Annotated in this window: 59 protein-coding genes (2 of these 59 cut by a window edge); 55 read left to right on the plus strand and 4 right to left on the minus strand. The window is 39.9% G+C overall.

Translation table 11 applies throughout. The features are described from left to right. The 14 genes from H8S17_RS05460 to H8S17_RS05525 form a co-directional block, all read left to right on the plus strand. Nucleotides 1–1,024, plus strand: partial view of a glutamate-5-semialdehyde dehydrogenase gene (locus tag H8S17_RS05460; protein ID WP_186866551.1) — the 3' portion only. Its footprint begins 230 nt before the window's first position; the window shows 1,024 of its 1,254 coding nt (coding positions 231–1,254); its start codon lies beyond the left edge, outside the window; it ends in the stop codon at nt 1,022–1,024. A gap of 21 nt (nt 1,025–1,045) precedes the next feature. Beyond that, on the plus strand, nt 1,046–2,521 hold the full coding sequence (miaB, locus tag H8S17_RS05465; RefSeq protein ID WP_186866552.1) for a tRNA (N6-isopentenyl adenosine(37)-C2)-methylthiotransferase MiaB: 1,476 nt from the start codon (nt 1,046–1,048) through the stop codon (nt 2,519–2,521). 3 nt (nt 2,522–2,524) lie between these two features. Next, nucleotides 2,525–2,902 carry a NusG domain II-containing protein gene (locus tag H8S17_RS05470; protein ID WP_186866553.1) on the plus strand — a complete coding sequence of 126 codons (378 nt, stop codon included), beginning with the start codon at nt 2,525–2,527 and terminating at the stop codon, nt 2,900–2,902. A gap of 12 nt (nt 2,903–2,914) precedes the next feature. Continuing rightward, nucleotides 2,915–3,403: a Gx transporter family protein gene (locus tag H8S17_RS05475; RefSeq protein ID WP_186866658.1), complete on the plus strand. Its 489-nt coding sequence runs from the start codon at nt 2,915–2,917 to the stop codon at nt 3,401–3,403. 2 nt (nt 3,404–3,405) lie between these two features. Continuing rightward, a complete protein-coding gene (gene ruvA, locus H8S17_RS05480) occupies nt 3,406–4,017 on the plus strand; it encodes a Holliday junction branch migration protein RuvA (protein ID WP_178052156.1) in 612 nt (203 codons plus the stop codon). A gap of 38 nt (nt 4,018–4,055) precedes the next feature. Further along, the gene (gene ruvB, locus H8S17_RS05485; protein ID WP_186866554.1) at nt 4,056–5,048 is read left to right on the plus strand and encodes a Holliday junction branch migration DNA helicase RuvB; all 993 of its coding nucleotides are present in this window, start codon (nt 4,056–4,058) and stop codon (nt 5,046–5,048) included. A gap of 56 nt (nt 5,049–5,104) precedes the next feature. After that, on the plus strand, nt 5,105–5,599 hold the full coding sequence (gene zapA / locus H8S17_RS05490) for a cell division protein ZapA (RefSeq protein WP_186866555.1): 495 nt from the start codon (nt 5,105–5,107) through the stop codon (nt 5,597–5,599). 67 nt (nt 5,600–5,666) lie between these two features. Next, nucleotides 5,667–7,859, plus strand: coding sequence for a peptidase U32 family protein (locus tag H8S17_RS05495; protein ID WP_186866556.1), 2,193 nt, complete (start codon nt 5,667–5,669; stop codon nt 7,857–7,859). A 9-nt stretch (nt 7,860–7,868) separates the two neighbouring features. Beyond that, nucleotides 7,869–9,266: an FtsW/RodA/SpoVE family cell cycle protein gene (locus H8S17_RS05500; protein ID WP_186866557.1), complete on the plus strand. Its 1,398-nt coding sequence runs from the start codon at nt 7,869–7,871 to the stop codon at nt 9,264–9,266. After that, nucleotides 9,181–10,680: a peptidoglycan D,D-transpeptidase FtsI family protein gene (locus H8S17_RS05505; RefSeq protein WP_186866558.1), complete on the plus strand. Its 1,500-nt coding sequence runs from the start codon at nt 9,181–9,183 to the stop codon at nt 10,678–10,680. Before H8S17_RS05500 ends, H8S17_RS05505 begins: the two co-directional genes overlap by 86 nt. Nucleotides 10,681–10,756: 76 nt before the next feature. After that, nucleotides 10,757–11,209 (plus strand): NUDIX hydrolase, encoded by a 453-nt coding sequence (locus tag H8S17_RS05510; RefSeq protein WP_178052162.1) that lies wholly within the window; start codon nt 10,757–10,759, stop codon nt 11,207–11,209. Between the two features lie 22 nt (nt 11,210–11,231). Then, on the plus strand, nt 11,232–11,558 hold the full coding sequence (locus tag H8S17_RS05515; RefSeq protein WP_178052163.1) for a hypothetical protein: 327 nt from the start codon (nt 11,232–11,234) through the stop codon (nt 11,556–11,558). Then, on the plus strand, nt 11,555–12,421 hold the full coding sequence (locus H8S17_RS05520; RefSeq protein ID WP_186866559.1) for a DUF2953 domain-containing protein: 867 nt from the start codon (nt 11,555–11,557) through the stop codon (nt 12,419–12,421). Before H8S17_RS05515 ends, H8S17_RS05520 begins: the two co-directional genes overlap by 4 nt. 11 nt (nt 12,422–12,432) lie before the next feature. Continuing rightward, nucleotides 12,433–12,858, plus strand: coding sequence for a GerW family sporulation protein (locus H8S17_RS05525; protein ID WP_178052165.1), 426 nt, complete (start codon nt 12,433–12,435; stop codon nt 12,856–12,858). Between the two features lie 273 nt (nt 12,859–13,131). Here H8S17_RS05525 and rpmB read toward each other — a convergent pair whose 3' ends face one another. Beyond that, on the minus strand, nt 13,132–13,317 hold the full coding sequence (gene rpmB, locus H8S17_RS05530; RefSeq protein WP_178052167.1) for a 50S ribosomal protein L28: 186 nt from the start codon (nt 13,315–13,317) through the stop codon (nt 13,132–13,134). A gap of 212 nt (nt 13,318–13,529) precedes the next feature. Here rpmB and H8S17_RS05535 point away from each other — a divergent pair, with 212 nt between their 5' ends. The 4 genes from H8S17_RS05535 (at nt 13,530) to H8S17_RS05550 (ending at nt 24,490) form a co-directional block, all read left to right on the plus strand. Continuing rightward, nucleotides 13,530–13,889 (plus strand): Asp23/Gls24 family envelope stress response protein, encoded by a 360-nt coding sequence (locus tag H8S17_RS05535; RefSeq protein ID WP_178052168.1) that lies wholly within the window; start codon nt 13,530–13,532, stop codon nt 13,887–13,889. A 13-nt stretch (nt 13,890–13,902) separates the two neighbouring features. Further along, nucleotides 13,903–15,594, plus strand: coding sequence for a DAK2 domain-containing protein (locus H8S17_RS05540; RefSeq protein ID WP_178052169.1), 1,692 nt, complete (start codon nt 13,903–13,905; stop codon nt 15,592–15,594). A 60-nt stretch (nt 15,595–15,654) separates the two neighbouring features. Next, nucleotides 15,655–17,703: an ATP-dependent DNA helicase RecG gene (recG, locus tag H8S17_RS05545; protein WP_186866560.1), complete on the plus strand. Its 2,049-nt coding sequence runs from the start codon at nt 15,655–15,657 to the stop codon at nt 17,701–17,703. Nucleotides 17,704–17,827: 124 nt separating this feature from the next. Further along, entirely contained in the window at nt 17,828–24,490 is a 6,663-nt protein-coding gene (locus H8S17_RS05550) for a leucine-rich repeat protein (RefSeq protein ID WP_186866561.1), read from the plus strand. A 73-nt stretch (nt 24,491–24,563) separates the two neighbouring features. Here H8S17_RS05550 and H8S17_RS05555 read toward each other — a convergent pair whose 3' ends face one another. Then, nucleotides 24,564–26,300, minus strand: a complete 1,737-nt coding sequence (locus tag H8S17_RS05555) for an Rqc2 family fibronectin-binding protein (protein WP_186866562.1) — start codon at nt 26,298–26,300, stop codon at nt 24,564–24,566. Nucleotides 26,301–26,690: 390 nt separating this feature from the next. Here H8S17_RS05555 and H8S17_RS05560 point away from each other — a divergent pair, with 390 nt between their 5' ends. The 10 genes from H8S17_RS05560 to H8S17_RS05605 all read left to right on the plus strand — a co-directional run bounded on the left by H8S17_RS05560 (nt 26,691) and on the right by H8S17_RS05605 (nt 32,904). Beyond that, nucleotides 26,691–27,569, plus strand: a complete 879-nt coding sequence (locus H8S17_RS05560) for a YicC/YloC family endoribonuclease (protein ID WP_186866563.1) — start codon at nt 26,691–26,693, stop codon at nt 27,567–27,569. Between the two features lie 9 nt (nt 27,570–27,578). Further along, the gene (locus tag H8S17_RS05565) at nt 27,579–27,839 is read left to right on the plus strand and encodes a DUF370 domain-containing protein (RefSeq protein ID WP_178051627.1); all 261 of its coding nucleotides are present in this window, start codon (nt 27,579–27,581) and stop codon (nt 27,837–27,839) included. Continuing rightward, the gene (gmk, locus tag H8S17_RS05570) at nt 27,840–28,481 is read left to right on the plus strand and encodes a guanylate kinase (RefSeq protein WP_178051626.1); all 642 of its coding nucleotides are present in this window, start codon (nt 27,840–27,842) and stop codon (nt 28,479–28,481) included. A gap of 4 nt (nt 28,482–28,485) precedes the next feature. Further along, nucleotides 28,486–28,740 (plus strand): DNA-directed RNA polymerase subunit omega, encoded by a 255-nt coding sequence (gene rpoZ / locus H8S17_RS05575; protein WP_178051625.1) that lies wholly within the window; start codon nt 28,486–28,488, stop codon nt 28,738–28,740. Nucleotides 28,741–28,818: 78 nt separating this feature from the next. After that, nucleotides 28,819–30,144 (plus strand): 30S ribosomal protein S12 methylthiotransferase RimO, encoded by a 1,326-nt coding sequence (gene rimO, locus H8S17_RS05580; RefSeq protein ID WP_186866564.1) that lies wholly within the window; start codon nt 28,819–28,821, stop codon nt 30,142–30,144. Beyond that, complete coding sequence (pgsA, locus tag H8S17_RS05585; protein WP_186866565.1) at nt 30,141–30,683, plus strand: CDP-diacylglycerol--glycerol-3-phosphate 3-phosphatidyltransferase; 543 nt, start codon at nt 30,141–30,143, stop codon at nt 30,681–30,683. Before rimO ends, pgsA begins: the two co-directional genes overlap by 4 nt. 17 nt (nt 30,684–30,700) lie before the next feature. After that, nucleotides 30,701–31,204, plus strand: a complete 504-nt coding sequence (locus H8S17_RS05590; RefSeq protein WP_186866566.1) for a CinA family protein — start codon at nt 30,701–30,703, stop codon at nt 31,202–31,204. A gap of 9 nt (nt 31,205–31,213) precedes the next feature. After that, nucleotides 31,214–31,765 carry a 16S rRNA (guanine(966)-N(2))-methyltransferase RsmD gene (gene rsmD / locus H8S17_RS05595; protein WP_178051457.1) on the plus strand — a complete coding sequence of 184 codons (552 nt, stop codon included), beginning with the start codon at nt 31,214–31,216 and terminating at the stop codon, nt 31,763–31,765. 29 nt (nt 31,766–31,794) lie between these two features. Next, complete coding sequence (gene coaD, locus H8S17_RS05600) at nt 31,795–32,280, plus strand: pantetheine-phosphate adenylyltransferase (RefSeq protein ID WP_186866567.1); 486 nt, start codon at nt 31,795–31,797, stop codon at nt 32,278–32,280. 12 nt (nt 32,281–32,292) lie between these two features. After that, nucleotides 32,293–32,904, plus strand: a complete 612-nt coding sequence (locus H8S17_RS05605; protein ID WP_178051455.1) for an ATPase — start codon at nt 32,293–32,295, stop codon at nt 32,902–32,904. Here H8S17_RS05605 and H8S17_RS05610 read toward each other — a convergent pair. Next, nucleotides 32,901–33,824: a hypothetical protein gene (locus tag H8S17_RS05610; RefSeq protein WP_186866568.1), complete on the minus strand. Its 924-nt coding sequence runs from the start codon at nt 33,822–33,824 to the stop codon at nt 32,901–32,903. The two genes, H8S17_RS05605 and H8S17_RS05610, sit on opposite strands and share 4 nt — an antisense overlap. A 30-nt stretch (nt 33,825–33,854) precedes the next feature. On the opposite strand from H8S17_RS05610, the gene H8S17_RS05615 reads away from it, so the two are divergent. The 25 genes from H8S17_RS05615 to rsfS all read left to right on the plus strand — a co-directional run bounded on the left by H8S17_RS05615 (nt 33,855) and on the right by rsfS (nt 56,229). After that, a complete protein-coding gene (locus H8S17_RS05615) occupies nt 33,855–35,303 on the plus strand; it encodes an aminoacyl-histidine dipeptidase (protein ID WP_243237983.1) in 1,449 nt (482 codons plus the stop codon). Nucleotides 35,304–35,308: 5 nt separating this feature from the next. Then, nucleotides 35,309–35,941 (plus strand): M23 family metallopeptidase, encoded by a 633-nt coding sequence (locus H8S17_RS16475; protein WP_330595642.1) that lies wholly within the window; start codon nt 35,309–35,311, stop codon nt 35,939–35,941. Nucleotides 35,942–35,952: 11 nt separating this feature from the next. Next, nucleotides 35,953–36,687 (plus strand): pseudouridine synthase, encoded by a 735-nt coding sequence (locus H8S17_RS05625; RefSeq protein WP_186866570.1) that lies wholly within the window; start codon nt 35,953–35,955, stop codon nt 36,685–36,687. Nucleotides 36,688–36,819: 132 nt separating this feature from the next. After that, nucleotides 36,820–37,494: an HAD family hydrolase gene (locus H8S17_RS05630; protein ID WP_186866571.1), complete on the plus strand. Its 675-nt coding sequence runs from the start codon at nt 36,820–36,822 to the stop codon at nt 37,492–37,494. A gap of 14 nt (nt 37,495–37,508) precedes the next feature. Further along, a complete protein-coding gene (locus H8S17_RS05635) occupies nt 37,509–39,419 on the plus strand; it encodes a YgiQ family radical SAM protein (RefSeq protein ID WP_186866572.1) in 1,911 nt (636 codons plus the stop codon). Between the two features lie 4 nt (nt 39,420–39,423). After that, nucleotides 39,424–40,374: an RluA family pseudouridine synthase gene (locus tag H8S17_RS05640; protein WP_186866573.1), complete on the plus strand. Its 951-nt coding sequence runs from the start codon at nt 39,424–39,426 to the stop codon at nt 40,372–40,374. A gap of 22 nt (nt 40,375–40,396) precedes the next feature. Beyond that, nucleotides 40,397–40,930 (plus strand): Holliday junction resolvase RecU, encoded by a 534-nt coding sequence (locus H8S17_RS05645; RefSeq protein ID WP_178051359.1) that lies wholly within the window; start codon nt 40,397–40,399, stop codon nt 40,928–40,930. Between the two features lie 94 nt (nt 40,931–41,024). Next, nucleotides 41,025–42,215, plus strand: a complete 1,191-nt coding sequence (gene hisZ, locus H8S17_RS05650) for an ATP phosphoribosyltransferase regulatory subunit (protein WP_330595644.1) — start codon at nt 41,025–41,027, stop codon at nt 42,213–42,215. A 16-nt stretch (nt 42,216–42,231) separates the two neighbouring features. Then, complete coding sequence (gene hisG / locus H8S17_RS05655) at nt 42,232–42,882, plus strand: ATP phosphoribosyltransferase (protein WP_186866574.1); 651 nt, start codon at nt 42,232–42,234, stop codon at nt 42,880–42,882. A gap of 11 nt (nt 42,883–42,893) precedes the next feature. Continuing rightward, the gene (gene hisD / locus H8S17_RS05660; RefSeq protein ID WP_186866575.1) at nt 42,894–44,189 is read left to right on the plus strand and encodes a histidinol dehydrogenase; all 1,296 of its coding nucleotides are present in this window, start codon (nt 42,894–42,896) and stop codon (nt 44,187–44,189) included. Between the two features lie 4 nt (nt 44,190–44,193). Next, on the plus strand, nt 44,194–44,781 hold the full coding sequence (gene hisB, locus H8S17_RS05665) for an imidazoleglycerol-phosphate dehydratase HisB (RefSeq protein WP_186866576.1): 588 nt from the start codon (nt 44,194–44,196) through the stop codon (nt 44,779–44,781). Between the two features lie 9 nt (nt 44,782–44,790). After that, nucleotides 44,791–46,071: a bifunctional phosphoribosyl-AMP cyclohydrolase/phosphoribosyl-ATP diphosphatase HisIE gene (gene hisIE, locus H8S17_RS05670; RefSeq protein WP_186866577.1), complete on the plus strand. Its 1,281-nt coding sequence runs from the start codon at nt 44,791–44,793 to the stop codon at nt 46,069–46,071. A gap of 40 nt (nt 46,072–46,111) precedes the next feature. Next, complete coding sequence (locus tag H8S17_RS05675) at nt 46,112–46,444, plus strand: hypothetical protein (RefSeq protein WP_186866578.1); 333 nt, start codon at nt 46,112–46,114, stop codon at nt 46,442–46,444. A 213-nt stretch (nt 46,445–46,657) separates the two neighbouring features. Beyond that, on the plus strand, nt 46,658–48,523 hold the full coding sequence (locus H8S17_RS05680) for a TIGR03960 family B12-binding radical SAM protein (protein ID WP_186866579.1): 1,866 nt from the start codon (nt 46,658–46,660) through the stop codon (nt 48,521–48,523). Beyond that, a complete protein-coding gene (locus H8S17_RS05685; protein ID WP_186866580.1) occupies nt 48,507–49,217 on the plus strand; it encodes a TIGR03936 family radical SAM-associated protein in 711 nt (236 codons plus the stop codon). The genes H8S17_RS05680 and H8S17_RS05685 overlap by 17 nt, the downstream gene beginning before the upstream one ends. After that, nucleotides 49,210–50,397 carry a ribonuclease E/G gene (locus tag H8S17_RS05690; protein WP_186866581.1) on the plus strand — a complete coding sequence of 396 codons (1,188 nt, stop codon included), beginning with the start codon at nt 49,210–49,212 and terminating at the stop codon, nt 50,395–50,397. Before H8S17_RS05685 ends, H8S17_RS05690 begins: the two co-directional genes overlap by 8 nt. Before the next feature lie 4 nt (nt 50,398–50,401). Then, nucleotides 50,402–51,607 carry a flagellin lysine-N-methylase gene (gene fliB / locus H8S17_RS05695; RefSeq protein WP_186866582.1) on the plus strand — a complete coding sequence of 402 codons (1,206 nt, stop codon included), beginning with the start codon at nt 50,402–50,404 and terminating at the stop codon, nt 51,605–51,607. Between the two features lie 160 nt (nt 51,608–51,767). Beyond that, complete coding sequence (gene rplU, locus H8S17_RS05700) at nt 51,768–52,073, plus strand: 50S ribosomal protein L21 (protein ID WP_178051893.1); 306 nt, start codon at nt 51,768–51,770, stop codon at nt 52,071–52,073. A 16-nt stretch (nt 52,074–52,089) separates the two neighbouring features. Further along, nucleotides 52,090–52,419 carry a ribosomal-processing cysteine protease Prp gene (locus H8S17_RS05705; RefSeq protein ID WP_186866583.1) on the plus strand — a complete coding sequence of 110 codons (330 nt, stop codon included), beginning with the start codon at nt 52,090–52,092 and terminating at the stop codon, nt 52,417–52,419. Nucleotides 52,420–52,423: 4 nt separating this feature from the next. After that, the gene (rpmA, locus tag H8S17_RS05710; protein ID WP_178051895.1) at nt 52,424–52,714 is read left to right on the plus strand and encodes a 50S ribosomal protein L27; all 291 of its coding nucleotides are present in this window, start codon (nt 52,424–52,426) and stop codon (nt 52,712–52,714) included. Nucleotides 52,715–52,813: 99 nt separating this feature from the next. Beyond that, nucleotides 52,814–54,097 (plus strand): GTPase ObgE, encoded by a 1,284-nt coding sequence (obgE, locus tag H8S17_RS05715; protein ID WP_186866584.1) that lies wholly within the window; start codon nt 52,814–52,816, stop codon nt 54,095–54,097. A 45-nt stretch (nt 54,098–54,142) separates the two neighbouring features. Further along, a complete protein-coding gene (yhbY, locus tag H8S17_RS05720) occupies nt 54,143–54,448 on the plus strand; it encodes a ribosome assembly RNA-binding protein YhbY (RefSeq protein ID WP_243237984.1) in 306 nt (101 codons plus the stop codon). Between the two features lie 24 nt (nt 54,449–54,472). Continuing rightward, the gene (nadD, locus tag H8S17_RS05725) at nt 54,473–55,111 is read left to right on the plus strand and encodes a nicotinate-nucleotide adenylyltransferase (protein ID WP_186866585.1); all 639 of its coding nucleotides are present in this window, start codon (nt 54,473–54,475) and stop codon (nt 55,109–55,111) included. A 12-nt stretch (nt 55,112–55,123) separates the two neighbouring features. Beyond that, nucleotides 55,124–55,699: a bis(5'-nucleosyl)-tetraphosphatase (symmetrical) YqeK gene (gene yqeK, locus H8S17_RS05730; protein ID WP_186866661.1), complete on the plus strand. Its 576-nt coding sequence runs from the start codon at nt 55,124–55,126 to the stop codon at nt 55,697–55,699. 182 nt (nt 55,700–55,881) lie between these two features. Then, a complete protein-coding gene (rsfS, locus tag H8S17_RS05735) occupies nt 55,882–56,229 on the plus strand; it encodes a ribosome silencing factor (protein ID WP_178051899.1) in 348 nt (115 codons plus the stop codon). Between the two features lie 175 nt (nt 56,230–56,404). Here the strand turns inward: rsfS and lexA are convergent, their stop codons facing one another. Beyond that, entirely contained in the window at nt 56,405–57,022 is a 618-nt protein-coding gene (lexA, locus tag H8S17_RS05740; RefSeq protein ID WP_178051900.1) for a transcriptional repressor LexA, read from the minus strand. A gap of 201 nt (nt 57,023–57,223) precedes the next feature. Between lexA and H8S17_RS05745 the strand changes: the two genes are divergently transcribed. Next, entirely contained in the window at nt 57,224–57,553 is a 330-nt protein-coding gene (locus H8S17_RS05745; RefSeq protein WP_186866586.1) for a LysM peptidoglycan-binding domain-containing protein, read from the plus strand. 101 nt (nt 57,554–57,654) lie between these two features. Next, a protein-coding gene (locus H8S17_RS05750) for a lysophospholipid acyltransferase family protein (protein WP_186866587.1) crosses the window boundary here: on the plus strand, nt 57,655–57,671 show its 5' end (the start). It continues 697 nt past the right edge of the window; the window shows 17 of its 714 coding nt (coding positions 1–17); it begins with the start codon at nt 57,655–57,657; its stop codon lies beyond the right edge, outside the window.

The following is a 57,671-nucleotide window of genomic DNA, read 5'->3' on the forward strand; positions in this document are numbered from 1 at the left end:
GGCAGAGGGACTGCGTCAGGTTGTATCATTAGAAGATCCGGTCGGGGAAGTGATTTCCATGAAAAAACGCCCAAATGAACTGATGATCGGAAAAAAACGTGTACCATTAGGTGTGATCGGAATTATTTATGAATCACGCCCAAATGTAACTGCCGATGCATTCGGACTGTGTTTTAAGACAGGAAATGTTGTGATCTTACGTGGTGGCAAAGATGCGATCCATTCTAATCAGGCAATCGTAGAATGTATCCAGGAGGCATTAGCAGAACAGGATCTGCCAAAAGAAGCCATTTCTTTGATCACAGATACCAGCCATGAAACCGCAAGGGAATTTATGCATATGAACCGGTATGTGGATGTGCTGATCCCAAGAGGAGGTGCTGGTCTGATCCGTACAGTTGTAGAGAATGCAACGATTCCGGTCATTGAAACCGGAACCGGAAACTGCCATATCTATGTAGATGAGAGTGCAGATTTTCAAATGGCATGTGATATCATTATCAATGCAAAGACGCAGAGGATCGGTGTATGTAATGCATGTGAATCCCTGTTAGTACATCAGAATATCGTAGATGGATTTATTCCGGTCTTAGAGAAACGACTTGCAGAAAAGAATGTAGAGATCCATGCAGATGAAACAATCCAGAAGTTATCGATCGCAGGGGCAAATGTCATTCCTGCAACAGAGGAAGACTGGGGAACGGAATATTTAGATTATAAGATTTCTGCAAAGACAGTAGCATCTGTTGATGAGGCAATCGCACATATCAACCGGTATAATACCGGACATTCTGAGGCGATCATTACGAATAATTATGCAAATGCGGAGAAGTTTTTAAATGAAGTCGATGCTGCTGCCGTATATGTCAATGCTTCTACCCGCTTTACCGATGGCTTTGAATTTGGATTTGGGGCAGAGATCGGTATCAGTACCCAGAAATTACATGCGAGAGGCCCTATGGGCTTAGAAGCACTTACAAGTACAAAATATATTATTTATGGAAATGGTCAGATACGTCCATAAAAACAGTGAGGAACAAGGTAAATGGAAAAAAATATTGAATTAAAGATGATCGATAAAAAGCAGGTGCCGGATACAGAACCAGATCGTCAGTACTATTATATGGAAATCGCAAAAGAATATATCAGACAGCTTTCCGAACTGAAAGGAGAGCCACTGACGTTTCATGTATCGACATTCGGCTGTCAGATGAATGCAAGGGATTCTGAAAAATTAGTCGGTATCCTAGAACAGATCGGTTATGTGGAAAAAGATACGGAAGATGCAGATTTTGTGATCTATAATACCTGTACCGTACGTGAAAATGCCAATAACAAGGTCTACGGAAGATTAGGATATTTAAATGGTTTCCAGAAGAAAAACCCATTTATGATGATCGGTTTATGTGGCTGTATGATGCAGGAACCGGTAGTCGTAGAGAAGATCAAACAGAGTTACCGTTTTGTGAATCTGATCTTCGGAACGCATAATATCTATAAATTTGCAGAACTGATCACGACAGCCATTGAAAGCAGTTTTACCGGAAATTCCCATAAAAAAGGCTCATCTATGACGATCGATATCTGGAAAGATACAGATAAGATTGTAGAAGATCTGCCGATCGAACGGAAATATACCTTTAAATCCGGTGTCAATATCATGTTCGGCTGCAATAATTTCTGCAGTTATTGTATCGTTCCTTATGTCAGAGGACGGGAGAGAAGCCGCGAGGCAAAGGATATTGTCAGGGAGATTGAAAAATTAGCTGCAGATGGCGTAGTAGAAGTGATGCTGTTAGGCCAGAATGTCAACTCTTATGGCAAGAACTTAGAACCGCAGATCAGCTTTGCACAGTTGTTGCAGGAAGTAGAAAAGATCGAAGGGATTGAGAGGATACGTTTTATGACTTCTCATCCGAAAGATCTTTCCGATGAATTGATCGATGTGATGAAACATTCCAAAAAAATCTGTAAACATCTGCATCTTCCATTACAGTCCGGCAGTTCAAGGATCTTAAAGATCATGAACCGCAGATATACAAAAGAGCAGTATTTAGAACTGGTGGATAAGATCCGGGAAGCCGTACCGGATATTTCACTGACTACAGATATCATTGTAGGATTTCCGGGAGAAACAGAAGAAGATTTTGAAGAAACAATGGATGTTGTACGTAAGGTAGGATATGACAGTGCATTTACATTTATCTATTCAAAGAGAACCGGAACACCGGCGGCAGCGATGGAAGACCAGGTGCCGGAAGATGTGATCAAACAGCGGTTTGACAGACTTTTAAAAGAAGTACAGACGATTGCAGCAAGAAAAGCAGAAGTTTATACCGGAACGACACAGAAAGTATTGGTAGAAACAGTCAATGAGCAGGACGAACATCTTGTGACAGGAAGACTTAGCAACAATTCTGTTGTACATCTGCCGGGAAATGCAGATATGATCGGTAAGATCGTCGATGTCAGATTAAACGAATGTAAAGGATTTTATTACATCGGAGAGAAGGTTTCTTAGTCGATGACAAAACGGTTTAGAAAAAATGATGGAATACTTCTGCTTGTGATCGGACTGGTTTTGCTGGCAGGTTATGTGGTAAGCAGTTTTTTTCGGGGCGAAACAGGAGCAAAAGCAGTCGTTACGGTAGCAGGTGAAGTATATGGAACATATCCATTAGCACAGGATGATGAAATTGAGATTAAAATAGATGGCAGGGCTGCAAATGTTTTACAGATCAAAGACGGAAAAGCAGATATGATAGAAGCAGACTGTCCGGATAAACTCTGTGTGCATCAAAAAGCGATCGAAAGAACAAATGAAACGATCGTCTGCCTGCCACACAAAGTCGTGGTAGAGATACAGGATGCGAAAGAAGCGGACTTTGATTCTATGACATAAGAGGATAAAATGATGAAACATAAAACAGCATATCTCGGATTATTTTTAGCACTGGCACTGATCTGCAGCTATATAGAATCTTTGATTCCGTTTTATTTTGGGATACCGGGGATAAAGTTAGGACTGACGAATATCGTTGTCGTCTGGATGCTCTATACGATCGGTGCAAAAGAGGCATTTCTGATCTCGGTATTAAGGATACTGATCGCAGGATTTTTATTTGGAAATCCATTTAGCATCTTATATAGTATGTGCGGCGGGATTTGTAGTTTCCTTATGATGCTGCTTTTAAGATCCACAAAGAAGTTTAAAGTGATATCCGTAAGTACGATAGGCGGGATCTTTCATAATATCGGGCAGTTATCAGCAGCCTGTGTAGTTGTAGAAAACCTGAATCTTGTCTATTATGCACCGGTACTTCTGATCGCAGGATTTATAACAGGGTTTCTGATCGGGATCATTTCACAGGAAATGATCTTACGTTTAGGAAAGAGGGATTAGTCATGTATGCATATATCAAAGGAACATTAGAAGAAACAGGCAGTGGATGGATCGTTATAGACAATCAGGGGATCGGTTATCAGATGCAGGTATCTGCCCGCCTGATGGAAGAACTGCCGATGATTGGGACGGAAGTAAAAATATATACCTATCTGAATGTGAAAGAAGATGCAATGTCCTTATTTGGTTTTTTATCAAAAGACGATCTTCACATCTTTAAATTACTGTTAGCGGTCAATGGAATCGGACCTAAAGGTGCATTAGCAGTTTTATCCGTTTTATCCGCAGATGACCTTCGGTTTGCAGTTGTAGGCGGTGATGCAAAAGCCATAGCAAAAGCTCCCGGTATCGGGGCGAAAACTGCACAGCGTGTGATCTTAGAGTTAAAAGATAAACTGAATATCGAAGATGTATTTGAAAAAGCAGACCAGACGGCAGATATTCCGGTAAAAGCGGCAGACCAGACAGCAAAAAATGAAGCTATACAGGCATTGACAGCATTAGGATATTCCGCTTCTGAAGCATTGTCTGCGGTTTCTAAGTTAGAGATCACAGAGGATATGGATACAGAAAATATTCTAAAAGCTGCCTTAAAGCAGATGGCATTTCTATAGAAGCAGATGGTAATAGAAAGGGATAGTTTATAACAGGCATGGAAAAACGTGTGATATCGACACAGATTCAGGAAGAAGATAAAAAAATAGAAAAAACGCTCCGTCCGCAGACTTTAAATGATTATATCGGACAAAAGAAAGCAAAGGAGCATTTAAAAATTTATATTGAGGCGGCAAAGCAGAGAAATGAAGCCTTAGACCATGTATTATTTTATGGACCGCCGGGACTTGGAAAAACAACATTAGCAGGCATCATTGCGAATGAAATGGGAACGCATATGAAGATCACAAGCGGTCCTGCGATCGGAAGAACCGGAGATATGGCTGCGATCTTAAGCAATCTCCAGCCGGGAGATCTTTTGTTTATTGATGAGATCCACCGCTTAGACCGTCAGGTAGAAGAAGTGTTATATTCGGCAATGGAAGATTATGCGATCGATATTATGATCGGAAAAGGTGCAACTGCACATTCACTCCGTTTAGATCTGCCAAAGTTTACTTTAGTAGGTGCAACGACAAGAGCAGGTCTTTTATCAGCACCGTTACGGGACAGGTTTGGCGTGATCCATCATTTGGAATTTTATACACCGGAAGAATTGCAGACGATCATCATACACTCAGCAGACAAGTTAGATGTTACGATCGATGAAGAAGGAGCATTAGAGTTAGCAAAAAGAAGCCGCGGGACACCACGACTTGCGAACCGTCTGTTAAAACGAGTCAGGGATTTTGCACAGGTAAAATATGACGGTAAGATCACAAAAGAAGTGGCATCATTTGCCCTTGATCTTTTAGAAGTCGATTCCTGTGGGCTTGACCAGAACGACAGGAATATCCTGCTTACGATCATGGAGAAATTTGCAGGAGGACCTGTAGGCTTAGATACTTTAGCTGCTGCGATCGGAGAAGATGCCGGAACGATCGAAGATGTGTACGAACCGTATCTTGTTAAAAACGGTTTTATCAACCGGACACCGAAGGGGAGAGTCGCAACAGATTTTGCGTTTGAACATTTTCATCTTGCAAGATAAGCGAAGAAAACGTATAATGGATTGCAGGTAGTTCTGCATTACAGGGAGGAAAACGTATGTCATCGAAATCCAATACAGAAGTGATCATTGGTGGAAAGGTGTATACGCTGAGTGGATACGAAGGGGAAGAATATTTACAGCGTGTGGCAGCTTATATCAATAATAAGATAAATGAGTTTAATGAAATGGAAGAAATCCGCCGCTTTCCGGTGGATATGAAAGCAACATTAGTCGAGCTTAATATTGCAGATGATTATTTTAAAGCAAAAGACCGTGTGGAGAAGTTAGAACAGGACCTTGAGATCAAGGAAAAAGAACTCTATGACCTCAAACATGAACTGATCTCCGTACAGATCAAAGCAGAAACAAGTGAGAAAACAGTCAAAGAATTAGAAACACAGAATAAGGAACTGCAGCTGAATAAGTCAAAATTAGAAGCGGCATTAGAAGATGCACTGTTAGGAGAACTTCCAAAGGAAGAAGAAAAACAGCCGTCAGGTCAGAATCATCACAGAGATGAACATGGCATCAACAGGAAAGAAAAGAAATAATTGCAGTTTACATAGGGGGACGAGTGGATTCGTCCTCTTTTTTACATGATGGGAACAGGAGGAAGTTATGGCAGATGAGTTAGAACTTTTAGCTCCGGCAGGTAACTTAGAGATATTAAAAGCAGTCATTCATGCAGGAGCAGATGCTGTTTACTTTGGTGGCAGCCAGTTTGGGGCGAGGGCTTATGCAAAGAATTTTGACAAAGAAGAAGTGTTAGAGGCAATCGATTTCGGACATATCCATGGAAAAAAGATCATATTAGCAGTCAATACGCTGTTAAAAGAGAAGGAATTAGAAGAACAGTTATATGAATATCTGCTGCCATATTATGAGCGGGGATTAGATGCTGTGATCGTACAGGATCTTGGTGTGATGCAGTTTATCCGCAGGAATTTTAAAGACCTTCCGATACATACGAGTACACAGATGACGGTAACGAATACATCAGGGGCAGAACTGTTAGTAAAAGCCGGAGCAGAGCGTATCGTCATGGCAAGAGAACTTTCTTTTGAGGAGATTGCAAAGATCCATCAGGCAGTACCGGTCGAGATCGAAAGTTTTGTACATGGGGCACTCTGTTACTGTTATTCAGGTCAGTGCCTGCTTAGCAGTATGCTTGGTGGCAGAAGTGGAAACCGCGGCCGCTGTGCACAGCCATGCAGACTGCCATATGAAGTCTATGATGCCGCATATCAAAAGATCAATAAGAAAAATGCGTTATATCCGCTTAGTTTAAAAGATCTTTGTACGATAGATTATATTCCACAGCTTGCAAAAAGCGGTGTCTATTCATTTAAGATCGAAGGCAGGATGAAGCAGGCAGAATATGCAGCAGGCGTCGTATCTGTATACCGGAAATATATGGATCGTTATCTTTCCTATGGAGAGGAAGGATATTTCGTATCAGAGCAGGATCAGAAAAAGCTGTTTGATCTAGGTAACCGGAGTGGTTTTACAGATGGATATTATCAGAGATGGAATGGACCGGAAATGGTCACATTTGAAAAACCGGGACATGAAAAAGGAAATGAAACATTAAGAAAAGAAGTTGCCAGAGATTATATCCTTTCAGAATGTAAAGAACCAGTCCAAGGTATCTTTCAGGCAAGGTTAGACCAGCCTATAGAACTTACCGTACAATACCAGAATCATACCGTAACTGTGACAGGAGCATCTGCTGTTATGGCACAGAAACAGCCGGTCACCAAAGAAAAAATCTATGAAAAGTTAAATAAGACCGGAAATACACCATTTGTTTTTGAGTCATTAGAAATCAATATGGAAGAAAATCTTTTCTTATCCATAGGGGCAGTCAATGAGTTAAGACGGCAGGCATTAGAGCAGTTAGAAGAACAATGCCTGCTTTCATACCAGAGGACAGATGCGAAGGAAAAAGTGTTACTGCCGGAAATAAAAGATCTGTCACAGGAGAAAACACTTAAGATCACGGCATCGGCAGAAAATGAAGAACAGATCGCACCTTTATTAGAAAGTGAGATCATTTCAACAGTCTATATAGACAGTACCGTTTTTTCAAGGGAACAGACCGTTGCAAAAATGAAAGAAACCATGCAGGCGGCAAAGCAGGAAGGCAAAGAGTTGTATTATATATTGCCGGCTGTTTTCAGAGAATGCACATCTGCATTTTACGCGTCAATCCTGCCTGAGTTACAGACAGACGGTTATCTGGTCAAAAGTTATGACGCACTTGCTTTTTTATTAAAGCAAAAGATACCGGCAGATAAAATCAGGATCGACCACAGTCTGTATACATGGTCAAATGAAAGCAGACAGGCATTCTTTTCTTATAGAATCCAAGGCGATACCGTTCCGTTAGAACTAAATGGCAAAGAAATCAAACGGCGGGATAACAGGCAAAGCGAGATGCTGCTCTACGGATATCTGCCACTGATGACAAGTGCACAGTGTATCAACCGGAATTTGACAAAATGTGATAAAACAAAGAAAGTATACTATTTAAAAGACCGTTATGGAATTTCATTTCCAGTGAAAAATCACTGCAATGAGTGCTATAATGTGATCTATAATTCCAAACCACTGTATCTTTTTTCAGTGCTGCAGGAATTGAAGGGTTGTGGAATGATGCGTTTTCGCTTATCATTTACAATAGAAAATAAAAAAGAAACAGAGAAGGTATTAAAAGTCTGTCAGATGGCAATGGAAAAGAATCCAAAGAATGTACAGACGGCAGATATGAGTGAGCGTACTTATGGACATTATAAACGAGGCGTGGAATAGAGGGGATTTATGAGCAGTATATTTTGTGAAGTATCTAAATATCTGATGATCATATTGTTTGCGTTATATACGTTAGAATGTTTTTTTGTCTTTCGTAAGAAGAATACAAAGGAGCGGAGAGAAGCTATTTTCAGACGGCAGAATATCTGGATGCTGCTGCTTCATTTAGATGGGTATCTTGTTTTATTTGACCAGACAGATAATCCGACGATCCTTTTGTTTTATGGCGTACAGGTGATTTTTTTTCTGATCGTGATCAGCACTTATAAGCTGCTTTATGAAAATGCGGCACAGCTTTTAGTCAATAATATGTGTATGCTGATGGCGATCGGTTTTTTGATACTGACAAGACTTTCTTTTACAAAAGCAGCCAAGCAGTTTACGATCGCAGTCGGTGCGATGATCTTTGCATTAGGTGTGCCATTTATGATCAAAAAGATCCGGTTTATACGAAAAATGACATGGTTGTATGCAGTTGTCGGACTTCTGGCACTTCTGATCGTTGCCATATTAGGAGCTACCAGTTATGGAGCAAAGATCTCTTATACAGTTGCCGGCATTTCTTTACAGCCGTCTGAATTTGTAAAGATCATTTTTGTATTTTTTGTTGCCGGAATGTTTCATCAGTCAAATTCTTTCCGGCAGGTTGTGATCACGACAGTCGTTGCAGCGGCACATGTCATTGTGCTTGTCGCATCGAAAGACCTGGGCGGGGCATTGATCTTTTTTGTGGTATATATCACAATGCTCTATGTGGCAACCGGAAATCCGTTTTATTTTATCGGAGGACTGTTAAGTGGTTCTGTGGCAGCAGTCATTGCTTACCGGCTATTTTCCCATGTGCGGGTACGTGTAGTTGCATGGCAGGATCCAATCAGCGTGATCGATAATGAAGGATATCAGATCTGCCAGTCTTTATTTGCGATCGGTACCGGTGGCTGGTTCGGCTTAGGTTTAAATCAGGGAAGTCCGGGAAAGATTCCGGTTGTAGAACAGGATTTTGTTTTTTCGGCAATCGCAGAAGAACTTGGCGGTGTGTTTGCTATCTGTCTGATCATGGTATGTATGAGCTGTTTTTTGATGTTTTTAAATATTGCCATGCAGCTAAAAGACAGCTTCTATAAATTAGTGGCACTTGGGCTTGGCATTACTTATGGATTTCAGGTATTCCTTACGGTTGGTGGGGTGATCAAATTTATCCCATCTACCGGAGTGACACTGCCACTTGTCAGCTATGGTGGAAGTTCTCTGCTTAGTACGATCATTATTTTTGCGATCATTCAGGGCTTTTATATATTAAGAGAAGGTGAAGGAGGTCAGAATGGACGAAAACTTACAAAAAACCCTCAGACAGTCAAAAAAAGAAAAGCAACCGGATTCGACACAAAAATCGAAGACCTCCGTTAGAAACCGTGAATTTGCAGTCATCACATATTGTTTTACAGGATTGTTTTTATGCCTGATCGGATATTTTATCTATTTTCAGGTAGTAAAAAGTGAGGACTTCATCAATAATTCATATAACACCAGACAGGATTCTTTTGCAGAATCGGTTGTGCGTGGAGAAATCCTCTCTGCGGAAAGAGAAGTGTTAGCAGAAACAAAAGTAGATGCAGAAGGAAATGAAACAAGGGTATATCCATATTCTAATATGTTTTCCCATATTGTCGGTTATTCTACAGAGAAATATGGACGGTCGGGAATTGAATCATGGGCGAATTTTAACCTGCTCCGTTCCAATGCATTTTTCTTAGAAAAAACGGTCGATGAAGTGACTGATGAAAAAAGTATCGGGGATAATGTGATCACGACATTAAATTATTCCCTGCAAAGTACTGCATATGAAGCGTTAGGAGATTATAACGGTGCAGTTGTCGTTATGGAGCCGGCAACCGGAAAGATACTTGCAATGGTATCAAAGCCGGATTTTGATCCGAATACGATTGAGGCAAACTGGGATACGATCGTTGCAGATGAAAATTCCGAATCTGTTTTATTAAACAGGGCATCACAGGGACTTTACCCGCCGGGATCGACATTTAAGATCTTTACGACTTTAGAATATATCAGGGAAAATCCGGATACTTATCAGAATTACAGTTATAACTGTACCGGAAGCATCCAAAAAGATAACAGCAAGTTAAGCTGTTTTAGCGGCGAGGTACATGGCGGTGTGGATTTAAAGCGTTCCTTTGTCAAATCCTGTAATACCTCTTTTGCAAACATTGGTCTGACCCTTGATCTAAAGCAGTTTTCTAAGACCTGTGAAGATTTGTTATTTAATGATACCCTTCCGGTTGAAAAATTAGAAACATCAAAGAGCAGCTTTGCATTGAATGAAAATTCCTCTACCAGTGAGATCATGGAAACTGCGATCGGTCAGGGAAAAACAGTCGTTACACCGCTGCATATGGCAATGGTGACAAGTGCGATCGCAAATAACGGTGTCTTAATGAAGCCGTATGTGATCGATGCAACCGAAAATTATGAAGGTGATGTTGTTAAGGCTTACAATTCTTCTGCCTATGGAGAACTGATGACAGCCGATGAAGCTGCTATCCTGCAGGATTATATGAAAGAAGTAGTAGAAAGCGGGACAGGTTCAAAATTAAAGGGCATGAGCTATCAGGCATATGGAAAAACCGGCTCTGCGGAATTTGGAACGAATAAGGGTGAGAGCCACGCATGGTTTGTAGGCTATGCACACAGAGATGACAAAGAAGATATCGCATTGGCAGTCATTGTAGAAAAAGCAGGTATCGGAAGCGCCTATGCCGTTCCTGCTGCAAAAAGTATTTTTGATATGTATTACAGATATTAAACAGAATCCTTGCATGTCATGTGAAAAAGGGGTATACTTAATTCTAAGTTTAGTAACCACATCAGGAGGTATTGCAATGATAGAAGCAACAAGCTGTGGTGGTGTGGTAATTTTTCGTGGTAAGATTCTGGTGCTTTATAAGAATTATAAAAATAAATACGAGGGCTGGGTGCTGCCGAAGGGGACGGTAGAACCGGGAGAAGAGTATAAGGAAACAGCGACTCGTGAAGTGTTGGAAGAAACAGGTGCGAAAGCATCCATCATTAAATATATAGGAAAGAGTCAGTATACATTTACAGTACCGGAAGATACTGTAGAAAAGGAAGTACACTGGTATCTGATGATGGCAGACAGTTATTACAGCAAACCACAGCGGGAAGAATTTTTTGTGGATTCAGGTTATTACAAGTTTCACGAAGCGTATCATCTTTTAAAATTTGCAAATGAAAAGCAGATCCTAGAAAAAGCATATAATGAATATCTGGATTTGAAGAAAAGTAATCTATGGGGAAGTCATAAGTACTTCTAAAATGAAGCAGGAGTTTTTCTGAATGGAATGGTATAAGAATCTATATGCAGGAGATAGTATCATACACAGACAAAAAAAGGTAAGATGGAAGATCATGCATAATGCCGGAATGCTTCGAGTCTATGTGATCACTTTAGCATCCAACGAGAATAATCTGTTGGATATCATACCATCGAGAGAACTGTTACAAAAGCATTATCCCAAGAAAGAATTATATATTGTTGGTCTTGCCGGAGATTATGAAGAAGCCTTAGAAGTGGCTGGACACATCATCAGTGATGTGTACCGCAAAACAAGAGGATTTGATGTCAGAGGCTATCTCAGACCAGAAGGAAAGCAGGGCGTATGAATATAATTTTTATCATTTTAAAAGTGATCGGGATTCTGCTTTTGATCGTATTATTCCTTATCCTACTGGTACTTTTTCATCCGGTATTTTATAAGCTGAAGGGCAATGCAGAGGATAGCTTTTATTTAGAAGGGCATCTCTGGTGGCTGTTTCATATCTTTTCGCTGGATTTTCAGATCGAGGATACAGGCAGTAATGTGCAGTTTAAGATTTTTGGATTTTCTAAGAAAAAAAAGGAGAGCCCACAGACAGACGAGGAGATCGCAGAAGAAATAATAACAGACACAGAGCAACAGGCAGAGCATACAGTAAGCAGGCAGAAGATACATGATACAGAAAATGACTATGCAGATAAAGAGAATGAAGATGATACAGATTCCGAAGATAAAGATGCAGAGCCTACAGATCAAGAGTATGTAGACACAGAACATAAGAGCACAGAAAGTAAAGATAGGACAGATACAGATAAGACCAAAAAGAAAAAAGGAAACATGAAAAAGGGCTGGCTTTCCGTATTAAAAAGAGAGATTTCTGATGAACGGAACCAGTCGGCAGTACGGAAACTTTTTGAAGAACTTCTGTATCTGTTATCAAAAATAAAGCCAAAATATTGTAAAGCGGATATTTCATTTGCGACAGGTGATCCGGCACTGACCGGAGAAGTCACAGGTGCACTTAGCCTGATCCCGTTGTTTTATCAGAAGCGGGTGCATGTATATCCTGACTTTACATCGGACGAGTTCTATATCAGAGGTAATCTGATGGTAAAAGGGCATATGGCATTGTTTCATCTATTAAGAAGCGGAATCCATATCCTGAGAGATAAAAATATAAAAAGATTATGGAATAAGATCAGAAAATAGGAGGTTATGAGATGGCAGATAATACATTTAATACAACTGTAGAATCATTATTTAAGGGAATGGACAGTTTTATCACAACAAAGACCGTTGTCGGTGATGCGATCCATATCGGCGATACGATCATCTTACCGTTAGTCGATGTATCGTTTGGTGTTGCAGCAGGTGTTTTTTCAGGAGATAAAAAGCAGAACGGCGGCGGTGGTATGGGCGGTAAGATCATGCCGAGTGCAGTTCTTGTGATCTCAAATGGAACCACAAAATTAGTCAACGTCAAGAATCAGGATGGCGTGACAAAGATCTTAGACATGGTACCGGATTTTGTCAATAAATTCACAAGCAGGAATGAGAAAGAAGCCGATCATACAGATGCTAAAGCAAAAGAGAAAGCTAAAGAAGAAATGGAAAACATTCTTTCAGAATCCGTAAAAGAAAAGTAAACAGATCATGCGATAGAATTTTAAGAAGGTGCATATAGTAATATATATGCATCTTTTTTAGGTTGGTAGAAAATGAAAAGAGTCATTGGTTATTCTTTATTCTGTCTCGGGGCAGGAATGGTATTGATGTGGGTGATCCCCAGTGATTTTGTCGGATTTTTAGTGATATGCCTGTGTATGATCGTAGGATATATTTTATTTTGCTGCTGTTAGAGATGGGAGATCATGCAATAAAAAAAGGAACTGTCAAAACAGTCCCTTGATTTCTAAATCCTATGCACGCTCTACTTTACCGCTTCTTAAGCAAGAAGTACATACATACAACTTCTTAGGAGCTCCGTTTACTTTACACTTTACAGATTTAATGTTTGATTTCCACATTCTATTTGATCTTCTATGAGAATGGCTCACATTGTTTCCGAAATGAGCACCTTTTCCACAAACTGCACACTTTGCCATGATTGCACCTCCTTGCATTTACTAAGTTTACTTTGTGCGTAAACTCACAACATGATTATTCTAGCAGATAATAAATTATAATGCAAGGAATTTTTTGTTTTTTTTCATATATTTTTGAAAGAGGATTTGATTTTTTATGAAAAATGGGTATAATGGTTTATATACTAGCGTCTGTATGACGTTTGACTGATTAAAAATATGGAGGTCAGGGTATGAAAGGACAAATGGAAACCCATCTGGGCACAGTAGTGATTGACAAAGAAGTAATAGCAACCTATGCAGGTTCCGTAGCAGTAGAATGTTTTGGAATTGTGGGAATGGCTGCAGTAAATATGAAAGATGGTCTTGTAAAATTATTAAAAAAAGATTATCTTACACATGGAATAAATGTAACGATAGATGATGAAAATAAGATTATCATTGATTTTCATGTCATTGTTTCGTATGGAGTCAGCATCCATACAGTTTCTGACAACTTAATTGAAACGGTAAAATATAAAGTAGAAGAATTTACCGGAATGGAAATTGAGAAGATCAACATCTACGTTGAAGGCGTAAGAGTGATCGATTAAGGAGGATTTGAAAGTGGAAATCAATTCGATAAATGCGGCTGTATTTGCCAAAATGTTTTTAGCAGGTGCAGCGAATTTAGAGGCAAAAAAAGAATGGATCAATGAATTAAACGTATTCCCGGTACCAGACGGTGATACGGGAACGAATATGTCAATGACGATCATGTCTGCTGCAAAGGAAGTGGCAGCATTAGAAAACCCTGACATGAAATCCCTGTCAAAAGCTATTTCTTCCGGTTCACTCCGTGGAGCAAGAGGTAACTCCGGTGTTATCTTATCCCAGCTGTTCCGAGGCTTTACAAAAGTAATCGCAGAATATGATACAATTACCGTTGAAGTCATGGCAAAAGCAATGGAAAAAGCTGTCGAAACTGCATATAAGGCAGTTATGAAGCCGAAAGAAGGTACGATCCTTACTGTCGCAAAGGGTGCGGCTGAAAAGGGAACGGAATTAGCAGAAACAGAAACAGATCTGTTAGTATTTATAGAAGCAGTCATTAAAGAAGCTGACCGTGTCTTAAGCAAGACACCGGATATGCTCCCGGTCTTAAAACAGGCAGGTGTTGTAGATTCCGGCGGACAGGGATTAGTAGAAGTATTAAGAGGTGGACTCTATTCCCTTCAGGGTAAAGAGATCGAACTTCAGGTAGAAGTTCCTAAAAAGTCAGAAACAGGCAGCTTACAGGCTGATTCTTATATTGATGCACAGGCAAATCAGGAGATCAGATTTGCATATTGTACACAGTTTCTGATCATGCTTGACAAGCCATTCAGTGAGAAAAAAGAACATGAATTTAAGGCTTACTTAGAAAGCATTGGTGATTCGATCGTAGTAGTAGCTGATGATGAGATCGTAAAGGTACATGTACATACCAACGATCCGGGTCTTGCTATGCAGAGAGGTTTAACTTACGGAAGTTTAACAACGATCATCATTGAAAATATGAAGTTAGAGCGTGATGAAAAGATTTCTGCAATGAAAGAAAAAGAAATGCAAAGTGCAGGAATCACAGAAACTGCAAAAGAAGAACCAAAAGAGTCGGAAAAAGAAATGGGCTTTGTTGCAGTATCGATCGGGGAAGGGTTAAATGAGATCTTCCGTGGTCTTGGTGTTGACTATATTATAGAAGGCGGTCAGACCATGAACCCAAGTACAGAAGATGTGCTTTCCGCAGTAGAAAAGGTCAATGCAAAGAATGTATTTATCCTTCCAAATAATAAGAATATCATTCTTGCAGCAAGTCAGGCAGCTTCACTATGCGAAGATAAGAATATTATCGTGATTCCGACAAAGACGATACCACAGGGAATCACAGCCTTAGTGAATTACATTCCTGAACAGACACCGGAAGAAAATGAAGCGCGTATGAGCGAGGAGATCTCAATTGTAAAAACCGGTCAGGTAACTTATGCAGTACGTGATACAGAGATCGATGATAAGACAATCCATCAGGGTGATTATATGGGAATCGGTGACAAGACGATTCTTTCTGTCGGAGCAGACAAAAAAGAAGTGACGATGGATATGATCGACCAGATGATCGATGAAGATTCTGCCTTAGTCAGCATTTACTATGGTGATGAAGCAACAGAAGAAGAAGCCATGGAATTTTCAGATCAGATCACAGAGAAATATCCTGATGTGGAAGTCGAAGTAAATCCGGGTGGACAGCCGATCTACTATTATATTGTATCTGTAGAATAGGTTATCATTTGCAGATAGTAAGAGAAATGCAACCGCCGCAGCATTACGAATGGAGTTTATATGAATTTAGAATCCCCGATCACAGAAGTCAAAGGGATCGGTGCGAAAACTGAAAAGCTGATGAATAAGATAGGAGTATATACCGTAGGGGATATACTCCTTCATTATCCCAGAGATTATGTGAGATTTAAAGAACCGTTGAGTGCGGGAGAGATCACACAGGAGGGAATTTATGCAGTGATCGGAAAGATCACATCCGCACCGGTTCTAAAACGTACCAACCGCATGGAAATTGTACAGGCAAAAGTAAGAGATACAGCCGGCAGCGTGGAATTGATCTGGTTTCGGATGCCCTATGTCAGAAGCCAGTTAAAATCACAGGAAACGTATATCTTTTATGGAAAAGTCAAACAAAAGGGCAGACAGTTTTGCATGGAACAGCCGCAGATCTATACGACCGAACAGTACCAGCAGAAAATGCAGACCTTGCAGCCGGTATATGCAAGGACAGACGGACTCAGCAATCAGATGATCACAAAAACGATCCTTCAGGCATTCGAGGAAATTTCATTAAGTTATGAATATCTTCCAGAGGAGATCCGTAAAAAAGAAGGGCTCTGCGAATATAATTTTGCAATACGTCAGATACATTTTCCGGAAAATATGGAGAGTTTAACAATCGCAAGAAAACGTCTGGTATTTGATGAGTTTTTCTTATTTATCTTAAATATGCAGATGCAGAAAGAAAAAAAGATCATGATTCCGAATGATTTCCCTATCGAAAATGAAACAGTGATCCCTTATATCCTTTCCCATCTGCCATACAGTCTGACAAAGGCACAAAAAAAATGTTTTGATGAGATTTTGACAGATATGAAAAAAGGAACAGCCATGCAGCGGTTAGTGCAGGGAGATGTTGGTTCCGGAAAAACGATCGTTGCTTTTCTTTGTATGGCACTGATGGGGGAAAATGGTCATCAGTCGGCACTGATGGCACCGACTGAAGTCCTTGCAAGACAACATTACGAAACATTTATGGGTATGTGTGAAAGATTTTCCCTTGACCGTAAAGTGATCCTTTTGACAGGTTCCCTGACTGCAAAGGAAAAGAGAAGGGCATATGAGGACATGCAGATGTATCAGGACGCAATGATCATCGGAACGCAGGCATTGATTCAGGAAAAAGCCATTTATCAGAACCTTGGACTTGTGATCACAGATGAACAGCACCGTTTCGGAGTACGCCAGAGGGAAAAATTAGCAGAAAAAGGTCTGCATCCGCATGTGTTAGTCATGAGTGCCACGCCGATCCCACGAACATTAGCCATTATCATTTATGGGGATATGGATATTTCTGTGATCGATGAAGTCCCGGCAAAACGTCTGCCGAATAAGAATTGTGTGGTAGGGACTTCTTATCGGAAAACAGCTTATGAGTTTATCAGAAAAGAAGTACAAAAGGGACATCAGGCATATGTGATCTGCCCGCTTGTTGAAGAAAGTGAAGAATTAGAGGCAGAAAATGTTACTGATTATACGAAGAAGTTAGAAGCATATTATGGAGGCGGACTGACCATTGGCTGTTTAAACGGCAAGATGAAGCCGGCAGAAAAAAACAAGGTCATGGATGCATTTGCCGCAAATGAAATACAGGTGTTAGTGTCGACGACTGTAGTAGAAGTCGGTGTCAATGTACCGAATGCAACGGTGATGATGATCGAAAATGCAGAACGTTTCGGTCTTGCACAGTTACACCAGCTTCGTGGACGCGTCGGCAGGGGCGATGCCCAGTCCTACTGTATTATGGTAGATCATGCACAGAGCAAAGAGTCCAAGAAACGGTTAGATATCTTAAACCGGTCGAATGATGGATTTTTTATTGCCAGAGAAGATTTGAAACTGCGCGGACCGGGAGATTTCTTCGGTATCCGCCAGAGTGGTGATATGGCATTTCAGATCGCAGATATCTATCAGGATGCAGATGTACTAAAACGTGCAGCAGACGCAGTCAAAGAGCTTCTTTTAAAAGATAGCATGTTAGAAAAGGAAGAACACCGAAAGTTAGCGGCATTTGTAGAGAGTACGATGAAAGAGCAGATGAATCTATGAGTAGGATTAAGTTGTGAGCCACCTTTTGATACTCGTATCTATAAGTAGACAATACAGGAAAAAAGCACTATGATATAAACATATTATAAATGGCATTTACTACATCAGAGTAAGGGGGACTTTTATGAGAAGTAGGAAAAAATTGATGGCGGTACTGCTTGTATTTGCAATGATGGTCACTGTGATCCCGGAGAGTATTTTTGCACAGACATCAGTACCGGAAAAAACATTTATTACGATGACGGCAGAACAGATCCTGCACCATACGACAACGGAGAAAGAATATTATGCATTTTCTCCGCAGACAAGCGGCTGGTACGATCTGTGTATGACTGACGATAGCACAAATACATTTACATCCGGTGTATATGAAACCATTTACTATACGACAGATAATGGTGAAAAAACAGAACATACAAAAGAATATTATCAATATCAGAAAAATTCTGCTTCACATTCAGAACATCTGATGTGGCTGAATCAGGAAGAAGTCTATGTATTTTACTGTGTGCCGGCTGCCTATGAAGATCCGGATACGATCGATATAGCACTTTCAATCACACCAGTAGAGATCGCAGGTATGGAAGCTGCTAAAGCACCGACCGAGTCATCCACAGGAGATTTTATCGGAACCGGAATGCAGGTGAAAATTTCTTATCAGAATGGTAAAGATAGTACGATCAGTGATGTATCATGCGATTATCAGGTGACTGCGGAGGGAAACGGTTATGCAGTCAACCGTTTAGAGGCACTGACATGGAGTGATATTGCTTATCAGAAAAATGCATCGGTCAAAAATCTGATCAATGTCAGTACGATAGATGGAAACACAGATACAGATTTTACACAGCTTGATAACGGAGAGCATACAGCAGGTCTGTCCATTACCTATACAGAAGGAAAACGTTCATCGGCTTATGAATTTTCCACCACGTTTGTAAAGAGTGATGCTGCGATCGAAAGTATTTCGGTCGTACAGAAAAAGGATTCTTATACACAGTGGTTTTCGGAACATTTAGAAGATGCAGTCTTAAAAGTTACATATAATGATGGAACAAAAGATGCCACGATACAGGCAGATGCCTATGGTTCTGTCAGTGGTGCAAGACAGTATCTTTCTTATGAGGCAGAACTGCCTGACGGAACGAAAGGAACGATGCAGACTGCAAGTATAGATGAGTATTTAAAAAATGGCGGAACCGTTGGTGAGGCAGAAGTAACAGTGGCATATCAGGGGAAAACTGTGACCTATCCGATCCAGATCAATGCGAATCCTTATCAGGGTATCACAGAAGTAAAACCGGCAAGAACCATCTATTATGCAGATGCCGGATATGCAGATGGCAAATACCAGTATGCAGGAGATTCCATCAATGCCTATCAGACAGGAAAGATCACTTTAAGCAGAACAGATGGCACAGATGCAGAAACTTTTGATAATCTCTTATGTGTACCGGGTGGCGGTGACTATTTTGATTATGGTTTAAAACTTGGCGATAAACTCTATCGGAATATCGATTCCTATTTATCGGCAGGCGGTAAGACAGGTGAACAGCAGTTAGCAGTATCTTATCTTTCCACACAGACATCTGCTACAGTGGAGATCAGAGAAAATCCGTATACAAGGATTGAGATTTTGAACAAACCGGATAAATTAGAATATACCTATGCTGCTTATGGCACGAAGATCGATCTCTCCGGTCTTGTATTTGCAGCATACAAAGCAGATGGCACTTATGATGCCTATGCTTATAACGATGCTGCATCTGCAACAGGCATTGAAAACTGGAAACGTTTTTTCCATTCTCCTTATGAAAATAAGTCCTATTTCTTTGAAGAGGGTACCTATACGATTCCGGTGATCTTTATGAACCAGAAAGCTGAATATGAGATCACTGTGGCGAAGAAACAGGATTCTGGAGATAAATATCGTTCATTTCAGATCACAAAAGAACCGGACCGTACGGTATATTATGTGAATGAAAAAGACAGTGCTGTTAATAACTGCTTTAGTGAGGAAGGATTGGAATTAGAAGCAGTTGATGCAGACGGTGTAACCAGAAAATATAAAATGTGGTATTATCCGACTGAAGAAGAACAGAAAGAAACCGGTTATTCTTCATGGAGCGATGTATTCATGCTTGTAGATGTAGACAGTTCTGCGATCGACTGGTCGAAGGCTGGAACCTATCCTGTGACAGTTACTTTAGAAAAGAAGAAAGCCGTATTTGATATTACGATTGCAGATACACCGGTGAAGTCTTTTGAATTTTTGAGTATGCCTTTCAAACAGACTTATTACCGTTATGAAGGAAGTGCAATGGATTTAAACGGAATGGCTTATCAGATCACATTTGATGATGGAAGTATCTTTGCAGATACGATCACCGATAAGAGTTCTGATATGCGTTTTGAATATCAGGGCAGACTCTATCAGATCAAAAAGAGCTGGAGCAGGACAAATTCTTCTGGAAATCCGACAATACGTGATGATAATGCCATCTTGTTTTCTGTATTTGGACAGACCTATGCAACCGATGCAATCAGCATCAAGGAGGATCCGGTATCTTCGATTGAATTTTTGGAAAAACCGGAAAAGACAGTCTATGTAGGGGAAACAAACAGTGTTGATCTGTATGGAAGTAAATTCTGTATCACTTATACAGACCAGTCGACAGAGGAAGTTAGTGTAACGGAACATGTCAGTACGATCGAGGCTGGAAAATATCAGAAAACCTTAAGAGGAAGTATTGATTATCTGGCAGCAGAAGGAAGTGATGTGCTACAGAAACATATAAAAGTCAGTTATATGAACCAGTCGGCAGTTCTTTTGGTAGAATCGGATTATCTGAACGATGGTGTTAATAACCTGACGGAAAATAGCTGGGATCAGGGAGTTTTGACTGAGAATAAACCTTATCTGGCAGAACGTTTTACCCCCAAACAGACAAAAGAATACTATTTTTACTGCATTGACAGAGAAGATAATAATATGGGCAGCCAGCCATATTTTATAGAAGTATATGCAGATGGAAAAAGTATTTACAGAATGCAGTATTCCGATCTTACCAGAGGATTGGGCATAAACTTAGAAGCTGGTGTTACATATGATTATGTTGTAAGCCTGATGGCAGGCAGGAAAGAGGGAATCTGTCAGTGTACGATCAGTTCTGATGTTTCCGATATGACAGCGTTAGGAGAACCACAGATTGAGATTTTGCAGGCAGGACAGACGATCTGGTATGAAGATGAAATGGACATACCGCAGTTGGTGCTTGCCGGTACAACTTATCGCAAGACATATACAAATGGCTGGACGATCGAGAAAACGATCACAAGTAATATGCCGATGATCAACGTGGAACAGAAACCGCTTTCTGTTGCATTTAAGTATACACAGGAAGAAAATGGAAACCAGCCACAGATACGGGATGATAATGCGCTGGTTTACAGCTATCAGGATAGCGTGATCAAAGAAATACCAGTGCAGTTGAATGTACCTGCGAATATTGCATCGATTACGATCGATCATAATCCGTTTGAAAAATGCTGCCGGTATGAGATCGAATCCAGCCTTAAAACATTAAAGGGACTGACAGTCACCATACATTTTAAAGATGAAAGAGAAGCAGAAACCTTTACATGGAACAGCCAGACGGATACCCCATATTTAGATGGAAAAGCCATTACAGCAATGCTCATGGCTGGTGGAGATGATTATTCACTGATCATTCGTTACAGAGGTGTGACAAAAGAGGAAAAGATCACTTTTAATGAGGCACCGGTCACAGGATTTGAGGTACAGAAACAGCCGGAAAAATCAGGAGTTTATGCATTTGAAAATGTGGGAATACCGGATCTGTATGGTATGGAATTATTAGTACATTATTCCGATGGAACTACAAAAACAGTAAAAGCAGCCGAACATACCAACAGATGCCAGATCGAAGATGGCTATACCGGTGTTTTGCAGGGACAGATCCGTACCGAAACAGCACAAAATGGAAGAAAAGCACTCTACATCAGCTATCTTGGTTATACTGAAAAAGTGATGGAATATGAGGAACTGCCATTCCCGATGGAAACAGCGAAGAAGTTAGAGATCGGGGAAACGAATTATATTGTAGCAGGTGACGATCAGCCGTATGCATTCTTTTTTGTTACAGCAGAAACAGACAGCCACTATACGGTTCAGTTAGGGGGTAAGGTCAGCCGGTATCTGTGCAGATATGATGAGAAAGAAAACCAGATGGATAAGTCCTATGGTTCTTCTTCAAGTATCTGTGAGGTGACATTTGATCTGTCCGCAGGAGAAACAACGTATCTTGTGGCGGCTTTAAATGAAACGAAAAAAGCGGTCAGCTTAACATGTAAGGCCAAAGGTACAGAGATTGAAAAGGAAGAAGCTAAAAGTGTTGAAGTTGCGATGGGAGATTTAGTGGCTGGCAGTAAATTTCCAGAAGCAGATGCTTCAAAAATGACAAATTACAGTATCAAATCTGCAACATGGTACGGAGATGCCGATGAGGATAACAATGTAGACTTTGCAACAGCACATCGTCTGAAATTAGTGCTTGCACCTTCTGTGGGAGTTGCTTTTACAGAGAATACACAGGTATATTTCAATGGCATTTTAGTGACGGAAAAAGAAATAGGTTCTAACGGTATGCTGACGATTTATCATACATTCCCGTATACCGACTGTAAGATCACATTTCCGGATATTTCCGGTTATACCATACATACAGAAGGAATGACGGAATCAGACCGTATCTCTTATGGAGGAACTTGTTCCTTCTATTATGAAAATGCAGATGGAATACGGCTGACAGACCGTATCGTAAAGCAGAACCAGCGTCCGCTCACAACCGATGAAAATGGCTTTTATACCTTGACAGATGTCAAAGAAAATATTGTGATCACAGTCAAAGAACGTGATACGCAGGTTGGCGAAAATGAGAGCAGGCTGCTATTTTATAATAAGAGCAATACGATCTGTGATACAATGGTTGGAACATTAGACAAAACAATCGCAGATAATACCGAAGGCAATACCTGTTTACCGGAATTAGAAAGCTATACAGATGATACGATGCAGTTTTTCTATGGATGGTATACACAAAAAGATGATAACTTCAACGGAATCCATACACGTTTTACGAGAAATACAAAATTGACAGAAAAGCAGCATGATCTGTATGCAAAATGGGGAAGTGGAATCTTTTCCATGGTGACAGGTGGTGTCAAGGTAGAGTATAAAGTACTTTCCTTTGACGATGAAAACCATATGCGCATACAGGTATTTAAGGTGTCAGAGGCAGCGGAAGATTCAAAGGAAACCATAGAAGCTACCGGTGCAGGAACAGAAGTATTAGAAATTCCGGAGAGTTTAAGCGAACAAGAAATTTCTTTGACAGAGAGTCTTGGCATTGATATTGCAGACTGTGTCGTAGATTCTATAGCACCATATGCATTTGCAGACTGTGAGTTCTTAAATCAGGTTGTTTTACCGGATACGATCACAAGCATCTCAGATGAAACATTTGCAGGAGCAAAAAATCTAAAGATCACTTTATCTGATGCAGTTACTAAGATCAGTGATACGGCATTTGCCGATGCAGAAGGTACGACAGTCATATGCAGCAGCAGTTTAGCAGAAGATGAAAAGATCAAAAATGCATTATCCGATGCCGGTGTGACATTACAGACGGTAGATCTGATCGTTTCAGATGGAGTCAATGAAAAAACATTTACTTATGGCGATAAACCGGAAACTTTCACCGTAAAGACGCTTGTAAATGGAGCAGAAGATAAAGAAGCAGATATCAGTTTCTTATATGAGGATACCGATGCATATGCATACAGTGCCGATAAAAATACACTGACTGTCACACCAAAACGGGCAACAAAAGCAGCAGAACAGTTTCGTGTCTGCATCAGGGAAGAAGATTCAAAGATCAAAAAAACGATCACCTTCCAGACAGCAAAGGCAGCACAGATGGTAACTGCAAAAGATCTTTTGAAAAATACAGGAAATGTAGCATTTTCTGTCGGAGCAAAGACAAATGGTGATGGAAAACTACATTATACCAGCAGTGATCCATCAGTAGCGGCAGTAGACGCATATGGAATTGTACGTATCTATAAAGAAGGCATCATAACGATTGCGGTTACGGCAGAAGAAACAGATAATTATTTCGCTTCTGATGTCAAATACATCACATTGACAATAGAACCATTAAAAGCGGAAACAGGAAACAGACAGGAAAGTGATAAAGGTGGTCTGTATGTATACCAGGCATTCTATAAAAAAGCCTATAAGAGTAAAGCATTCCGATTAAATATATCATCTGTTTTACCGGTTTCCTATACCAGCAATAATAAAAAGGTGGCGGTTGTGAAACCGGATGGAACAGTTACTGTGAAAAAATGCGGTGTGGCACTGATCACAGTCAGAACATTGAAGGCAGAAAATGCGGTGCTCATTCAGGTAGTACCAAGAAAGTCAAAAGCAAAAACTGCAAGTAAAAAAGCAGGAACTTTGAAAGTAAGCTGGTCAAAGCAGACAGAAGCCTCCGGTTATCTCGTAGAATGTTCGTTAGATAAAAACTTTAAAAAGAAAGTTTTAAAGAAAGTGATCAAAAAGAACAAGACAACGAGTACGACCTTTCAGAAACTGAAAAAAGGCAGAAAGTATTATGTACGTGTAAGAGCATATACCGTGATCGATAATAAGAAGATTTACGGAGATGCCGGAAAGATTATGCGGCAGAAGATCAAGAAGTAAATATGGATCAATAGAAAAAGCCTCCGGCTGTTTGAACAATCAGACAACGGAGGCTTTTTTATATGACAGAAGATTAAGACAACTGTTCAATACCACTGATATCCGGCTGTATCGTCAGGGAGTAATTGGTATAATAGACGACAAATCCGGGGGCACTTTTGTTCGGCTTTTTCACATTTTTCTTCTGGAGATAATCAATCTCGACTTTATCATTGTCCCGTCCTTTCGAATAGAATCCGGCAAGTCTGCCAGCTTCTTCAAAGGTGCGGTCAGGTAATTCTTCGCCTTCGGTTTTTACGATCACATGGGAACCGGGCATTCCTTTTGCATGAAACCACCAGTCGTTACCGGTAGCAAATTTAAAGGTCAGTTCATCATTCTGGTAATTGTTCTTGCCGACATAGATGTGGAATCCGTCAGAAGAAATATAATGGAAAGGTTTGCTTTTGATCTTGGCTTTTTTGTCCCCGCGTTTTTTGCGGATATAGCCAAATTCGATCAGTTCTTCTTTGATCTGTACAAGATCATCTTCCGATACGGCAATATCTAAGGCAGTCGCAATGCTTTCAAGATGTGTGATCTCATTTTTGGTTTCTTCGATCAGAGTTGTCAGTGCTTCATATGTCCGCTTTAATTTTCCATAGCGGTCAAAATATTTCTTTGCATTTTCAGAGGCGGATAACTGGTCATCTAGTGGGATCGTGATCATTTCATTCGTATAATAATTTAAAGCCTCTAATTTTTTGGCGCCGCTTTCAAGATGATAGCCGTAAGTATTTAACAATTCGCCGTAAATGCGGTATTTCTCACGCTTTTCGGTATCTTTTAACTGTTTTTGCTGGAGCAGGAACTTTTTACGGTTCCGTTCGAGTGCAGTTGTTACGATACGACGCAGATCCGAAGATTTCTGGCGTATCCTTGTATAGATATTACGGCTCGCATAATAGGTTTCTAACACTTCAGAAATAGAGTCATAATTCGTAACGGTATATTCTTCATAGGAAGTATAAGGCAGGGAAGCAAATTCTACCGGCTCTTTTCCCTTATACATGATATTCGGTGAAAAATGTTCCTCTTTGATGTCGGTCATAAACCAGTCGAAATTATGGAACAGGTGCAGTTTTTCGTCTTCATGTAACGAACTCATCGAAAAATCACCGTCTACACCGGCACGAAAACAGATTTCATTTGCAATCGAAGGACTGATTCCGGTATATGACGTATAGATGGCTTTTGCGATCGGCTCTGGCTTTTCACAGACAGTCTGTAAAAAATCCTCCTGCGAAACGGTCAGCGGATTTTTTTTGTGCGTCGTATCAGGAATAAAATACATACGTCCCGGAAGGACTTCGCGGACAGAACTGATCTGTGCACTGACATGCTTGATACTGTCAATGATCGTGCCGTCTTCTTTGCAGAAGATGATATTACTATGCTTGCCCATCAGTTCGATGATCAGCTTCTTGTGGCAGAGATCACCTAATTCATCTAAATGTTCGATCTCAAATTGGATGATACGCTCTAAGTCAGGCTGTGTGATTCCTATGATCCTTCCATTTGCAATATGCTTACGCAGCACCATGCAGAAATTCGGTGCTGTCAAAGGACTTGGTTTATTCTGTTTTGTCAGATATAGAAAAGGAAGGGATGCACTTGCAGACATTGCAAGGCGGAACTGTCCGTTTTGTCCCTTCAAAGTAAAGAGCAGTTCATCAGTTTCCGGCTGTGCGATCTTGCTGATCTTACTGTTTAATATCGTTTTATTTAATTCGCAGACTAAATTCGCTACGACGATTCCATCAAATGCCATGGATAGATACCTCCAACATGATATTACTTGTACAACATATTATGATACTGGGGTCAAAAGGTCTTTTGCCCCCTATGATACCGGATTGCTCCGTGCATTGCACTCTCGCAATCCTCAAAAACATTCATAATCCGCTCATTTTTCTACGAAAAATGGCTGCTTATTCATGTTTTTGGCGGGTCAAAAAGTCAAAAATCCTCTTGCAAGCAGGCTTGCATCGGCTTTTCGACCTTTTGACTCTGGTATCATATTATCTTATAATGTATAAAATCCTGTGTCAAGCAGAGGAAGGCAAAAGCTGTTTGACTAATTGCAGATTTTCCTATATAATATTATTTAATTATGCATACATAAGTTTATGATAATGCCGCAAGGCAGTAGGAGGTTCTGATGATTAAGAGCATGACCGGATTCGGGCGTTGTGAGATTATGGAAAACAACCGCAAATTTACAGTGGAATTAAAATCTGTGAATCACCGGTATCTCGATGTGAATATAAAGATGCCAAAGAAACTTGGCTTTTTTGAAAGTGCGATCCGTACACTGTTAAAAGAATATATGCAGAGAGGAAAGATCGACCTTTTCATTTCCTATGAAGATTATACCGAGGAGAATTTTGCATTAAAATATAACGAAGATGTCGCAGCTGCTTATCTGAAATATTTAAGACAGATGGCAGATACATTTGATCTTGAAAATGATATACGGGTAAGTACCTTATCCCGTTATCCGGAAGTATTTACAATGGAAGAACAGAGCATCGATGAAAAGGAACTCTGGTCAACATTAGAGAAAGCCCTGCGTGGGGCGTGCAGCCAGTTTGTAGACAGCAGGATCGCAGAGGGAGAACATTTAGCAGAGGATCTGATCGAGAAATTAAATACCATGCTTGGCTATGTGGATTTTATCGAAGAACGTTCCCCGATGATCTTAACAGAATACCGTAAGCGTTTAGAGGATAAGATACATGAACTCTTAGGTGACAATCAGATCGATGAGAACCGGATCGCTACAGAAGTGACAATCTTTGCAGATAAGATCTGTGTTGATGAAGAAACCGTACGTCTGCGCAGCCATATAGAAGCAACGAAGGCTTCCTTAGAAGAAGGCGGAAGCATCGGACGTAAGTTAGACTTTATCGCACAGGAGATGAACCGAGAAGCGAATACCATATTGTCAAAGACTACAGATATTACGATCTCTGACATCGGTATCAATTTAAAAACCGATATCGAAAAAGTTAGGGAACAGATTCAGAACATAGAGTAGGAGATAGGTATGGCAGAACTGATGAATATCGGCTTTGGGAATCTGGTACATACCGATAAGATCATAGCGATCGTAACACCGGATTCCGCACCGGCAAAACGGCTGGTACAACGGGCAAAACAGGAAGAACAGATCGTTGATGCCACACAGGGCAGAAAGACGAGGAGCATTCTTGTGATGGAGCCGGATAAGATCGTACTTTCCGCTTTAGGAACAGATACATTAGCAGGCAGGTTCCATGAACTAGCAGGCAGCAGGGAGGAAAAATAAATGGATCAGAAACAAAGAGGGATTTTGATCGTATTTTCAGGTTTTTCGGGTTCCGGCAAAGGAACAGTTATGAAAGAACTGATGAACCGTTATGAAGAATATTATGCATTGTCCATTTCTGCAACAACCAGACAGCCAAGGGACGGAGAAGCAGATGGCAGGGAATATTTTTTCAAAACGCGGAAAGAATTTGAAAAAATGATTGAAAAAAACGAACTGATAGAGTATGCTTTGTACGTTGAAAATTATTATGGAACGCCAAAAGCCTACGTGGAAGAACAGTTAGAAGCAGGTAAAGATGTGATCTTAGAGATTGAGATACAGGGAGCATTAAAGATCAAAGAACTTTTCCCGGATACACTTTTGATGTTTGTGACACCACCGGATGCTGCAACGTTAAAAGAACGGCTGATCGGCAGGGGAACCGAACCGATCGATGTCGTGAATGCAAGGCTTTCAAGGGCATTTGAAGAATCTTTAGGTGTAGAAGCCTATGACTATCTGATTGTAAATGATGCATTAGATGTATGTGTGGAGGAAGTGCATTCCATTATCCGCAATGAGCATCAGAAAGTATCAAGGAATCAGGAGTTTATCAATAGAATCAAAGAAGAACTAAAAGGTTTTTCGAAAGGAGAATAATATTATGATACATCCATCTTATGTAGAACTTATGAAGGTCGTGAATAATGATGTAGCGATCGGAGAAGAACCGGTAGTAAACAGCCGTTATTCCATCGTGATCGCAGCAGCAAAAAGAGCAAGACAGCTGATCGCAGGTGCAGATCCTTTAGTACCGAATTCTTATGGAAAGAAACCGTTATCTATCGCAGTGGAAGAATTATATGACGGTGATGTAAAGATCTTAAGCGAAGATGAGAAAGAAAAAGTAACAGAATAAAGTTACCGGAATAAATTGAAAAATGGGATGTACAAAACATGGGTTTTGACATCCTTTTTTACTCTGTTGGAGGAATGCATGAAATTACTTTTTATATCATTAGGCTGTGATAAGAATCTGGTAGATTCGGAATATATGCTTGGTATGTTATCCGCAGACGGCATTACGATCACAGATGATGAAAATGAAGCAGATATTATCGTGATCAATACCTGCTGCTTTATCAATGATGCAAAGGAAGAAAGCATCAATACCATTTTGGAAATGGCAAAGTATAAAGAGTCTGGACAGTTAAAAGGTTTGATCGTTACAGGCTGTCTGGCACAGCGTTATCAGAAAGAGATCGAAGAGGAAATACCGGAAGTCGATGCGATACTTGGAACAAATTCCTATGATGGGATCGTGGAAGCAGTCCATCAGGTCATAAATGGCAGACATTATGAGAATTTTAAAACATTAGAGGGACTGCCGTCAACAGGTGCACGACGGACACTGACAACAGGAGGACACTACGCACACTTAAAGATCGCAGAAGGCTGTAATAAGCACTGTACTTACTGTATCATTCCAAAGATCAGGGGAGAATACCGGAGTGTACCGATCGAAGAACTGGTCGCACAGGCAAAAGAATTAGCAGAATCCGGTGTCAAAGAACTGATCTTAGTTGCACAGGAAACGACGCTTTATGGTGTAGATCTATATGGTAAGAAATCTTTAGGCAGACTCTTAGATGCATTAAATGAGATACCGGGCTTATACTGGATTCGGATTCTCTACTGTTATCCGGAAGAAATCGATGATGAGCTGATCGATGCGATCATACGGAATAGAAAAGTCTGTCATTATCTGGATATGCCGATACAGCATTCCACAGATGCTATTTTAAAACGGATGGGCAGAAGGACAAACCATGACGATATTGTGGCAATCGTTCAGAAATTAAGAGAACGGATTCCTGATATCTGTATCCGTACGACACTGATCTGCGGATTTCCGGGAGAAACAGAAGAACTGCATGAAGAACTGATGCAGTTCGTGAATGATATGGAATTTGACCGTTTAGGGGCATTTACCTATTCACCGGAAGAAGGTACACCGGCAGAAACATTCATAGATCAGGTCGATGAAGAAGTCAAACTGACATGGCAGGAAGAAGTCATGGAGTTACAGCAGGAAGTTTCCTACGATAAAAATGAAACCTTAAGAGGAGAAGAACTCTATGCATTTATCGAGGGAAAAGTAGCCGATGAAAATGCTTATGTAGGACGTACTTACCGTGATGCACCGGGTATCGACGGCTATGTCTTTATCCATACAGATGAAACGTTAGTCACCGGGGATTTTGTGAAAGTCAGGATCACCGGAGCATATGAATATGATTTGATAGGAGAGATAGTGAGATGAATTTACCGAACAAATTAACGGTATTTCGTGTAATACTGATACCATTCTTTGTATTTTTCCTTTTATATCCGGGATTTAGCGGATATGGAAACTATGTTGCAACAGGAATTTTTATCATAGCATCTTTAACGGATCTTGCAGATGGAAAGATCGCAAGAAAATATAATCTAGTCACAGATTTTGGGAAATTTATGGATCCGTTAGCTGATAAATTGCTCGTGTGTGCAGCTTTGATCTGTCTGGTCGATATGAGAAAATTACCGGCATGGATCGTGATCATCATTATCAGCCGGGAGTTTATCATCAGCGGATTCCGCCTGATCGCAGCAGATAACGGAATCGTGATCGCAGCAAGCTACTGGGGCAAATTTAAGACAGCATTCCAGATGGTCATGATCATCGCATTGATCTTAAATTTTGATCATCCGGCATTTCATATCTTTGAAACAGCACTGATCTATATTGCATTGATCTTAACCGTTGTTTCTCTGATCGACTATCTTGTGAAGAACAAAAATGTTTTAAAAGAACAGAAATAGTGATAAGGAGTGATCCTGTGAAAGAAAAAGAACTGACGATTGAAGAAGAAGTTGCGCAGTTACTGCAAAAATACCAGCTTTCCATTACAACAGCAGAGTCCTGCACCGGCGGGCTGATTGCAGGAACGCTTGTAAACGTTTCTGGAATATCCAGCCAGTTTAATGAAGGATATATTACTTATTCCAATGAGGCAAAAGAGCGGCTGTTAGGGGTATCCCATGCAACATTAGAAACATATGGGGCAGTCAGTGAACAGACCGCAGAAGAAATGGCAGCCGGTGCAAGGTGTGCCGCCCATGCAGATATGTCGATCGTATCAACCGGGATAGCAGGCCCTGATGGCGGAACGAAAGAAAAGCCGGTAGGTCTTGTCTATTTAGGCTGTGCTTCATCAAATGGTGTGACAGTGGAACGGCATATTTTTGCCGGCAGCCGGCAGGAAGTGAGAATGTCAGCCGTTCATGCGGCACTTACACTTGTAAAAAAAGTGATCGAAAGCAATGAAAAAAGCGATCAGTAAGGAGCAGATATGAGGATAATCGCAGGAAGTAAACGAAGGCTTCCATTAAAGACTGTGGAGGGAAAAGATACCAGACCAACGACAGACCGTATCAAAGAAACACTGTTTAATATGCTGCAAAATGAAATCTATGGCTGTTATTTTCTCGATCTGTTTGCAGGGAGCGGACAGATTGGGTTAGAAGCATTGAGCCGCGGGGCAAGATATGTGGTATTTGTAGAAAATGCGAAGAAAGCAGCTGCCTGTATCACAGAGAATATCCGGTTTACAAAATCAGATAAGGAAAGTCTTTTATTACAGATGGATGTGATCGCAGCACTTCGTTCCATGGAAGGGAAGTATCAGTTTGATATTATTTTTATGGATCCGCCATATGACAAAGAATTAGAACGGGAAGTATTAGAATATTTGAAATCATCTTCATTATTAAAAGAAGATACACTTATGATCACAGAGGCATCCTTACAGACAGATCTTTCATATGTAAATGAACTGGGATTTACGATCTTAAAAGAAAAATGTTATAAAACAAATAAACATATATTTATACAGAAACAGTAAAAGACAAGCGTCAGCTATGGGAGGATATTATGGGAAAAGCAATTTATCCGGGCAGCTTTGATCCGGTTACGTTTGGACATTTTGATATGATAAAACGTTCTGCTGCGATCATGGATGAACTGATCGTAGGTGTATTGAACAATAGTGCGAAAAATTCGTTGTTTTCTGTGGATGAACGTGTTAGTATGTTAAAAGAGCTGACAAAAGATATTCCGAATGTAACGGTAGATTCTTTTGACGGGCTTTTAGTAGATTATATGAAGAAAAGCGGAGCAACGATCATTGTGAGAGGATTAAGGGCGGTCACTGATTTTGAATACGAACTGCAGATCGCACAGACGAATCATGTGGAATACCCGGAAGCGGAAACGATCTTTTTAACGACAAACTTGAAGTATTCCTATTTAAGTTCCTCTATAGTTCGGGAATTTGCAGCTTATGGCGGTGATATTTCGAACTTTGTTCCACCACAGTTTATCGACAGGATTTATGAGAAATATAATATTAAAAAGTAAGGAGTGTTGACCATGAACAGCAGAATGGAGCAGATTATCGAAGAGATCGAAGAATATATAGATGGCTGTAAATCCCAGCCATTATCGAGTGGTGCCAGAATTATCGTGGACAAAGAAACCATAGATGAATTACTGACAGAACTTAGGTTAAAGACTCCGGAAGAAATCAAACGATACCAGAAGATCATCAGTAATCAGGAAGCGATCTTGGCAGATGCAAAGTCAAAAGCAGATGAGATCATTGCACAGGCACAGGTACAGACAAATGAACTGATCAGTGAACATGAGATCATGCAGCAGGCATATGCACAGGCAAATGAAGTGGTGATGATTGCAACGAAGCAGGCACAGGAGATTTTAGATAATGCGACAAACGATGCAAATGCGATCCGAATGAATGCGATCACTTATACGGATGATATGTTAAAGAGCATAGAGGACATTATTTCAGGTTCTATTGAAACAACAAGAGCAAGAACCGATAATTTTGTCAGTTCCTTACAGGGATATTTAGATGTTGTGACTGCAAACCGTGCAGAGCTGGTTCCACAGGAACTTGAAAGTGAAAATATACAGGCATCTGCACCGGCAAAAGAGGCAGCTTCTTCAGAGGCAGATGCCTAAGAGAAGGCACACAGATAAAAGAAATATCCAAGGATACTGCTGATCACAGCAAAACAAAGGCGGCAGAGCAGGTAACGGCTTTTCGAAAAGGCACAGGTTTTTGTCATAGAGCAGGTCTGTGCAAAACCGCACAATCCACCAAAGGATGCAAAGAACATTGCCATCGGATAGATGTACTCTGGCAGCAATGCAGAGGTTTTTAAACAGGATATACCTGTTGTCACTTCGGTCATGCCTGTACAGATAAGATTTACCAGAGGGTATCTTAGGTTACAGGTATTTAAGAGAGCTGCAAAGATGGAAAACAGGATGATATATCCACCTAATCTGGTTAAAGATTCAAACCCATTCATAATGCCGGCATCAACGATTCCAAAATCCAAATGAGAATCAGATGCCGCTTTTTTGTAAGGTGCTGATTTTAATTTCTTCAACTGAAAAATGGCATAGCATACAGGCGGCAGGTATAGTGCGGTATAACTAAAGAGTATCATTTTTGGCATTTCTAATATATTTGTCAGGAGATAACCACTGATAAATACTGGACTTAGCTGGTTAAAGCAGATAGAGAGGATCTCACCTTCTTCTTTGGAGATCTTCTGCTGCATGGTGAGATCGGCACTGATCTTACTTCCCATCGGAAAGCCAAAGAAGAGTCCGCCTAAAAAGGCAAAGCATCCATACTGGCTGGTCGGAATGATATGCTTTGTCAATGGATACAAATATTTTGTAACAATCTGCATATAATTGGAATACACCATAATGTTTGACAGGATCGCAAGCGGGAGTAAGGCAGGAAGGATCTGTTCGTACCAGAGCAGCAAACCATTTCCGGCAGCATGGATGGAAACCGCTGGATGTGTCAGGATAAAAAGGATCAATATTAATAATGCAAATAAAATAAAATAATTTTTTTTCATATTAAACTATATTAAAAAATGGAGGCAGCTATGAGTATTTTAGAAAATGTACAACCAAAAAATGTTTTTCATTATTTCGAGGAGATTTGTCAGATTCCCCATGGGTCTTATCATACAAAACAGATCAGTGATTATCTGACAGCGTTTGCAAAAGAGCATGAGTTAGAATATTATCAGGACGATTTAAACAACGTTGTGATGATCAAAGAAGCAACTGCAGGATATGAAGCAGCATCTCCGGTGATCCTTCAGGGACATATGGATATGGTCTGCGAAAAAGATGCAGGCGTAGAGATCGATTTTGAAAAAGACGGACTGGATATCTATATCGATGGAGATTTTATCAAAGCAAAAGGAACCACATTAGGTGGTGATGATGGAATTGCAGTTGCTTATGCACTTGCAGTTTTAGCAGACGATTCCTTAGAGCATCCAAGATTAGAAGCAGTGATCACTGTAGACGAAGAAGTAGGACTGCTTGGAGCAAAGGATATCGACCTCTCGATGTTAAAAGGACATATCCTTTTAAATATCGACTCTGAAGAAGAAGGACATTTTTTGACAAGCTGTGCCGGAGGACTTTCCACACAGACGAAAATACCGGTTGTTTATCAGAGAGAACAGGGCATAAAGGTATCATTACATCTGCATCAGTTAGAAGGCGGACATTCAGGTGCTGAGATCGATAAAGAGCGCGCAAACGGCATTATCGAAATGGGAAGGATATTAAAATATTTAGAAGAACGCATACAGATCGGGCTGATCTCGTTAGAAGGCGGTTTAAAAGACAATGCCATTCCAAGAAATGTAAGCAGTAGTATTATGATCTTACCGGAAGACCGGGAAGCATTTTCAAGTTATATCGCAGAGATCACAGAGATCTTAAAGAAAGAATATGCAATCTCCGATCCAAATCTTACATTAGATGTACAGTTTGATAAAGAAGGCAGTTATGAAGTTTTAAATCCATCTTCTTTACAGAAAGTGTTATTCTACCTGCGAAATGTACCAAATGGTGTGATGCATATGAGTACGAATATCAAAGGTCTGGTAGAAACCTCTTTAAATGCAGGAATCATGAAATTAAATAAAGAGGAACTTTATATTTCCACTTCTGTACGAAGCAGTGTCAAGAGCCGCAAAGAAGAACTGACAGACAGATTGGTATATCTGACAGAATTTTTAGGCGGAGAGATCAGTATCGAGGGTGATTATCCTGCATGGGAATACTGTGCAGATTCCAGATTGCGTGAAAAAGTGTCAGAAGTTTATACAAGGATCTTTCAGAAAGAGCCGGTATTTGAAGCAATTCATGCCGGATTGGAATGTGGAATGTTTGCAGATAAGATCGCAGACCTAGATGCAGTATCTTTTGGACCGGATATGTTTGATATCCATACACCAAAGGAACGCTTAAGTATTTCTTCTACAGAACGTGTATATAAATTTATCGTAGAATTTTTGCGGAGTATGAAATAGTATTTGTGGTCAGATATAAGTATGTGATCTGTATTGTTTGTTTTTTTACACTGATCGTTTTTGATGCATGGCTGTCTGAGGAGCTATGGCATTCTGCACAGCCGGATAGCAGAAATGTCTTAGATGCAGTATGGGAGGATATTGTTTATTTTCCCATACCGGAATCTTCTTTTGATAAAAAAGGTTACAGTGTAAGTTATACTGACAGTTTCATGCAAAGCCGCAGCTATGGAGGAGAACGTTTCCATGAAGGCTGTGATATCATGGCAGGTATCAATGAACGCGGACATTATCCGGTGGTCAGTGTTTCCGATGGTTGTGTCGAAAAAATGGGCTGGCTGAAACTCGGCGGCTATCGGGTTGGGATCAGAAGTCCAAACGGTGTGTATTTTTATTATGCACATTTAAGTGATTATGCACCGGAATTAATTTGCGGCATGGAAGTAAAAGCCGGAGATCTGCTTGGATTTATGGGAGATACCGGTTATAGTGAAGTCGAAGGTACGACCGGACAGTTTCCGGTGCATCTGCATTTCGGCATCTACTTAAATGAAGCAGATGGGGAAGAAAAAAGTTATGATCCATATCCATTTTTACAGGAATTAGAAGGGCATAAATTAGAATTTTACTATGAGTAGGAGTAGGATCTATGCGTTTAGATAAATTATTAGCAGATATGCAGATCGGTTCGAGAAGCGAAGTCAAGACATATATCAGACAGAAAAAAGTGACGATAGACGGCAGTACAGATGTAAGGGCAAATCAGGAGGTCAACCCTGTGGTACAGACAGTCTGCTACTTAGGAAAACCGTTAAAATACCGTGAATTTGAATATTATATGCTCTATAAGCCAAAGGGCTGTGTCACAGCAAGAAGCGATGCAGTTCATGCAACAGTGATGGATTACATAGACAGTAACAGGAAAAATCTCTCTCCGGTAGGCAGACTTGATCTTGATACCGAGGGACTTTTACTGATCACAAATGACGGGGCACTGTCCCATGATCTTTTAAGTCCTGCAAAACATGTGAAAAAAACATATGAAGCAATGATCGATGGTCATGTTACGGATGCAGATGCAGAAGCATTCCGGCAGGGGTTAGATATCGGAGATGATACCTTAACACGACCGGCAGAACTTGAGATCTTAAGTGCAAACGAGCAGTCCTTCATACGTGTGACGATAACTGAGGGACGCTTTCATCAGGTGAAACGCATGTTTCAGGCAGTTGGGAAAGAAGTCGTATATCTAAAGCGGATTTCCATGGGAAATCTGCTGTTAGATGAAACGTTAAAACCCGGTGAGTACAGGGAGTTAAAGGAAGAAGAAATTCGTGCATTAAAGAATCGGGAGGATAGTTACTGTTCACACCTAACAGTGTGACCAGCAACGATTACAGCCCATTTAAAATGCCTCTACGAGGCAGGGGCTGTAATCATACAATAATTAACACTATGGCGCATAGCTTGACAGTGCGGTGTCAAGCTTGCATCTGAACAGTAACGGAGGATATACATGTTATCGCAGATAAAAGCAGTAATATTTGATTTAGACGGAACCTTAGTAGATTCCATGGGACTTTGGAAAGACATTGATATTGAATTTTTAGGAGAACGGGGAATTACTTATGAGGACGATCTGCAGGAAAAGATCGAGGGCATGAGTTTTACGGAAACAGCCGTTTATTTTAAAGAATATTATCATCTTGATGAATCAGTAGAGGAATTAAAAAAGATCTGGAATCAGATGGCAGAATACAAATACCGCTATGAAGTGCTCCCGAAGCCGGGTGTCATAGAGTTTTTAGATACCTTAAAAAAGAAAAAGATCAAAATGGGTATTGCAACAAGTAATTCAAAAGAACTCATCGCTGCTGTCAATGAGGCATATCATTTTGATGAATATATGTCCTGTATCGTAACGGCATGTTCTGTCAATAAAGGAAAACCAGCGCCTGATGTCTACTTAGAAGCTGCACGAAGACTAGGTGTGAAACCGGAAGAATGTTTAGTCTTTGAAGATATCATAAAGGGTATCGAAGCCGGAAAAAATGCCGGAATGAAAGTATGTGCAGTAGAAGATTCCTATTCAGCTAAACAGCGGGAAGAAAAACAAAAGATCAGTGATTACTATATCGAATCCTATGATGATATCAAAAACCATACTTATTACGAGAAGGAACCATCATAGTTACGGAGGATGCCATGCAAAAAGGATTTTTACCTGTTACAAAAGAAGAAATGCTTGCACAGAATATCACACAGTTGGATTTTGTGTATGTGGTCGGAGATGCCTATGTTGACCATCCTTCTTTTGGACATGCGATCATATCAAGAATATTAGAATCCCATGGATATACTGTGGGAATCATTTCACAGCCTGACTGGAAAGATGAAAACAGTATTGATGTTTTTGGAGAGCCTAGGCTAGGCTTTTTAGTATCTGCCGGAAATATGGATTCTATGGTCAACCACTATTCCGTATCGAAGAAAAGAAGACAGACAGATGCCTTTACACCGGGCGGTATCATGGGAAAACGTCCCGATTATGCAACGATCGTCTACTGTAACCTGATCCGCAGGAAATATAAGAAAAAACCGCTGATCATCGGTGGAATCGAAGCGAGTTTAAGACGGCTTGCACATTATGATTACTGGTCAGATAAGATGAAACGTTCGATCCTGTTAGATTCCGGTGCCGATCTGATCTCATACGGTATGGGGGAACGGAGCATCGTTGAGATCGCAGATGCCCTAGACAGCGGGCTGGCTGTAACGGATATTACATTTATCAATGGAACAGTCTATAAGACCAGAAAACGGGAAGATATTTATGATGCGATCGAACTGCCGCATTATGAAGAAGTAAAAGCCAAAAAAGAAGCCTATGCAAAGAGTTTTTATATCCAATACTGTAATACCGATCCATTCAGTGGAAAACGGTTATTTGAAACCTATGATGAAAAAATGTTCATCGTGCAGAATCCGGCGGCAAAACCATTGAGCCAGAGTGAAATGGATGCGGTTTATGCGCTGCCTTATATGCGGACATATCATCCTTCCTATGAAGAAGCAGGCGGCGTTCCGGCTATCGAGGAGATCAAATTCAGCTTAGTCAGCAACCGTGGCTGTTATGGCGGCTGTAGTTTCTGTGCACTGACCTTTCATCAGGGAAGGATCATTCAGACAAGAAGCCATGAATCCATCTTAAATGAGGCACAGAAGATCATCTGGGATCCGGATTTTAAAGGCTATATCCATGATGTCGGAGGACCTACGGCAAATTTCAGGGCACCAGCCTGTAAAAAACAGCTGACAAAAGGTGTCTGCCCAAACAGACAGTGCTTATTCCCAACACCATGTAAAAATCTTGAGATCGACCATAAAGATTATCTGTCATTACTGCGGAAACTGCGGGCACTTCCAAATGTCAAAAAAGTATTCGTGCGTTCCGGTATCCGTTTTGACTATCTGATCTATGATAAAGACCAGACATTTTTAAGGGAACTTTGTGAGTATCATGTCAGCGGTCAGTTAAAAGTAGCACCAGAGCATATCAGTAATGCAGTTCTTGAAAAGATGGGAAAACCTTCCGTAGAAGTCTATGAAAAATTTGTACATGCTTATAAAAAGACGAATGAACAGCTTGGCAAGAAACAGTATCTTGTTCCGTATCTGATGTCGTCACATCCGGGTTCAACCTTAAAAGAAGCCATAGAATTAGCAGAATTTTTAAGGGATCTAGGTTATATGCCGGAGCAGGTGCAGGATTTTTACCCGACACCATCGACGATCTCGACCTGTATGTATTATACCGGTTTAGATCCACGAACGATGCAGCCGGTGTATGTAGCAGTCAATCCGCACGAAAAGGCGATGCAGAGGGCACTGATCCAGTATCGGAATCCAAAAAATTATGACCTTGTCAGAGAGGCGCTTAAAAAAGCCGGCAGAGAAGATCTGATTGGATTTGACAAAAAATGTCTGATACGTCCGCGTAAGGGAGAAGTCCTGTCCGATAAAAAGGCATATGGCAGGAATGAAAAAGGTTCACAAAAGCCACAGAAGAAAAAGACCATCCGCAACGTACATAAAAAGAAGAAGTCAGGAAGGTAGAGATATGCGTGAATTAGTGATCGGACAAAATGAAGCAGGACAGAGATTTGACAAATATTTAAAGAAACTGTTAAGTCAGGCGCCGGGCAGTTTTATCTATAAGATGCTCCGGAAAAAGAACATTGTATTAAATGATAAAAAAGCAGACGGCACAGAGAAATTAAAAGTAAATGATACAGTGAAATTATATTTATCAGAAGAAACATATACAAAGTTTTCATCAGATACGGCAGAAACATTCGTAAAAGAGCAGTTGCCGGAGATTGATCTTATGCATCTGCCATTTCAGATCCTCTATGAGGATGCAGATGTGTTGATGATCAATAAGCCGTCCGGTATGCTCTCGCAAAAGGCAAAACCAGACGATATTTCCGCAAATGAATATATCTTAGCGTATCTCTTAGCGTCCGGTGTTGTAAAAAAAGAGAATCTTAACACGTTCCGTCCTTCAATCTGTAACCGCCTCGACAGAAATACGTCAGGAGTATTGATTGCAGGCAAGACATTAAAGGGATTACAGGAGATGTCAAAACAACTGCGGATGCGTGAAGTTAAGAAGTTTTATCATTGTATTGTGGAAGGCAATATTACCGCATCACAGCATATCAGAGGATACCTTAGAAAAGATGCAAAACAAAATAAGGTGAAGATCCTAGAAAAACCAGAGGATAAAGACGATAAGTTTATCGAAACAGAATATGTCCCTTTGGAAAATTATAAACATGCGACACTCTTAGAAGTACATCTGATCACCGGACGGACACATCAGATTCGTGCCCATTTAGCGTCGATCAAACATCCTGTGATGGGAGATGTAAAATACGGTGCAAAGAAAAGAAATGAGATTACTTCACAATTATTACACGCATACCGTTTAGAATTAGAAAACGGAGAAGAGATCATCGCACCTTATCCAAAAGAGTTTAAGGATATGATAAAGAAGTTAAAGGGGTAATGTAAGCTTAAAGGAGTAAGTGATGGCTACATGGAATTCGAGAGGACTGCGTGGTTCTGCACTAGAAGAATATATCAACCGTACAAATGAAAAATACTTAGAGAATCATTTAGCACTGATCCAGAAGATTCCGACACCGATCACACCGATCACGATCGACAAGGAGAGCCGGCATATCACACTGGCATATTTTGACCAGAAAAGTACGGTAGACTATATCGGTGCTGTGCAGGGAATCCCGGTCTGCTTTGATGCAAAAGAATGTCATACGGATACTTTCCCGCTTGCGAATATCCATGAACATCAGGTGAAGTTCATGGAATCCTTTGAAGAACAGGGCGGAATCGCATTTTTTCTGATCTCTTATACGGGCAGGGAAGAATTTTATTACCTGCAGTTTTCTGTATTAAAGAAATTCTGGGAGAGAAAAGAACAGGGTGGACGGAAAAGTTTCCGTTATGAAGAATTAGATCCGTCATTCATTCTGCATACAAAAGGTGGGCTTTTAGTACCATATTTAGATGGAATCCAGAAGGATTTAGAACGCAGGGATTGACATTGTATAAAAATTCACATATAATTTAAGAAAATTTTACTATAGTAGCATGGTAGCACACTAAAGTGTTCCGCAGAAGATGGAGAGTCAGAAGATGATGAAAAGACAGTTATTACATACACCGGAGGGTGTCCGGGATATTTACAATGAAGAATGTGAGAAGAAACAGGTCTTGCAGGAAAAATTGAAAAAGGCAATGGAACAGTATGGATATCATATCATCCAGACACCGACCTTTGAATTTTTTGATATATTCGGAAAGGAGATCGGAACAACACCGTCAAAAGACCTTTATAAGTTTTTTGACAGAGAAGGAAATACTTTGGTGTTAAGACCGGATATCACCCCATCGATCGCAAGGGCAGCAGCAAAATATTTTAGTGAAGAAGATATGCCGATCCGGCTTTATTATATGGGAAATACCTTTATCAATAATTCCAGTTATCAGGGAAGATTAAAGGAAAATACACAGCTTGGTGCAGAATTTATCGGAGATAATTCTGTGGATGCAGATGCAGAACTGATCTCACTTGCCGTAGAGTGTCTGTTAGCATCCGGTTTAAAAGAATTTCAGCTTAGCATCGGACATGCAGATTTCTTTGCAGGTCTGATCGAGGCAGCAGGATTAGATGAAGATGCGATCGACGAGTTACGGGAACTGATCTCAAATAAGAACTTCTTTGGTGTAGAAGAAGTGGTTTCAAATTATAAGATGGACGAGAATCTGCGTTCTTTATTTAAAATGCTTGGAAGATTCTATTTTTCCATGGAAGAAATGGCAAAGGCACGCTTATTAGCTGCTGATTATCCGAAGATCTTATCTGCGATCGTACGTTTAGAAGAACTTCATAAAGTCCTTGAAGTCTATGGAATCGACAAATATGTATCTTACGAATTAGGCATGGTCAGTGATTACCAGTATTATACCGGAATCATTTTTGCGGGCTATACATTCGGAAGCGGAGAACCGATCTTAAAGGGAGGCCGTTATGACCATCTGTTAAGTTACTTTGGCAAAAGTGCACCGTCAATCGGTTTTGCGATCGTGATCGATCAGCTGATGGCAGCATTGAGCAGACAAAAGATTCAGATTGAAGTACCATACCAGTGTGAGCTGATCATTTATGCAAAAGAGCATTTAAAAGAGGCAGTTGCCTTAGCAAGAGAGATCCGAAGCAATGGTGGCAATGTGGAATTAGTCGGTATGGATAAAACACATACAAGAGCAGATTACGAAGCTTATGCAAACAGAAACCATCGTATCAATATCAGTTATTTAGAGTAGTGGAGAGGATTACAAAATGAGTGAAGACAGATATTTAACATTCGCCCTTGGCAAAGGACGGTTAGCAAAGAAAACATTAGAAACCTTTGAGAAGATCGGAATTACCTGTGAAGAAATGAAAGATAAAGATACGAGAAAGCTGATCTTTGTCAATGAAGAATTAAAACTCCGCTTTTTCTTATCCAAAGGGCCGGATGTGCCGACTTATGTAGAATATGGGGCAGCCGATATCGGTATCGTCGGAAAAGATACGATCTTAGAAGAAGGCAGAAATATCTACGAAGTATTAGATCTAGGTTTTGGGAAGTGCAGAATGTGTGTCTGCGGACCGGAAAGTGCAAAAGATCTGTTACAGCACCACGAACTGATCCGTGTTGCAACGAAATATCCAAGGATCGCAAAAGATTATTTTTATAATAAAAAACACCAGACTGTTGAGATCATCAAATTAAACGGTTCGATCGAACTAGCACCGATCGTAGGACTTTCAGAAGTGATCGTTGATATTGTAGAAACCGGTTCTACACTGAGGGAAAACGGACTGACCGTATTAGAAGAAGTGTGTCCGTTATCTGCAAGAATGGTGGTCAATCAGGTCAGCATGAAAATGGAAAATGAACGTATCACCAAGTTGATCACTGATTTAAAATCTGTCATTGGACAGTAATGGAGGAAATGATGAGAACATTAACATTGAATAACGAAACGAAAAAAAATATCTTAAATGACCTCTTAAAGAGAAGCCCGAATAATTATGCCGAATTTGAAGGCAGAGTCAATGAGATCATCGCAAACGTAAGAGAAAAAAGAGATGCTGCTATTTTTGAATATACAAAGATGTTCGATAAGGCAGACATCAATGCGTCGAATGTAAAAGTCACAGAAGATGAGATCAAAGAGGCTTATTCTTTAGTAGATGAAAAATTACTTGAAGTGATCCGTAAAGCGAAAGTCAATATCCGCGATTACCATGAAAAACAGAAAAGAAACAGCTGGTTTGACAGTCAGGAAAACGGTATCATCTTAGGACAGAAGATCACAGCATTACATACCGCAGGTGTATATGTACCGGGTGGAAAAGCTGTTTATCCATCTTCCGTTTTAATGAACGTTCTTCCTGCTAAAGTTGCAGGGGTAAAACGTATCATCATGACCACTCCATGCGGAGCAGACGGAAAAGTCTATCCATCGACCTTAGTAGCGGCAAAAGAAGCCGGTGTAGATGAAATCTACAAAATAGGCGGAGCACAGGCAATCGCAGCTATGGCATTTGGTACGGAGAGTATTCCGAAGGTAGATAAGATCGTAGGGCCGGGAAATATCTATGTTGCACTTGCGAAAAAAGCAGTTTTTGGTTATGTCAGCATTGATTCTATCGCAGGGCCAAGTGAAATCTTAGTCTTAGCAGATGAAACCGCCAATCCGAAATATGTGGCAGCCGATCTGTTATCACAGGCGGAACATGATGAAATGGCATCTGCTATTTTAATTACAACGAGCAAAGAGTTAGCAGAAAAGGTATCTGTCGAAGTTGACAAATTTGTAGCAAAATTATCAAGAAAAGAAATTATCCAGAAATCTTTAGACAATTACGGTTATATTTTAGCAGCCGATACCTTAGATGAGGCAATCGAAGCAGCAAATGATATTGCTTCTGAACATTTAGAAATCGTGACAAAGAATGCATTTGAAGTTATGACAAAGATAAGAAATGCCGGAGCGATCTTTATCGGAGAATACAGTTCCGAACCGTTAGGAGATTATTTTGCCGGACCAAACCATGTCCTTCCGACGAATGGAACCGCAAAATTCTTCTCACCGCTTTCTGTGGACGATTTTATCAAAAAATCAAGTATCATATCTTATTCAAAAGAAGCCTTACAGGCAGTATATAAGGATATTGTACAGTTTGCAGAATGTGAAAAATTAACAGCACATGCAAATTCTATCCGTGTGAGATTTGAAGAGGAGTAATCATATGTCGAGAAAAGGGATTGTAAACAGAAAGACGAAAGAAACAGATATTTCCATGAAATTAGAATTAGATGGGAGAGGGATCGCAAAGGTAGATACCGGAATCGGTTTTTTTGACCATATGTTAGAGGGATTTTCCAAACATGGTTTTTTTGATCTCGATCTCAAAGTAATCGGTGATCTGACGGTAGACTGCCATCATTCGATCGAAGATACCGGAATCGTGTTAGGAAATGCTATCCGTAAAGCTGTTGGGGATAAACGTGGCATCCGTCGTTACGGAAGCTGTATCCTGCCAATGGACGAAACTTTAGTCTTATGTGCGGTCGATCTGTCAGGCAGACCTTATCTGGTATTTGACGGAACATTTACGACAGACCGTGTCGGTTATATGGATACAGAAATGGTCAAAGAGTTTTTCTATGCAGTTTCTTACAGTGCAGGTATGAATCTTCATATTAAGGTCTTGTCAGGAGAGAATAATCATCATATAATTGAGGGGATGTTTAAAGCATTTGCAAGAGCTTTAGATGAAGCGACCGGTATCGATGAACGGATCACCGGAATTTTATCGACAAAAGGAAGTTTATAGGAGAAACAAATGGAATTTAAAAATATTGTAGCAACAATTTATCTAAAAGATGGTAAGGCAGTAAAGAGTCCGACCGACCTGACATCTGCCGGAGACGTGTTTGAAAAAGCAAAAATGTATAACGACTGCGGAATTGACAAGATCTTTATCTTTGACCTTTCCGAAGATGATGAAGAACACGAGAAGAATTTACAGACGATCAAAGATCTAAACCGTAATCTTGAGATTAAAGTATGTGCAGGCGGCAACATTAACCGTTTCGAAGATATTAAGAAGATTTTTTATACCGGCTGCCTTCAGGTAATGTTAAATGGTTCAAAACCGGAAAGTATCGCACTTGCAGAAGAAGCAAGCAAGCGTTTCGGAAAAGACCGTATCTTAGTATCCGTTAAGAATGTTGATTTTATCTTCAAGAATAAAGAAGCTATGGAAGAAAATTTCCATGAGATGTTAGTACTTGATAAGACCATGTTAGATGCAGTAGAAAATATCACAACGATTCCGGCGGTTGTCGTTGTAGATGATTATGATATTCAAGAGATCGTAGATATATTAAAGAGAGATTCTGTACGTGGTATCACCGGTCAGTTTGTTACAGATCCTGATATTGACATTATGCTCTTAAAGACAGAACTTTCCACCCATGGACTGCATATGGTCAACTTTACATCTGCCTTACAGTGGTCAGACTTTAAGGTGAATTCAGATGGCATGGTACCGGTTATTGTACAGGATTACCGTACAGATGAAGTTTTGATGTTAGCATATATGAATGAAGAAGCATTTTTATGTACGATCAGTTCCGGTAAGATGACATATTTCAGCAGAAGCCGTCAGGAGATCTGGATGAAGGGAGAAACTTCAGGACATATCCAGTATGTGAAATCCTTAACGGCAGATTGTGATTACGATACGATCTTAGCAAAAGTATCCCAGATCGGGGTGGCATGTCATACCGGCAATCCGACCTGCTTCTTTAATCCGATCGTTAAGAAAGAATATGTAGAAAAAAACCCGCTTAAGATCTTTGACGAAGTATACGACCTGATCTTAGACAGAAAAGCACATCCAAAGGAAGGGTCTTATACCAATTATCTGTTTGATAAGGGAATCGATAAGATCTTAAAGAAAGTCGGAGAAGAAAATACAGAGATCATCATTGCTGCAAAAAATCCAAATCCGGAGGAGATCAAATATGAGATTTCTGATTATCTGTATCATCTGATGGTTCTGATGGCAGAAAGAGGTGTTACATGGGAAGATGTGACACAGGAATTGTCACAGAGATAGTTTCATATACTGATATGGAACAAACAGTATGAGGTTTTCAATGAGATTTGAGGATGCTTTAGACAGAAAAGCATATGTAAAAAGTGTACGGGAGTCCTTTGAGCTGACAGGGACAGGCGGACATAGCGAGGGCAAAACGATAGACAAAGGAGAAGCGAAAGACGGCTTCTCCTTTTTTAAAGTGCGTATGCTGCTTGCAGCCTGCATTTTTGCAGCATTTGTGATCTGTGACCAGACGCATACGAAGTTCTATCAGTATTCGACGCAGGACGTTGTAAAACAGATCACCAAGAATTATGATTATGATAAGATCAGGTTACTGTTCAGACGCAAGCTTGACACTGCGCTGTCAAGCTATGCACCATGGTGTTAATTATTGTGTGATTACAGCCCCTGCCTCGTAGAGGCATTTTAAATGGGCTGTAATCGTTGCTGGTCACACTGTTAGGTGTGAACAGTAACAAGATCAGTGAGATGATTTCTGCAAATTTTCCGGTTGTTGCGGAAAATCACTAACATATGCTATACTAGCAAAAGAGTGAAAAACAGAATTTAGCGAAAAACAATAGAACAGGAATAAATCAGAATGAAAAAATTAGCATTAAGCGATGAAATACTATTAAAAATAGACAAACCAGCCCGATATATCGGAAATGAAGTCAATTCCATCGTAAAAGATCCGAAAGAAGCAGCCATCCGGTTTGCAATGTGCTTTCCGGATGTCTATGAGATCGGTATGTCACACTTAGGCATACAGATCTTATATGATATGTTCAATAAACGTGAGGATGTTTATTGTGAACGTGTCTATTCACCATGGCCGGATCTGCATCAGATTATGAAAGAGCAGCAGATTCCACTGTTTGCATTAGAATCACAGGACGCAGTGAAGGATTTTGACTTCCTTGGCATTACCATACAATATGAGATGTGTTATACAAATATTTTGCAGGTCATTGACCTTTCGCAGATCCCGATGTTTGCAGCAGACAGGACAAAAGACGATCCATTTGTGATCGGTGGCGGGCCATGTGCATACAATCCTGAGCCGTTAGCAGATTTTTTTGATCTGTTTTATATCGGGGAAGGCGAGATCAGTTACGATGCTTTATTTGACTGTTACAAAGAATGGAAAGCATCTGGTGAAGACAGGATTGGATTTTTACGGAAAGCAGCAAAGATTCCGGGTATCTATGTACCGCAGTTATATGAAGTGACTTATAAGGAAGATGGTACGATAGAGGCATTTACACCAAAAGAAGAAGGGATTCCTGAAAAGGTGGAAAAACAGCTTGTGATGAATATGTCAGAATCCGTTTATCCGCAGAAACCATTAGTACCATTTATCAAAGCAACACAGGATCGTGTGGTCTTAGAGATCCAGCGTGGCTGTATCAGAGGCTGCCGCTTTTGTCAGGCAGGCATGATCTACCGTCCGACAAGGGAGAAGGATGTAGATGTTTTAAAACAGTATGCTTATCATATGTTGAAAAATACAGGGCATGAAGAAATTTCTTTAAGTTCCTTAAGTTCTTCCGATTATTCTTCCTTAAAGGAATTAGTCACATTTCTGATCGAGGAATTTAAAGGTAACGGTGTAAATATCTCTCTGCCGTCACTCCGTATTGATGCATTTTCCTTAGATGTTATGAGTAAGGTGCAGGATATCCGAAAGAGCAGTCTGACATTTGCACCGGAAGCCGGTTCCCAAAGGCTTCGTGATGTGATCAACAAAGGTCTGACCGAAGAAGTGATCTTACAGGGAGCAGGAGAGGCATTTGAAGGCGGCTGGCAGAAAGTGAAATTATACTTCATGTTAGGACTTCCGACCGAAAACGTAGAAGATCAGCGGGCAATCGCAGAGTTAGCCAATAAGATCGCTGTACGCTATTATGAGATCCCAAAAGACAGAAGGAATGGAAAATGTCAGATCACGATCAGTACGTCCTTTTTCGTGCCAAAGCCATTTACACCATTCCAGTGGGCAAAAATGTACCCGAAGGAACATTATCTTGCCTGTGCCCATACTGTCAATGATGCCGTAAAAGAGCAGTTGAATAAAAAGAGTATTAAGTATAACTGGCATGAAGCCGATGTTACTGTATTAGAGGGCGTTCTTGCCAGAGGTGACCGTAAACTTGGAAAAGCTATTTTAAGAGCCTATGAAAAAGGCTGTATTTTTGATGCATGGAGCGATATGTTCGATAATGAACAATGGATGGATTCATTTAAGGAAACCGGAATTGACCCAGATTTTTATACATTAAGGGAACGTCCGTTAGATGAGATCTTTCCATGGGATTTTATCGATGCAGGCGTTACAAAAGACTTCTTAAAACGGGAATATGCCAATGCACTGGCAGAAAAAGTGACAAAGAACTGCCGTATGCAGTGTAATGGCTGTGGTGTCGGTAAATACAAAGGAGGTGTCTGCGTTGAAGATAAGAATTAAATTTGGCAAATATGGCGTTATGAAGTTCATCGGACACTTAGACATCATGCGTTATTTTCAAAAGTGTATGCGCAGGGCTGACATTGATATCGCATATTCCGAAGGATTCAGCCCACATCAGATCATGTCTTTTGCAGCACCGTTAGGTGTCGGAATCACAAGTGACGGAGAATATGTAGATATTGAAGTACATTCCACGAAAAGTTCAAAGGAGTCAATCGATGCATTAAATGCAGTTATGGTAGAAGGAGTTGAGATTACTTCTTACCGTAAATTAGGCGATAATGACAAAAAGGCAATGTCCCTTGTTGCAGCTGCAGATTACGAACTGTATATTAAAGATAATTATGAAGTACCTGATGTAGATTTTGAAGCGGCATTACAGGAATTTTTCTATAAACCATCAGAGATCCTGATTACAAAACAGACGAAAAAAAGTGAAAAAGTCATGGACTTAAAGCAGTTAGTGTATGACTTTAAGATCTATCGGAAAGAAGATCGTCCGGTATTTTACTTGAAAGTATCTACAGGAAGTACCGACAATCTGAAACCGGAATTAGTGTTAGCATCATTCTATGAATATTTAGGATTGGGATTTGATCCATTATCTATCCAGATCCACAGGATCGATGTCTATGGCAGGATCGATGAGAAACTTGTATCATTAGGTCAGATGGGAGAGATCATTGAGTAACCGCATTGTCATTACAAATGAAACAATCGAACAAAAAGAATACCGCATCATGGCATTGTTTGAAGAAAACCGTTTAGCAGAAGTCTGTTGTGAAAACGTCCATGAAGAATCTGTCTTAGGAAATATCTATATCGGCAAGATCAAAAATATCGTGCCAAAGATCAATGCAGCTTTTGTTGAGATCGCACCGGGAGAAATGACCTATCTCTCCTTAGATGAAGTAAAGCAGCCATGGATGGTAAAGCAGCAGCGGAAAGGTCTGTTGACAGAAAATGATGAACTTGTCGTACAGATCACAAGAGAGGCTGTCAAGACAAAGACTCCGACAGTCAGTACGAATCTTACTTTTCAGGGAAATGCAGTTGTTATCACTACAGAAAATAAAAAACTGGGGATCTCGAAAAAATTAGATAAAGAAAAGCGGAATTACTTAAAACAGTTATTTGCCGATAAAAAAGCTGATCGTTTTGGACTGATTTTAAGAACTTCTGCAGGAAATTATGCAGATGAACAGATCTTTGCAGAATATCAGTCAATTTTCGACAAATTCAGTCATATTGAACAATATTATAAGCACCGCACCTGTTATAGCTGCCTGTATAGGACAGAGGCTTCTTATGTGACATGGATCAGGGAAAAGCAGTCAAGGCAGATTGAGAAGATCATAACAGATGATACAGAGGTTTATAAAGAACTTACAGAAGGAGCAACTGCAGATCAGGCAGTTTTTTATGAAGATGAGAAATTGTCTTTATCAGCTTTATATGGGTTAAAGTATAAGTTAATGGATGCGTTAAAGGAAAAGGTTTACTTAAAGTCAGGAGCCTATCTGATCATTCAGCCGACAGAAGCATTGACAGTCATAGATGTCAACAGCGGCAAGTGTACCAAAGGAAATAAAACAGATTTCTATTTAAAAGTAAATCTTGAAGCTGCAGGAGAAATCGCAAGACAGCTCCGGCTTAGAAATATTTCAGGTATCTGTATTGTCGATTTTATCAATATGGATACAAAAGAAGCACAGACAGAGCTTGTATATGCCTTAAAGAAGGCATTAGCAGAAGATACCGTTCCATCGGTATTTATAGATTTTACGAAGTTAGGACTTGCTGAGATCACAAGAAAAAAGGTGAAAAAGCCTTTGTGGGAACAGGTGAGGCTAACAGGGAAATTGGAGTAAAATTATGTCAAAAAAATACTATACATTAAAAGCAGATTATTATGATACATTTTCATGTACCGGTTCGGAGTGTTTGTACCACTGCTGTCAGGCGTGGAATATAGCTATTTCAGAGCAGGATTATTTAAAATATACCACATATGAGGGCGAGCTTGGACAGATCGCTAAAGATTCCATTTATTATAGTGAAGATGCAGAAGTATATTTTATGAGATTAAATGACCATAATCTCTGTCCGTTTTGTAATAAAGAAGGTCTTTGTAAGATCATCCTTGATAAAGGCGAGAAAGATCTGTCCTATACCTGTACGATCTTTCCGAGATATGCCCTGATGACAAGTGACACGTTAGAAAGGGGAGTTTCACTTGGATGTCCTCATGTGGTGGAATTATTTTATGACAGAGAAGATCCGGTCGGTTTTGAACGCATAGAGATGATAGAGGGAACAGATGCATTTGAAAAAGATCCGATCAGTGAACAAGAAGCACAAATTATTGAGTTTGATATACAGATCCGTGAATTACTGCGGACATGGCTGCAAAACAGGTCATATCCGATGTGGTATCGTTTGTTTTCATTTATTTCTGTATTAGATAAGATCAGTCAGGCACATCAGAATCGGAATGATGCGCTGGTATGTCAGATGTTAGGCAGTTCATTAAATGAAAATTATCTTCAGGCAGTCTATGAGCAGTTTTTGAATCAGTTTCAGGTAGATATCAGAACACAATTTCTGTTACAATCTTCTATTTTTGAAACATATTGTAAATCTATTCTGAATATAGCTGGAAATCAGAGTAAAATGATCAAAGATATGATCCTGACGCATGCATCAATGACAGCAGAATCCTATCAGCAGATTCAAAAACAGCTAAACCATCGGGAGATAAAACATAGATTAGAAATTATAAATGAACATATAGCAGTTGAAGACTGGTTTCACAACGCACTCTTAGCAAGAAAATCAGATTATTTATATGCAAATGGAGTGGAAATCATTTTAGTGCAGATACTGCTTCATTATATGCGTATCTTGATATATCAGCAGTATGGAAAAATTGACCGGGAACTTGATATTGTCAGTATTTCAATCGTAGAGCGTGTCATTATGCATACCAGAGATCGGAATACCGGACTCATTGAAAAATTAGAAAAAAAAGAATTATTATCCAGAGGACATATGCTTCTTATGCTGTATGATTCTTTTTAGAAAATGCGATTTGGGGATTTTTTTGGGGGATTTTTTCAACAGACTACTTGACAAAATCCTGGTGATTCGTTATTATATATGAGTATGCCGCACAGTGAGGTTTAAGTCTGTAGTAATACAGCACCACAACTGGCGAGTAATGATAAATAGGAGGTGCCATATGTACGCAATTATAGCAACAGGTGGTAAACAGTACAAAGTATCCGAAGGCGATATCATTACCATTGAAAAGCTTGGAGTTGAAGCTGGTGAGAAAGTTACTTTTGATCAGGTTATTGCAGTATCTAATGACGGATTAAAAGTTGGAAGCGATGTAGCAAATGCAACCGTTGATGCTTCTGTAGTAAAAGAAGGCAGAGGTAAAAAGGTTATCGTTTACAAGTACAAGAGAAAAACCGGTTATCACAAGAAAAATGGACACAGACAGGCGTTTACACAGGTTAAGATTGAAAAGATCAACGCTTAGTCAGGAATGAATTGTTATGATTTCGATAACAGTTTACAGAAACCAGAAAGAAGAATATCTAGGCTTTGATTGTTTAGGACATGCAGGATATGCAGATTCCGGTGAAGATGTTGTATGTGCAGGAGTTTCGGCTCTTGTGATCAATACGATCAATACGATTGCCTGTTTTACAGGAGAGAAGTTTACAACAGATACGGATGAGGACACAGGAAAGATTCTTGTGAAATTTGAACAGCCGGCAGGACATGATGCAGAGCTTATGATGAAGTCGCTGGTTTTAGGATTACAGGGAATACAGAATAATTACGGAGTAGATTATGTTACTCTTAACTTCAAGGAGGTGTAAGATTATGTTAAACATGAACCTTCAGTTTTTTGCACATAAAAAGGGAGTTGGTTCTACAAAGAACGGTCGTGATTCCGAATCTAAGAGATTAGGTGCAAAAAGAGCAGACGGACAGTTCGTAAAAGCTGGAAATATTTTATACAGACAGCGTGGCACTAAGATTCATCCGGGTGTAAACGTTGGTATCGGTGGAGATGATACATTATTTGCTTTAACCGATGGAGTTTTAAGATTCGAGAGAAAAGGAAGAGATAAGAAACAGGCTTCCGTTTATCCAGTTGCCAGCAACGAATAAGAGATTTGATAGACCCGACTATGATTGATAGCCGGGTTTATTTTTACTCTATAAAAAAGCGTTTAAGTGTAAAATACACTTATATAAGAGGTGAAAACAATGTTTGCTGATAGAGCAAAAATTATTATAAAATCAGGAAAAGGCGGAAATGGACATGTCAGTTTCCGTCGTGAAAAATATGTACCAAATGGTGGACCTGACGGTGGCGACGGCGGAAACGGCGGTGACATTATCTTTTTAGTAGATGATGGTGTCAATACCTTAAGTGATTACCGTTATAAACGTAAATTCGCAGCACAGAGCGGAGAAGAAGGCGGAAAACGGAATTGCCATGGTAAAAATGGCGAAGATCTGATACTGAAAGTACCAGAGGGAACCGTCATCAAAGATGCAGAATCCGGTAAAGTCATTGCAGATATGTCAGGTGAGAATAAGCGTCAGGTGATCTTAAAAGGTGGACGTGGCGGTTTAGGAAACCAGCATTTTGCAACATCGACGATGCAGGCTCCAAAATATGCCCAGCCGGGACAGGAAGCGATCGAGATTGAAGTTTTATTAGAACTGAAAGTGATCGCAGATGTAGGTTTAGTCGGATTCCCGAATGTAGGAAAATCGACATTATTATCCCGTGTGACCAATGCCCAGCCGAAGATCGCAAATTACCACTTTACAACCTTAAGCCCTAACCTTGGTGTAGTAGATTTAGATGGCGGCAAGGGATTTGTGATCGCAGATATTCCGGGATTGATCGAAGGGGCATCGGAGGGAATCGGTTTGGGACATGAATTTTTACGTCATATTGAACGTACAAAAGTAATGATCCATATGGTAGATGCTGCTTCCACAGAGGGCAGAGATCCGATCGCAGATATCTATGCAATCAATAAAGAATTAGAAAATTATAATCCGGAACTCTTGAAAAAGCCACAGGTGATCGCTGCGAATAAAATAGATGCGATCTATGGTGATGAAAATGATATCATTGACCAGTTAAAGGCAGAATTTGAACCAAAAGAGATCAAGGTATTTCCGATTTCCGCAGTAAGTGGAAAAGGTTTAAAGGAACTTTTATATTATGTCAGTGACCTGTTAGATCATATGGATGATGCACCGATCGTCTATGAGCAGGAATTTGATCCGGCACTTCATTTCTTTAAAGATGAAGCTTATACCGTTGAGAGAGCCGATGATGGTGCCTTTGTTGTGGAAGGTCCGAAGATAGATAAGATGTTAGGATATACGAATATTGAATCTGAAAAGGGATTTTTATTCTTCCAGAAATTTTTGAAAGAGCAGGGTATTTTAAAAGAATTAGAAGAAATGGGCATTGTAGATGGTGATACCGTCCGTATGTATGGACATGAATTTGATTATTATAAGTAACTTTGAACGTATGGAATGTTACAATTATGAATGAGAAAGGATGTAATGATTGATATGTTAAGCAGTAAACAAAGAGCATATCTGATGAGCATGGCAAGCAATATCACACCGATCTTCCAGATTGGAAAATCCAGTCTGACACCGGAAATCGTTGCGGCTGTAGATGCAGCATTAGAAAAGCGTGAATTGATCAAGATATCAGTATTAAAGAATTGTTTCGATGATCCAAAAGAAATTGCCCAGATGATAGCAGAACGTACACATGCACAGGTAGTTCAGGTGATCGGAAAGAAAATCGTTCTTTTCCGTGTATCTAAGAAAAAACCGGTGATCGAATTGCCTAAAAAATAGAAATAGGGCATTAGGAGTTTTTTTATGATAGCTATGGAACAGACAGGTAATGGTGCAGTATCACAAAAAATCGGTATTATGGGTGGAACATTTGATCCAATTCATTATGGACATCTTTTGATTGCACAGAGTGCGGCAGAAGAATTTGCATTAGAACAGGTACTTTTTCTGCCTACCGGCAGATCACCGCACAAATCAGAAAAGGATGTGACCGATCCACAGATACGGTGTGAAATGGTGCAGATTGCATTAGAGGATAATCCAAAATTTGAGATTTCTATGTTAGAAGCAGAAAATACAGAGGTCAATTATACCTATGCATCTTTACAGAAATTAAAGCAGCTTTATCCTAAGGCACAGTTGTATTTTATTATGGGGGAAGATTCCTTAGATGATTTTCCTACATGGAAAAAACCAGAGGAAATCTGCCGCTTATCAACGGTCCTTGTAGCCGTAAGAAATGATAAAGGATTTGGGATTTCTGATAAAATAGCAGAAATTTCACAGATGTATCAGGCGGATATGCATATGCTCCATGCACCTAATTTTTCTGTTTCTTCGCATGATATCAGAAAACGGATCCATGAAAACAAAAGTGTCCGGTATATGCTGCCGGATAAGGTCACAGAGTATATTGTGCAGCATGATCTCTATAGGGAATAGGATGGTGATATGATGACAGAAGATATAAAAAGTATAAAAAAGCAGTTAAAGAAGATATTAGATAAAGACCGTTATCAGCATACACTTGGTGTCATGTATACAGCCTCCTGTCTTGCTATGCGTTATGGCAGTGATATGCATCAGGCAATGTTAGCCGGAATCTTACATGATTGTGCGAAATGTATCCCGCATGAAAAACAGCTTAGTCTTTGTGAAAAGTATGATCTTCCGATTCGAGAGGTGGAACGTGAAAATCCATTTTTGTTACATGCTAAATTAGGTGCATATCTTGCGAGAAAAGAATATGGCATCGAAGATACCGGCATCCTTCATGCAATAGAGGTACACACGACAGGAGAACCGAAAATGAATCTCCTGGATAAGATCTTATTTGTAGCAGATTATATTGAACCAAACCGCGACAAGGCACCTAATTTAGAGAAAATCCGTATGCTTGCTTTTCAGAATATCGATGAAGCGGTAGTTCGCATTTTATTTGATACGCTCCATTATTTGAATCAGAAGCGTGGGGCAGTCGATGAAAAAACAAAAGAAACCTATCAGTATTATCAGAAGTTGAAAAAGTAAATTGTATTACCATGATCTGAAAGGAGCAATCACGCATGAAAGAGTCAAAAATATGTCCGAAATGCCAGTCTGCTGATATTGATAAGATACGGAATAGTAAAAAGGTGAAATGGTAAGTTTGTATTTTGAAATAATCATAGTGTCATAATTTCAATAGGAAGAAAAAGGAAAGGAAGAATAATATGGAAGCACGAGAAATGGCAAAATTAGCCTGTGATGCATTAGCAGAAAAGAAGGCAAACGGAATCAAAGTGATCGATATAAAAAATATTTCTGTGATTGCTGACTATTTTGTATTAGCAGATGGAGATAATCAGAACCAGCTTCAGGCAATGCAGGATGCAGTAGATGAAGCATTATATAAGAATGGAGTCCATGCGAAACAGGTAGAAGGAAACCAGCATTCGACATGGATTCTGATGGACTATGGCGATATCATTGTCCATATCTTCTCGAAAGAAGACCGTTTATTCTATGATCTCGAAAGGATCTGGCGTGACGGAACGGTAATGGAACCGGATGATTTATAATTAGATAACCGATAATTAGACATGGATATCATCATTAGAATGATCATCAGAATCATCTAACGTATCGATAGATTATCAGATTATCATATGCTCCATAGTGCAAAATAGCTGCTATGGAGCATATTTTTATGTAGGAAGATTTTTATCAGATCAAATTCTGTGCTCTTGTATTGTACTATGAGAAGAAGCGGATGACACCAAAAACCACACCTAAGATTGTAAGGTCTGTGACAATGATCGGAGCCATAGTGTCATTCTCAGGCTGTAATCTGTAATAACCATCTTCTTTATAATAGGTCTTAACCGTTGCTGAATCATCGACTAATGCAACGACCATATCACCATTAGAAGCTGTCGGCTGCTGTTTCACAAGAACATTATCACCGTCACAAATACCGGCGTTGATCATACTTTCACCTTTTACATGAAGCATGAAAACGTTCTGGTTTGGAATATATTCGGCAGGAATCGGGAAGTAGTTCTCGATATTTTCAGTTGCAAGGATCGGCTGACCTGCAGCAACATTTCCTATAATAGGTACATTTACCACTTCACGTCTTGTCAGATTAAAGGTATCATCGATGATCTCAATCGCTCTTGGCTTCGTAGGATCACGACGGATATAACCGTTCTTCTCAAGTGTTTCTAAGTGAGAATGTACTGACGAAGTAGATTTCAGATGTACAGCTTCGCAGATTTCACGAACAGCAGGAGGATATCCTTTATTTAAGATCTCCTGTTTGATATATTCTAAAATTTCGCGCTGTTTTGCAGTTATTTTACCATATGACATGCAAAAACCTCCTTTGATTCTATATACATTTTTAATTTCTAATAACATACTAACACAGTTTCTTGAAAAAAGCAAACAAATATTCCGAAAATCTGTTCGAAATTTTTCTTGACAAACACGCGTTCTAACTATATAATAAAATCAAACAAACGTTCCGAACTTTTATTCGGAAAAAGATATGATATATAGGAGGAGTTAGTTATGCGTGAAAAAGTCATTAGTCTTATAGGTAGAAAAGAAGCATATCTGCTGATTACAGCAGCTATTATCATTATTACCATTTTAGTTGGAAGCAGTATATCAGGTCTTGCCAATCCTAATACCAAAACTGCTTCTCATAAATATTATACAAGTGTTACCATTGAGCAGGGGGACACATTATGGAGCATTGCATCTGAATATATGAGTCCTGAATATGATGGGATAGAAGATTATATTATGGAAGTACGTACGATAAATCATTTATATAGTGATGGAATCTATGCAGGAGAGTATCTGACGGTTCCATATTATGCGAATGAGCCGTTTTGATCGGTTTACCGATGATTTTTGAATAAGCTGTTCTGGCAGTTTGTGTCTTGTCTTTTTATGTAAAAAAGGCTATAATAGGAATCTAAGGAGTTGTTTATGAGATGTTAAGATTTATATA

The organism is Roseburia zhanii, assembly GCF_014287635.1.
Taxonomy (GTDB): domain Bacteria; phylum Bacillota; class Clostridia; order Lachnospirales; family Lachnospiraceae; genus Roseburia_B; species Roseburia_B zhanii.

Bases quoted from the DNA above. Each gene is read 5' to 3' on its own strand.
- miaB (WP_186866552.1), top strand. From the start codon at position 1,046: ATGGAAAAAAATATTGAATTAAAGATGATCGATAAAAAGCAGGTGCCG.
- H8S17_RS05470 (WP_186866553.1), top strand. From the start codon at position 2,525: ATGACAAAACGGTTTAGAAAAAATGATGGAATACTTCTGCTTGTGATC.
- H8S17_RS05475 (WP_186866658.1), top strand. From the start codon at position 2,915: ATGAAACATAAAACAGCATATCTCGGATTATTTTTAGCACTGGCACTG.
- ruvA (WP_178052156.1), top strand. From the start codon at position 3,406: ATGTATGCATATATCAAAGGAACATTAGAAGAAACAGGCAGTGGATGG.
- ruvB (WP_186866554.1), top strand. From the start codon at position 4,056: ATGGAAAAACGTGTGATATCGACACAGATTCAGGAAGAAGATAAAAAA.
- zapA (WP_186866555.1), top strand. From the start codon at position 5,105: ATGTCATCGAAATCCAATACAGAAGTGATCATTGGTGGAAAGGTGTAT.
- H8S17_RS05495 (WP_186866556.1), top strand. From the start codon at position 5,667: ATGGCAGATGAGTTAGAACTTTTAGCTCCGGCAGGTAACTTAGAGATA.
- H8S17_RS05500 (WP_186866557.1), top strand. From the start codon at position 7,869: ATGAGCAGTATATTTTGTGAAGTATCTAAATATCTGATGATCATATTG.
- H8S17_RS05505 (WP_186866558.1), top strand. From the start codon at position 9,181: ATGGACGAAAACTTACAAAAAACCCTCAGACAGTCAAAAAAAGAAAAG.
- H8S17_RS05510 (WP_178052162.1), top strand. From the start codon at position 10,757: ATGATAGAAGCAACAAGCTGTGGTGGTGTGGTAATTTTTCGTGGTAAG.
- H8S17_RS05515 (WP_178052163.1), top strand. From the start codon at position 11,232: ATGGAATGGTATAAGAATCTATATGCAGGAGATAGTATCATACACAGA.
- H8S17_RS05520 (WP_186866559.1), top strand. From the start codon at position 11,555: ATGAATATAATTTTTATCATTTTAAAAGTGATCGGGATTCTGCTTTTG.
- H8S17_RS05525 (WP_178052165.1), top strand. From the start codon at position 12,433: ATGGCAGATAATACATTTAATACAACTGTAGAATCATTATTTAAGGGA.
- rpmB (WP_178052167.1), bottom strand. From the start codon at position 13,317: ATGGCAAAGTGTGCAGTTTGTGGAAAAGGTGCTCATTTCGGAAACAAT.
- H8S17_RS05535 (WP_178052168.1), top strand. From the start codon at position 13,530: ATGAAAGGACAAATGGAAACCCATCTGGGCACAGTAGTGATTGACAAA.
- recG (WP_186866560.1), top strand. From the start codon at position 15,655: ATGAATTTAGAATCCCCGATCACAGAAGTCAAAGGGATCGGTGCGAAA.
- H8S17_RS05550 (WP_186866561.1), top strand. From the start codon at position 17,828: ATGAGAAGTAGGAAAAAATTGATGGCGGTACTGCTTGTATTTGCAATG.
- H8S17_RS05555 (WP_186866562.1), bottom strand. From the start codon at position 26,300: ATGGCATTTGATGGAATCGTCGTAGCGAATTTAGTCTGCGAATTAAAT.
- H8S17_RS05560 (WP_186866563.1), top strand. From the start codon at position 26,691: ATGATTAAGAGCATGACCGGATTCGGGCGTTGTGAGATTATGGAAAAC.
- H8S17_RS05565 (WP_178051627.1), top strand. From the start codon at position 27,579: ATGGCAGAACTGATGAATATCGGCTTTGGGAATCTGGTACATACCGAT.
- gmk (WP_178051626.1), top strand. From the start codon at position 27,840: ATGGATCAGAAACAAAGAGGGATTTTGATCGTATTTTCAGGTTTTTCG.
- rpoZ (WP_178051625.1), top strand. From the start codon at position 28,486: ATGATACATCCATCTTATGTAGAACTTATGAAGGTCGTGAATAATGAT.
- rimO (WP_186866564.1), top strand. From the start codon at position 28,819: ATGAAATTACTTTTTATATCATTAGGCTGTGATAAGAATCTGGTAGAT.
- pgsA (WP_186866565.1), top strand. From the start codon at position 30,141: ATGAATTTACCGAACAAATTAACGGTATTTCGTGTAATACTGATACCA.
- rsmD (WP_178051457.1), top strand. From the start codon at position 31,214: ATGAGGATAATCGCAGGAAGTAAACGAAGGCTTCCATTAAAGACTGTG.
- coaD (WP_186866567.1), top strand. From the start codon at position 31,795: ATGGGAAAAGCAATTTATCCGGGCAGCTTTGATCCGGTTACGTTTGGA.
- H8S17_RS05605 (WP_178051455.1), top strand. From the start codon at position 32,293: ATGAACAGCAGAATGGAGCAGATTATCGAAGAGATCGAAGAATATATA.
- H8S17_RS05610 (WP_186866568.1), bottom strand. From the start codon at position 33,824: ATGAAAAAAAATTATTTTATTTTATTTGCATTATTAATATTGATCCTT.
- H8S17_RS05615 (WP_243237983.1), top strand. From the start codon at position 33,855: ATGAGTATTTTAGAAAATGTACAACCAAAAAATGTTTTTCATTATTTC.
- H8S17_RS05625 (WP_186866570.1), top strand. From the start codon at position 35,953: ATGCGTTTAGATAAATTATTAGCAGATATGCAGATCGGTTCGAGAAGC.
- H8S17_RS05630 (WP_186866571.1), top strand. From the start codon at position 36,820: ATGTTATCGCAGATAAAAGCAGTAATATTTGATTTAGACGGAACCTTA.
- H8S17_RS05635 (WP_186866572.1), top strand. From the start codon at position 37,509: ATGCAAAAAGGATTTTTACCTGTTACAAAAGAAGAAATGCTTGCACAG.
- H8S17_RS05640 (WP_186866573.1), top strand. From the start codon at position 39,424: ATGCGTGAATTAGTGATCGGACAAAATGAAGCAGGACAGAGATTTGAC.
- H8S17_RS05645 (WP_178051359.1), top strand. From the start codon at position 40,397: ATGGCTACATGGAATTCGAGAGGACTGCGTGGTTCTGCACTAGAAGAA.
- hisZ (WP_330595644.1), top strand. From the start codon at position 41,025: ATGATGAAAAGACAGTTATTACATACACCGGAGGGTGTCCGGGATATT.
- hisG (WP_186866574.1), top strand. From the start codon at position 42,232: ATGAGTGAAGACAGATATTTAACATTCGCCCTTGGCAAAGGACGGTTA.
- hisD (WP_186866575.1), top strand. From the start codon at position 42,894: ATGAGAACATTAACATTGAATAACGAAACGAAAAAAAATATCTTAAAT.
- hisB (WP_186866576.1), top strand. From the start codon at position 44,194: ATGTCGAGAAAAGGGATTGTAAACAGAAAGACGAAAGAAACAGATATT.
- hisIE (WP_186866577.1), top strand. From the start codon at position 44,791: ATGGAATTTAAAAATATTGTAGCAACAATTTATCTAAAAGATGGTAAG.
- H8S17_RS05675 (WP_186866578.1), top strand. From the start codon at position 46,112: ATGAGATTTGAGGATGCTTTAGACAGAAAAGCATATGTAAAAAGTGTA.
- H8S17_RS05680 (WP_186866579.1), top strand. From the start codon at position 46,658: ATGAAAAAATTAGCATTAAGCGATGAAATACTATTAAAAATAGACAAA.
- fliB (WP_186866582.1), top strand. From the start codon at position 50,402: ATGTCAAAAAAATACTATACATTAAAAGCAGATTATTATGATACATTT.
- rplU (WP_178051893.1), top strand. From the start codon at position 51,768: ATGTACGCAATTATAGCAACAGGTGGTAAACAGTACAAAGTATCCGAA.
- H8S17_RS05705 (WP_186866583.1), top strand. From the start codon at position 52,090: ATGATTTCGATAACAGTTTACAGAAACCAGAAAGAAGAATATCTAGGC.
- rpmA (WP_178051895.1), top strand. From the start codon at position 52,424: ATGTTAAACATGAACCTTCAGTTTTTTGCACATAAAAAGGGAGTTGGT.
- obgE (WP_186866584.1), top strand. From the start codon at position 52,814: ATGTTTGCTGATAGAGCAAAAATTATTATAAAATCAGGAAAAGGCGGA.
- yhbY (WP_243237984.1), top strand. From the start codon at position 54,143: ATGATTGATATGTTAAGCAGTAAACAAAGAGCATATCTGATGAGCATG.
- nadD (WP_186866585.1), top strand. From the start codon at position 54,473: ATGATAGCTATGGAACAGACAGGTAATGGTGCAGTATCACAAAAAATC.
- yqeK (WP_186866661.1), top strand. From the start codon at position 55,124: ATGACAGAAGATATAAAAAGTATAAAAAAGCAGTTAAAGAAGATATTA.
- rsfS (WP_178051899.1), top strand. From the start codon at position 55,882: ATGGAAGCACGAGAAATGGCAAAATTAGCCTGTGATGCATTAGCAGAA.
- lexA (WP_178051900.1), bottom strand. From the start codon at position 57,022: ATGTCATATGGTAAAATAACTGCAAAACAGCGCGAAATTTTAGAATAT.
- H8S17_RS05745 (WP_186866586.1), top strand. From the start codon at position 57,224: ATGCGTGAAAAAGTCATTAGTCTTATAGGTAGAAAAGAAGCATATCTG.